This is a genomic window from Methylobacterium sp. SD274 (assembly GCF_017355285.1).
Taxonomy (GTDB): Bacteria; Pseudomonadota; Alphaproteobacteria; order Rhizobiales; family Beijerinckiaceae; genus Methylobacterium.
In genome coordinates, this window is record NZ_JADIJP010000013.1 from 1 (window position 1) to 57,671 (window position 57,671).

Annotated in this window: 51 protein-coding genes, 1 tRNA gene and 1 pseudogene (1 of these 53 running past the window's edge); 25 read left to right on the forward strand and 28 right to left on the reverse strand. The window is 66.4% G+C overall.

Features of this window, described 5'->3' with window-relative positions:
• The 9 genes and pseudogenes from IPV08_RS12775 to IPV08_RS12810 all read left to right on the forward strand — a co-directional run.
• Positions 1-345 (forward strand): annotated as a pseudogene (locus IPV08_RS12775) (hypothetical protein); the annotation flags it as partial.
• A gap of 52 nt (positions 346-397) precedes the next feature.
• Positions 398-628, forward strand: coding sequence for a hypothetical protein (locus IPV08_RS12780; protein WP_207412224.1), 231 nt, complete (start codon positions 398-400; stop codon positions 626-628).
• 45 nt (positions 629-673) lie between these two features.
• A complete protein-coding gene (locus IPV08_RS12785) occupies positions 674-2,050 on the forward strand; it encodes a hypothetical protein (protein WP_207412149.1) in 1,377 nt (458 codons plus the stop codon).
• The gene (locus IPV08_RS12790) at positions 2,016-2,492 is read left to right on the forward strand and encodes a hypothetical protein (protein ID WP_207412150.1); all 477 of its coding nucleotides are present in this window, start codon (positions 2,016-2,018) and stop codon (positions 2,490-2,492) included. The genes IPV08_RS12785 and IPV08_RS12790 overlap by 35 nt, the downstream gene beginning before the upstream one ends.
• A gap of 344 nt (positions 2,493-2,836) precedes the next feature.
• The gene (locus tag IPV08_RS24600; RefSeq protein WP_246747935.1) at positions 2,837-3,079 is read left to right on the forward strand and encodes a peptidoglycan-binding domain-containing protein; all 243 of its coding nucleotides are present in this window, start codon (positions 2,837-2,839) and stop codon (positions 3,077-3,079) included.
• Complete coding sequence (locus IPV08_RS12795; protein ID WP_348646119.1) at positions 3,076-3,525, forward strand: TIGR02594 family protein; 450 nt, start codon at positions 3,076-3,078, stop codon at positions 3,523-3,525. The genes IPV08_RS24600 and IPV08_RS12795 overlap by 4 nt, the downstream gene beginning before the upstream one ends.
• A gap of 232 nt (positions 3,526-3,757) precedes the next feature.
• Positions 3,758-4,297, forward strand: coding sequence for a hypothetical protein (locus IPV08_RS12800; RefSeq protein ID WP_207412151.1), 540 nt, complete (start codon positions 3,758-3,760; stop codon positions 4,295-4,297).
• A 16-nt stretch (positions 4,298-4,313) separates the two neighbouring features.
• Positions 4,314-4,772, forward strand: coding sequence for a hypothetical protein (locus tag IPV08_RS12805; protein WP_207412152.1), 459 nt, complete (start codon positions 4,314-4,316; stop codon positions 4,770-4,772).
• A complete protein-coding gene (locus IPV08_RS12810; RefSeq protein WP_207412153.1) occupies positions 4,696-5,208 on the forward strand; it encodes a hypothetical protein in 513 nt (170 codons plus the stop codon). The genes IPV08_RS12805 and IPV08_RS12810 overlap by 77 nt, the downstream gene beginning before the upstream one ends.
• A 120-nt stretch (positions 5,209-5,328) precedes the next feature.
• Here the strand turns inward: IPV08_RS12810 and IPV08_RS12815 are convergent, their stop codons facing one another.
• Positions 5,329-5,619: a hypothetical protein gene (locus tag IPV08_RS12815; protein WP_207412154.1), complete on the reverse strand. Its 291-nt coding sequence runs from the start codon at positions 5,617-5,619 to the stop codon at positions 5,329-5,331.
• A 286-nt stretch (positions 5,620-5,905) separates the two neighbouring features.
• On the opposite strand from IPV08_RS12815, the gene IPV08_RS12820 reads away from it, so the two are divergent.
• A complete protein-coding gene (locus IPV08_RS12820) occupies positions 5,906-6,739 on the forward strand; it encodes an aminoglycoside phosphotransferase family protein (RefSeq protein WP_207412155.1) in 834 nt (277 codons plus the stop codon).
• A 598-nt stretch (positions 6,740-7,337) separates the two neighbouring features.
• On the opposite strand, the gene IPV08_RS12825 is transcribed toward IPV08_RS12820, so the two are convergent.
• On the reverse strand, positions 7,338-7,547 hold the full coding sequence (locus IPV08_RS12825) for a hypothetical protein (RefSeq protein WP_207412156.1): 210 nt from the start codon (positions 7,545-7,547) through the stop codon (positions 7,338-7,340).
• 81 nt (positions 7,548-7,628) lie between these two features.
• On the reverse strand, positions 7,629-7,847 hold the full coding sequence (locus IPV08_RS12830; RefSeq protein ID WP_207412157.1) for a hypothetical protein: 219 nt from the start codon (positions 7,845-7,847) through the stop codon (positions 7,629-7,631).
• A 580-nt stretch (positions 7,848-8,427) separates the two neighbouring features.
• On the opposite strand from IPV08_RS12830, the gene IPV08_RS12835 reads away from it, so the two are divergent.
• Complete coding sequence (locus IPV08_RS12835; RefSeq protein ID WP_207412158.1) at positions 8,428-8,994, forward strand: HNH endonuclease; 567 nt, start codon at positions 8,428-8,430, stop codon at positions 8,992-8,994.
• A gap of 326 nt (positions 8,995-9,320) precedes the next feature.
• Here the strand turns inward: IPV08_RS12835 and IPV08_RS12840 are convergent.
• From IPV08_RS12840 to IPV08_RS12890, 11 genes are all read right to left on the reverse strand, one after another.
• Positions 9,321-9,397 (reverse strand) — tRNA-Pro (locus tag IPV08_RS12840).
• 63 nt (positions 9,398-9,460) lie between these two features.
• Entirely contained in the window at positions 9,461-10,243 is a 783-nt protein-coding gene (locus IPV08_RS12845; RefSeq protein WP_207412159.1) for a 4'-phosphopantetheinyl transferase superfamily protein, read from the reverse strand.
• A gap of 56 nt (positions 10,244-10,299) precedes the next feature.
• Positions 10,300-10,539, reverse strand: a complete 240-nt coding sequence (locus IPV08_RS12850) for a hypothetical protein (RefSeq protein WP_207412160.1) — start codon at positions 10,537-10,539, stop codon at positions 10,300-10,302.
• A 107-nt stretch (positions 10,540-10,646) separates the two neighbouring features.
• Positions 10,647-11,519: an RNA polymerase factor sigma-32 gene (locus IPV08_RS12855; RefSeq protein ID WP_056422529.1), complete on the reverse strand. Its 873-nt coding sequence runs from the start codon at positions 11,517-11,519 to the stop codon at positions 10,647-10,649.
• Positions 11,520-11,804: 285 nt separating this feature from the next.
• Complete coding sequence (locus tag IPV08_RS12860) at positions 11,805-12,407, reverse strand: CarD family transcriptional regulator (RefSeq protein ID WP_056422526.1); 603 nt, start codon at positions 12,405-12,407, stop codon at positions 11,805-11,807.
• A gap of 622 nt (positions 12,408-13,029) precedes the next feature.
• Positions 13,030-13,368, reverse strand: coding sequence for a ferredoxin FdxA (gene fdxA, locus IPV08_RS12865; protein WP_056422521.1), 339 nt, complete (start codon positions 13,366-13,368; stop codon positions 13,030-13,032).
• 236 nt (positions 13,369-13,604) lie between these two features.
• Entirely contained in the window at positions 13,605-13,901 is a 297-nt protein-coding gene (locus tag IPV08_RS12870; RefSeq protein WP_056422519.1) for an RNA-binding S4 domain-containing protein, read from the reverse strand.
• 22 nt (positions 13,902-13,923) lie between these two features.
• Entirely contained in the window at positions 13,924-17,277 is a 3,354-nt protein-coding gene (locus IPV08_RS12875) for a helicase-related protein (protein WP_207412161.1), read from the reverse strand.
• Between the two features lie 78 nt (positions 17,278-17,355).
• Entirely contained in the window at positions 17,356-17,718 is a 363-nt protein-coding gene (locus tag IPV08_RS12880; protein WP_246747937.1) for a hypothetical protein, read from the reverse strand.
• Entirely contained in the window at positions 17,718-18,257 is a 540-nt protein-coding gene (locus IPV08_RS12885) for a hypothetical protein (RefSeq protein WP_207412162.1), read from the reverse strand. Before IPV08_RS12885 ends, IPV08_RS12880 begins: the two co-directional genes overlap by 1 nt.
• A 20-nt stretch (positions 18,258-18,277) precedes the next feature.
• Entirely contained in the window at positions 18,278-19,147 is an 870-nt protein-coding gene (locus IPV08_RS12890) for a DUF3108 domain-containing protein (protein WP_207412163.1), read from the reverse strand.
• Between the two features lie 334 nt (positions 19,148-19,481).
• On the opposite strand from IPV08_RS12890, the gene rpmB reads away from it, so the two are divergent.
• The 5 genes from rpmB (at position 19,482) to IPV08_RS12915 (ending at position 22,559) form a co-directional block, all read left to right on the forward strand.
• Complete coding sequence (rpmB, locus tag IPV08_RS12895; RefSeq protein WP_018046086.1) at positions 19,482-19,787, forward strand: 50S ribosomal protein L28; 306 nt, start codon at positions 19,482-19,484, stop codon at positions 19,785-19,787.
• Between the two features lie 142 nt (positions 19,788-19,929).
• On the forward strand, positions 19,930-20,859 hold the full coding sequence (locus tag IPV08_RS12900) for an AEC family transporter (protein WP_207412164.1): 930 nt from the start codon (positions 19,930-19,932) through the stop codon (positions 20,857-20,859).
• A 73-nt stretch (positions 20,860-20,932) separates the two neighbouring features.
• Complete coding sequence (locus tag IPV08_RS12905; RefSeq protein WP_207412165.1) at positions 20,933-21,406, forward strand: nuclear transport factor 2 family protein; 474 nt, start codon at positions 20,933-20,935, stop codon at positions 21,404-21,406.
• A gap of 7 nt (positions 21,407-21,413) precedes the next feature.
• Positions 21,414-21,971, forward strand: a complete 558-nt coding sequence (locus tag IPV08_RS12910) for a TetR/AcrR family transcriptional regulator (RefSeq protein ID WP_207412166.1) — start codon at positions 21,414-21,416, stop codon at positions 21,969-21,971.
• 183 nt (positions 21,972-22,154) lie between these two features.
• Complete coding sequence (locus IPV08_RS12915; protein ID WP_207412167.1) at positions 22,155-22,559, forward strand: hypothetical protein; 405 nt, start codon at positions 22,155-22,157, stop codon at positions 22,557-22,559.
• A 495-nt stretch (positions 22,560-23,054) separates the two neighbouring features.
• On the opposite strand, the gene cobT is transcribed toward IPV08_RS12915, so the two are convergent.
• The 4 genes from cobT to IPV08_RS12935 form a co-directional block, all read right to left on the reverse strand.
• Positions 23,055-24,956 (reverse strand): cobaltochelatase subunit CobT, encoded by a 1,902-nt coding sequence (gene cobT, locus IPV08_RS12920; RefSeq protein WP_207412168.1) that lies wholly within the window; start codon positions 24,954-24,956, stop codon positions 23,055-23,057.
• A 5-nt stretch (positions 24,957-24,961) separates the two neighbouring features.
• On the reverse strand, positions 24,962-25,465 hold the full coding sequence (locus tag IPV08_RS12925; protein WP_056422490.1) for a DUF29 domain-containing protein: 504 nt from the start codon (positions 25,463-25,465) through the stop codon (positions 24,962-24,964).
• A 20-nt stretch (positions 25,466-25,485) separates the two neighbouring features.
• Complete coding sequence (cobS, locus tag IPV08_RS12930) at positions 25,486-26,469, reverse strand: cobaltochelatase subunit CobS (RefSeq protein WP_056422487.1); 984 nt, start codon at positions 26,467-26,469, stop codon at positions 25,486-25,488.
• A 233-nt stretch (positions 26,470-26,702) separates the two neighbouring features.
• Positions 26,703-27,335: a DnaJ domain-containing protein gene (locus tag IPV08_RS12935; RefSeq protein ID WP_056422483.1), complete on the reverse strand. Its 633-nt coding sequence runs from the start codon at positions 27,333-27,335 to the stop codon at positions 26,703-26,705.
• 140 nt (positions 27,336-27,475) lie between these two features.
• Here IPV08_RS12935 and IPV08_RS12940 point away from each other — a divergent pair, with 140 nt between their 5' ends.
• Positions 27,476-27,754: a BolA family protein gene (locus tag IPV08_RS12940; RefSeq protein ID WP_056422480.1), complete on the forward strand. Its 279-nt coding sequence runs from the start codon at positions 27,476-27,478 to the stop codon at positions 27,752-27,754.
• A 31-nt stretch (positions 27,755-27,785) separates the two neighbouring features.
• Positions 27,786-28,208, forward strand: coding sequence for an alternative ribosome rescue aminoacyl-tRNA hydrolase ArfB (arfB, locus tag IPV08_RS12945; RefSeq protein ID WP_200919010.1), 423 nt, complete (start codon positions 27,786-27,788; stop codon positions 28,206-28,208).
• Positions 28,209-28,427: 219 nt separating this feature from the next.
• Here arfB and IPV08_RS12950 read toward each other — a convergent pair whose 3' ends face one another.
• Entirely contained in the window at positions 28,428-29,162 is a 735-nt protein-coding gene (locus IPV08_RS12950) for a YoaK family protein (RefSeq protein ID WP_056422475.1), read from the reverse strand.
• A gap of 176 nt (positions 29,163-29,338) precedes the next feature.
• Positions 29,339-30,307 carry a methyltransferase domain-containing protein gene (locus IPV08_RS12955; protein WP_207412169.1) on the reverse strand — a complete coding sequence of 323 codons (969 nt, stop codon included), beginning with the start codon at positions 30,305-30,307 and terminating at the stop codon, positions 29,339-29,341.
• 85 nt (positions 30,308-30,392) lie between these two features.
• On the opposite strand from IPV08_RS12955, the gene IPV08_RS12960 reads away from it, so the two are divergent.
• The 3 genes from IPV08_RS12960 to IPV08_RS12970 are packed head-to-tail and all read left to right on the forward strand — an operon-like array spanning position 30,393 to position 33,753.
• Entirely contained in the window at positions 30,393-31,439 is a 1,047-nt protein-coding gene (locus IPV08_RS12960; protein WP_056422470.1) for a ligase-associated DNA damage response exonuclease, read from the forward strand.
• Positions 31,436-33,280 (forward strand): cisplatin damage response ATP-dependent DNA ligase, encoded by a 1,845-nt coding sequence (locus IPV08_RS12965; protein WP_207412170.1) that lies wholly within the window; start codon positions 31,436-31,438, stop codon positions 33,278-33,280. Before IPV08_RS12960 ends, IPV08_RS12965 begins: the two co-directional genes overlap by 4 nt.
• Positions 33,277-33,753, forward strand: a complete 477-nt coding sequence (locus tag IPV08_RS12970; protein WP_207412171.1) for a secondary thiamine-phosphate synthase enzyme YjbQ — start codon at positions 33,277-33,279, stop codon at positions 33,751-33,753. Before IPV08_RS12965 ends, IPV08_RS12970 begins: the two co-directional genes overlap by 4 nt.
• A gap of 43 nt (positions 33,754-33,796) precedes the next feature.
• Here IPV08_RS12970 and IPV08_RS12975 read toward each other — a convergent pair whose 3' ends face one another.
• From IPV08_RS12975 to IPV08_RS12990, 4 genes are all read right to left on the reverse strand, one after another.
• Entirely contained in the window at positions 33,797-34,360 is a 564-nt protein-coding gene (locus IPV08_RS12975; RefSeq protein ID WP_156467629.1) for a response regulator transcription factor, read from the reverse strand.
• Positions 34,361-35,158: 798 nt separating this feature from the next.
• Positions 35,159-36,508 carry an O-antigen ligase family protein gene (locus IPV08_RS25065; protein ID WP_207412172.1) on the reverse strand — a complete coding sequence of 450 codons (1,350 nt, stop codon included), beginning with the start codon at positions 36,506-36,508 and terminating at the stop codon, positions 35,159-35,161.
• Positions 36,509-36,864: 356 nt separating this feature from the next.
• Positions 36,865-38,040 carry a glycosyltransferase gene (locus IPV08_RS12985; protein WP_207412173.1) on the reverse strand — a complete coding sequence of 392 codons (1,176 nt, stop codon included), beginning with the start codon at positions 38,038-38,040 and terminating at the stop codon, positions 36,865-36,867.
• A gap of 64 nt (positions 38,041-38,104) precedes the next feature.
• Entirely contained in the window at positions 38,105-39,091 is a 987-nt protein-coding gene (locus IPV08_RS12990) for an NAD-dependent epimerase/dehydratase family protein (protein ID WP_056422446.1), read from the reverse strand.
• Positions 39,092-39,740: 649 nt separating this feature from the next.
• Here IPV08_RS12990 and IPV08_RS12995 point away from each other — a divergent pair.
• Positions 39,741-41,132 (forward strand): UDP-glucose/GDP-mannose dehydrogenase family protein, encoded by a 1,392-nt coding sequence (locus IPV08_RS12995; protein ID WP_207412174.1) that lies wholly within the window; start codon positions 39,741-39,743, stop codon positions 41,130-41,132.
• 289 nt (positions 41,133-41,421) lie between these two features.
• Here IPV08_RS12995 and IPV08_RS13000 read toward each other — a convergent pair whose 3' ends face one another.
• The 4 genes from IPV08_RS13000 to IPV08_RS13015 form a co-directional block, all read right to left on the reverse strand.
• The gene (locus IPV08_RS13000) at positions 41,422-42,579 is read right to left on the reverse strand and encodes a DegT/DnrJ/EryC1/StrS aminotransferase family protein (protein ID WP_207412175.1); all 1,158 of its coding nucleotides are present in this window, start codon (positions 42,577-42,579) and stop codon (positions 41,422-41,424) included.
• The gene (locus tag IPV08_RS13005; RefSeq protein ID WP_207412176.1) at positions 42,560-43,855 is read right to left on the reverse strand and encodes a glycosyltransferase; all 1,296 of its coding nucleotides are present in this window, start codon (positions 43,853-43,855) and stop codon (positions 42,560-42,562) included. Before IPV08_RS13005 ends, IPV08_RS13000 begins: the two co-directional genes overlap by 20 nt.
• A 63-nt stretch (positions 43,856-43,918) precedes the next feature.
• Positions 43,919-45,010, reverse strand: a complete 1,092-nt coding sequence (locus IPV08_RS13010; RefSeq protein WP_207412177.1) for an SDR family oxidoreductase — start codon at positions 45,008-45,010, stop codon at positions 43,919-43,921.
• A 629-nt stretch (positions 45,011-45,639) separates the two neighbouring features.
• Positions 45,640-46,323: a response regulator transcription factor gene (locus IPV08_RS13015; protein WP_207412178.1), complete on the reverse strand. Its 684-nt coding sequence runs from the start codon at positions 46,321-46,323 to the stop codon at positions 45,640-45,642.
• Between the two features lie 613 nt (positions 46,324-46,936).
• Here IPV08_RS13015 and IPV08_RS13020 point away from each other — a divergent pair.
• The 3 genes from IPV08_RS13020 to IPV08_RS13030 form a co-directional block, all read left to right on the forward strand.
• Positions 46,937-48,094, forward strand: coding sequence for a hypothetical protein (locus tag IPV08_RS13020; protein ID WP_207412179.1), 1,158 nt, complete (start codon positions 46,937-46,939; stop codon positions 48,092-48,094).
• A gap of 290 nt (positions 48,095-48,384) precedes the next feature.
• Positions 48,385-53,025 carry a MupA/Atu3671 family FMN-dependent luciferase-like monooxygenase gene (locus tag IPV08_RS13025; RefSeq protein ID WP_207412180.1) on the forward strand — a complete coding sequence of 1,547 codons (4,641 nt, stop codon included), beginning with the start codon at positions 48,385-48,387 and terminating at the stop codon, positions 53,023-53,025.
• A gap of 32 nt (positions 53,026-53,057) precedes the next feature.
• Positions 53,058-57,671: the 5' portion of a type I polyketide synthase gene (locus IPV08_RS13030; protein ID WP_207412181.1), read on the forward strand. Its footprint extends 1,617 nt past the window's final position; only the first 4,614 of its 6,231 coding nucleotides appear in the window; the start codon lies at positions 53,058-53,060; its stop codon lies off the right edge, out of view.

The following is a 57,671-nucleotide window of genomic DNA, read 5'->3' on the forward strand; positions in this document are numbered from 1 at the left end:
CCCTCAGACGGGGACGACGAGGAGGAGGATTACGACCCCGACGACCCGGATCTGAAGACCCCACAGGCCATTCGGCGCAAGGAAAACTTTCTCGGGCTGCAGCGCAAGCAGGACTACGAGGTCAAGCAAGGCCGCCTCGTCGATCGCGGCGCCGCCGAGAAGCTCTTCTTCGATACCGCCCGGGACTACCGCGACGCCTGGGCGGCCTGGCCATCCCGCATTGCGACGATCATGGCGGACGAATTGGGGATCGATGCGCGCACGCTCACCACGGTTCTGACGGCGCATGTCCAGCAGCACCTTGAACAGCTCGGAGACCCGGAAGCAACCTTACCTCAACCTTGAGAGCCTTCGTCGGAACCGGCACGCCGGGACGAAGCCCTCTCCTCAGGTCAATGTGGTCGAGTGGGCGGAGGAGTTTCGCAAGCTCAGCAAGGAATCGTCGAACGGCGGCAAGTTCATCACCTCGCGGGTCGAGGTGGCGCGCGGCCCGATGCTCTCGGCGACCGAGCCCGGCGTCAGCAAGATCACGCTGATGGCGTGTACCCAGCTGGGCCTGCTCCATCGCGCCGGTAACCTAAGCGCGACCGCGCATCTGATCCGACCCCAACCCATCCGAGCAACCTGACGCCGCCTCGCTATCGCGAGCGATGGCGCGCGGGAGACCCTGTGCATGCCACTTTCGACTGAACTGCCGGTCGGCGATCTCTATGAGTTCCTCGGCGACTTCGCGCTCAACGGGAATGGTCCGCCGACGACCGGTCGCATGGGCTTCGTACGCCTGCAGGAGCTACTGTTGGGCGGCACAAGCCTCGTTGCAGCGCGCTTCACTATGGCCGAAGGGCGGCTTTCTACGCTGGAGGGCTTGGCCGGTATTCCCGGCGGCGCAAACCTGGCGGCAGACGTGGCTGCTTCGAACGCCCGCGTCAGTTCCATCGTGCGCGCCGCGAGCTATCGGCCTTCCGACCTCCTTTCAAGCTGGACAGAGCAGGTTCATCTCGGGATGGGGGCGGCTGCGTCCCTCACCGAGGGCGGCGTCTACTCGATCGTGCCCGGCACGGATGGCAAGGTGCTGCGCATCACGGCTGGTGGCGCCCGCGGCGTCGGGCCAATCCATGCGCAACAGATCTTCGACAAGGAAACCTACGAGTACACGTTCACCAGCCAGCGCAGTGCAATGGCTACGAATTCCTCGGTGCTGTACAGGCTCCGAGGCCTGAAGGCGGACGACACAGACGCCGGCACGATGACGCTGCTGACACGCAACGTCGTCGTAGCCGATGGTTTCCTGGCCCTTCCGCTTCGTATCAGCACGGCTGAAATCCGCGCGGCCATGCCCCTCGCGGTGAAGGTCCGCCCCTACTTTTCCGGATCGGCAAATGACGGCTCGCTCGACGTGTCCGACATTCGCCGAAAGGCGGTCATCGCCGCCGACCCCGACCAACTGTTCGCCCATGAGAACGTCACCGGCTTCTCACCGCCTGCGGCCTCGATGCGAGAAGATCAGATTTTCTTCATCCACGGCCAGTCGCTTGCGGGCAGTCAGAATCTCGACAACGCGGACCCGATCGTCGCTTCGACGGCCAAGTATCCCGGCATCTCCCTATCGATGGAAGCTGCTGGATCGGGCAATGCTCCGCGGCTTGGCGCTCCGCCAGACACCTTCGTGGATCTGATCGAGCGCGCCACGATTAGCGCGCGTGAAACGATGCTCTCGGGGTTTGCGAGCCACACCCTGCAGAAGTTTGACCTGGAGACCCCGCCGAAGATTACGGTGATCATCGCCGATGGCCAGGTCACGGGTGCACTGATCACGAAGCGCGGCTACGGCTACGAGTCCCCGCCGACCATCACCATCAACAACACTGGATCTGGCGGAACAGGCGCTATCCTGAGCCCCATCATGTCCTCGGTTGAGTTGGGGCGGGAGGTGATCGGGTTCACCGTCGATAATCCAGGCAGCGGCTACACCTCGGCGCCTACTGCGACCTATTTCGTCGAACTCGACGTCCACGGTGCTTCCACGCCTCATCTCGGCGGTCTCCTATAAGGTCGGCGCGAAGTACATCCAGCTTCGGTTGGGCGAGAACCGCAACACCTACGCCGACGTTTTCATGCGTGCCGCGAAGGCTCTGCACGCAGTTTCAGGGCGCTACGTCCGAAATTACGGCTTGGCCTGGAAACAGGGCGAGGCGGACCTCATCGGTGGCCTTCCGAGGCAGCCGGAAGACTTCCGTGCCTTCATGTTCCAATACTACCGGCAGCGCGCGGACGCGACCAAGCTTGCTCTTGGGCAGATGCTCGACCCGATCCTCTTCATCGACCCCGCCGGCACGGTGCATCCGGATTATGATCAGTGGAGCCAGCGCTACCCGCGCGGCCTCGAATTGATCCGGCATCACCCGAATATTCGCCTCACCGGCGGAAGCTATGTCTACCCGCACAGCGATGCCTCTCACCTCACCTGCGCCAGTAGCCGGCCCATTCGATGATCGCGAGCGCCAGAGCGATCGCAATCACGGCAAGCGCAACGATAGCCTCCGTCTTCGTCCACCGCCGTCGCGTCCACCGGCTTAAGATGCTCGTCAGTCGTAGAAGCTAATCCATCCGGACGGCTTATCATTCCCGAGCCGGCCGGTCGCCGCGCAATGCCCGCTCAGACAGTGAACCCTGAGCCATAGGTCACCGCGACCGTGATGAGCAGGCCAGCCATCAAACCGATGGCAAATGCCGCCCCGACTACCTTCTGACCCATAGCCTTCGCCCTCATGCCGATCCCCACGCGCGGTCCGAGGCAAGGGCTGCGCCGCTTATGCTTAACATTTGAAGAAGACCCATGACCGTCGCTGAAATTCAGCGCGCTCTCTTGGCGCGCGGCTATGACCTCGGGCCTGCGGACGCCGATGGGGATGCCGGACCCAGGACCATCGCGGCTGTGACCGCTTTCCAGCGCGCGGCGGGCCTCGTCGCCGATGGCATCGCCCGGCCGCTGACGCAGAAGGCCCTCAGCTCCGTCGACGTCACCGAGAAGAAGGCCGAGCCGGATCGGCCAAGCTGGCGGCCGATATGCTTGGCGTGAAGGAAGGCCCAGGATCTGCAAATAGCGCTCAGGTGGTGAAGCTGTTCGCCGACGCAGGCTTCCCAGGTATCAAGACCGACTCCACCGCCTGGTGCGCGGCCTACGTCAACGCGATGCTCGAGCGAGCGGGCCATCGCGGTTCGCGCAGCCTCGCGGCCCGGTCATTCGAGAATTGGGGCGTCGGCCTTAAGGAGCCGGCCCTGGGCTGCATCGCCACGAAAAAGCCGGCGGGCTCGTCCTGGCAGGGCCATACCGGTTTCGTGGTCGGCGCGAACAAGGAGCAGGTGTTCCTGCTCGGGGGCAACCAGTCCGATCAGGTCTCGGTGGCAGCCTTCAAGCGTTCGGAGATCGTCGCCTTCCGCTGGCCCGCCGACATGCCGATCCCGACGGCGTCGAAGCTGCCCGCCACCGTGGCGGGCGCGCGTTCCGGCGTAAGCGAAGCCTGACGCGGCAGCGAAGGAAGGCTCCTCGATCAGAGTTATGACCGAACGGTCAAATGGCCAAGCCTCGCCCGAAGTAACCGAGGACTAGCAAGCCGGCGACCAACACGAACAGGACGTAGAGCTTCATGCCGAAGATCTGACGCGTCCACCAAACGCCTTCAGGGGTCATAGCAAGCCCTCCCAGAGCTCCGAGCCCCGGCGGTACCGGCGCATCTCACCTGTGAAAGATCATAACATGACCCGCAAGCCTCTGCTCGCGGCGCTGGCGTTCGCCTGCCTCGCCGTCTCGATCCTCGTCCCGGTGGCCGCCTTCGCGCAGGTCACCACCACGCCAACCGTCTCCCCGGCCGTGGTCATCCCCTACGGCGAGTATGTCGTGGCGGTGGCTCAACTCGTCGGCGACATCCTGGTCCCGCTGGCGAGCACCGTCGTCCTCGGCCTCTTGGCCCGGTTCTACCCAATGGTCCGCATGCTGGTGTCAGAGGCCCTGGTCGAACGCACCCTGCGGAAGTGGTTCGACTTCGGCGTCAACGCGACGGCCGGCGCGGTGAAGGACAACACAGTGACAGTGCCCGTCGGCGCGGGGATCGTCGCCAACTCCCTTCAGCGCGCGGTCAACCGGGCGGACGTCAATGCCGTCAGCAAGTGGACGATGGATCAGGCTGGCGGCCCGGAGGAAGTCGCGAACAAGCTGTTTCGAATGCTGAAGCTCGATAGGGGCGCCACCGCGTCCGAGCTCGTCGCCTCGGCGCTCGCATCACTGCCGAAGCAGTAAGCTGGGGAGGCTTGCCATGAACTCGCACACCCCAACCTCAATGCACATGACGCGCCCTCTGGAATGGATGTTGTCCTGCATGCTCCTGGTCTGGGGTGCGAGCATGCTGCGACCCGAAGCCTACTTCGACATGCCGGTCTATCGGATCATGGGCGAGGTGATGACGGAGACCCGCTGGGGAATGCTCGCCGTCGTCGTGGCAATCCTCCGCGCCGTCGGGCTCGGCATCAACGGCTGGTGGCGGCGAACCCCCGTGATCCGTTTTGTCGGCGCTTTGATGGATGGCCTCTGCTGGCTCGCCATCGGCTTTCTCATGTTGGTCGGCGCATACGCCTTCAACACGCGGCTACCGGCGGGCTTCGGCTGGTATCCGGTCTGCTTCTGCTTCGAGGGCTGGTGTGTCCTCGCGACCGGCTACGATATGTTCAAGAACGGTTCCCTGTCCGCTGGAGCTGCGCCGCGCAATGTCACCTGAAGACGTCAAGCAGTGGGTCGACATCCTAAGCACACTACTGGCCGCCAGCGGCGGCGGCGGCATCCTGCTCGCGGTCATCGGCTACATGCGGGCCAAGGAGGAGAAGCCGCACATCGCCGACCGACCTTCCATCGGCTCGGCCGGGCTCGCTTCGATCGGCGGTATGCTGATGGGGCAGAACGACCTGAAAGACATCATCGACGGGCTGCGCGGCGTGTCAGCCTCGCATGATCGATGCATCCTGATGCGCGAGACCGAGATGACTTTCCGGAAAAAGAAGGCCGAGGAGCACCGCAAGCATGAGCGACGGCTTCTTGAGGAGCGCCGCCAGCACGAGCAGCGTCTTGCCGAGGACAAGCACCGTGAGCATCGGGAGATGGTCGAGGCGATCCAGAACCTGACCCGAAGCGCGAAGGATATTCGCTGCGCGGGGTAGCCCTGGCATGCCGTATGCGAGGGCAGTCCTGTCCTCTTGAACTTCTCAATTTTTAGTCCCGCCCGGTGAGAACCGGAGCGGGGTTTTCTTATTGCACTTTGGCTCGGCGGTGTCTGTTAATCAGTAGCCGCGATAAGCGGGACGACCGTAAGCGGGGCGTCCATACGGACGAGCATACGGACGGCGATAGGCCGGAGCATAGCGGCGTCCCGCTCCATGGTTGATTGAGCCGTTACCACGGCAGCGGCCGGTGAACCGATCCGGGTAATATCCAAGGCCGCAATGGCCGGCGACATTCGTCACAAACCCATCCTCCGAGAGGCCCGCAATCGGTGCGGCAGCGATCGGTGCAGCCTGAGCGGCGGTGCCGAAGCCAATGGCGCTTGCCAGCACTGCGACTGCTGAGAGCATTTTAACCGTCATCATTTTTCTCCAAGGGGCCTTCGGCAGGGCAGTTTTAAAAGCCTTGAGCCGGCGCCTTGGTGAAGCCATACGCCAACTTGATGAACGCAGCCTAATGGCCATGTGCCTTTCACCCGCCCGGCCCACGCCGCGGCGGGTTTTTTGTTGAAGGGGGTGCGCATAAGCACATCAAGCCGACGCCGGAAGTCTTCGCAACCAAGAATGGATTGCCAACTCACAATCGTTGATCCTAACTCCTAGCTTGGCGCCGAGGGGGGCTTTGAGCTGGATTGACATGTCGGCGACGCAAGAAATCGCTTTTGAGCAAGCTGATCGTGTGGGCGAAGGACGCAGCGCGGAAGTCTTTGCTGATAGGTCCGGGCGAATAATCAAGCTCTACAAAGCAAAATGGGGGAAGAGTCTTGCGGAGAAGGAGTTCGCCGCAACGTCATTTGCCTATTCCCATGGCCTGCGTGTCCCGGCTGCTTTGGGTATTATCGAGCGAGATGGACGAACTGGCGTTATCTTTGAGCATATTCACGGCAAGACAGTCTTGGAGCAATTTAATAGAAGCCCCCTTGGAATGCTGGGTGCTTTAAGGCAGCTTGCTCATATTCAGCACAGCATTCACAAAGTTGAGAAACCGCCGCTTCCAAGCCAGCAAGATGCGATTCGCATTCAAGTCTTGAGAGCGCGAGTGCCGCCCTGGTTAAAACAAACGACCCTTGCGGTTCTTGACCGCTTACCGGATGGTGACAGGCTCTGTCACGGGGATCTCCACCCGGAGAATGTTCTGCACACCTCTAACGGCTTGGTCGTCATAGACTGGGAGAAGTCGACATCTGGGCATCCTGCGGCAGATGTCGCCCGTACCGACCTCATCATCCGATCCGGGCGCGTCGGCAAAACTCGTACGCTAAGAAGAGCGGCAAGTAGAATTATCCGCAAAGCTCTAGCTGAATTTTATATTTGGCAGTATTGCCGGTTGAGCATGATTAGCAGGGAGGATGTCATGGCTTGGCGTTTGCCGATGCTTGTTGCTCGCCTTTCCGGTCAGGTTGCTACGAATGAGCATGAAATTCAGGCAGAAGCTTCAGAGCTCGGAACTCAGTTCGCGCATCTCATATGAAGGATGGTCACACCGCCCTCGGCCGAACTCGAGCGCCGCGAGCGCAAGCCGAAGCCCGGTGCGGGGGAGTGAGGGAACGCAGCATTAGGATTTCTTAACCATTCCCTTGGCATCTTTCGGACTACGCCCGGAGGCCACCATGACGCTCACCATCCTCGATCCGATCTCGGGCAAGCTGGTGACGATTGAGGTGCCGGCCAGGAAGCCGTGAGGGGCCCGGTCGAATCGGGTACTCAACGCATTGATAGATAAGCACTTTCTGGTATTAAAAGCGCCAAAAAACCGTTTCGGATCACACCCCTGGAAATCAGCCGCTAAATCATTGTGGCAATTAGCATTTCTGCCGAAAAATGCTTGCTAAAACGGTCTGAGGGAATCAGCCTGTTTCCTGCCCGCCGAACTCCGCCGTCAACGCCCGCGCGATGACCTTCGCCATCTCCATCTCCACCGCCTCGGCCTTCGTGACCCGCTTGGTGCTGGCTCGGCGGATCGGCTCGTCGCAGTGGTAGATTTAGCTTACGTGCGTACCCACCGCGTCCAGCACGGCGATGGCCTCGCATACCTCGGTGATGCGAAGGGGAAAGGGATCGTGGGGCGCTCAGAAGCTGCCACTCAGCGGCTCCGGCGCGTCGTTGTCGTGATCCTCAGAAGGCGTCCCGCCCTTCAGCATATCGTCCAACATCGAGAGCAAATCGAGGAGTTCGAGCTTACCGTCGTTCGTGATGTCGGGCTCGTAGATCCGACGCTGGATCGTCGCCCTCATGCCGGCCAAAGCCTCGATGTATCCCTCGGCGCGCTCGGTGCTCATGATCGGGTTCCTGGCGGTGCCTGCGAGGAGATAGGACAGGACTTTGAGCCGCCTACCGCCTCTTCGCCCAGATCGGCACCTTCAGCCCTCGCCGCTCCCCTTGCTGATTTTTTGCCGGTCACGGGCCTTCAGTTCCCTCTCGATGCCCTTCCGGATCACGGTTAGGCGGTCCTCGCCCGGCTCACGCGCGGCGTCGAGGCGGTCGACCATATCGCTGGTCAGCGGAAGCGTTAGGCGCTTCTCCCATTCCTTATTGCGGCCCACCTTGGGGGCGTTCGCATACGTATGAAATCCGGTCAAGACGCGCTCGTTTCGTATGTACGGTATTGACCGGATAGCATACGTACGATATTTCTTCAACCGTACATACGAATGGAGAGCGCGATGGCTCGTACTCAGATTGATCGTGAAGCGGACGCGCTGCTGAAACCAGTGTTCAGCGCTTTCAAGCGGCAGGTGGCGGACGCAATTCGCGGCGCTCAGGCCCAGATCGCAAACTCCTAAAGGTCGACTACGACGCGCCGGAAACCGCCCGCCCCGTGGGGCTGCCGGTCCCGAGGCTGCAGCTGAGGAGGGAGGAAGAGGTCAAAGGCGGTTTCGAGCGCACCTGTCACTACGAGTTGGTGTTCCCGTTGCGCGAGCATGATTGCCGAAACGACGCCAAGACGAACTTCGCCGTAGTGCAGCTTGGGCGAACCCGTCAGGGTGGCGCTAGGCCGGATTGGGATGTCGATCTCGCCTGGCGCACGCCTTTTCGCGACGGCGTTCATGCGCAATGAGATGCCGCAGCCTTTGGCGGTCTTGCGACCTATGTCATCGCGCCGGATGGCCGGTCGGCCCTGATGCAAGTCAAGCGTCCTCTTGGCGAGGAGGCGGCGCGATGGAAGTCGCTGAGCAATTCGGAAATATCAAACCCCTGCCGATAGCCATTCTCCGCGAGGCAATCGCCTATGACGAAAGTACTGGTATACTCATTTGGAAGTCGCGTCCGTCCGCGCACTTTCTGAGCGATTGCGCCTGCACGATATTCAACGCACGGTTCCTCGGAACGCCGGCTTTGGCATCCCGGCACCATCAAGGCTACCGAAATGGCGCTGTAAGCTACCTAGGTCGCCTGCACGGGCTGGTAGCTCATCGGGTTGCTTTCGCCATTGCTCACGGGCGATGGGCCAATCCATGCGTCGATCATGTAAATGGCGTTCGTGATGATAACCGCCTCGCAAACCTGCGGGAGGCAACGAAGCTGGAGAACAGCTACAATCAAGGGCCTTCGTCGCGAAACCTGATTGGTATTAAGGGCGTATTTCGGAGCGGAAAGAAGTTCTCAGCGCACGCGACCCTCAGAGGGAAGCGTATGAACCTGGGGAGCTTTCTAACCCTTGAGGAAGCGATTGATGCTCGCCGGTCCTTCGCCGCAAAACACTACGGGGTGTTCTGCCGTCATTGACGATGCAAGGCCTCACGCCATGCCTGCAGCGAGTTCGGTTCAAACTTGAAGGCGGGCGAAGCTGACATCGCACCGGGATAGGGGAGGGCGAGCCTAGTCGCTATGTCTGGGATGCCACATGCAACGCTAGGTCGTCGGCTTTACCCAATCAACCCGAACATGACCCCAAACGCGAGGATCAACGCCATGGCAACCGCAATGGCGAACCCACAGACGCAATGCGTAGGCGGCGCTAAGCCAAACACCTATCCGCTCGTTCTGAATTGGTTTGCAGGGTTTCTGTCGGGATAACTGTCGGGGCAGCTATCAGAAACCGAGCTAAGTATTGGTCGGAGTGGCAGGATTTGAACCTGCGACCCCCACGTCCCGAACGTGGTGCGCTACCAGACTGCGCTACACTCCGACGGCCGGCGTCACCACCGGCGAGCGGACGTATAGCGAGGCCGACGCGGAGCCGCAAGCGTCATCATCGACCTTGTTGCCATATGGCTGCCCGCCCGGTGGGCCAGTCGGGCGGGAGGGCCTGGTACAGGCAACCGATATCCGCCGCCCGGATGGCGAGGGCCGCGGAATAGCCCGGCGCGGCGGGGAGTGCGTGCAGGCTCCACTCCTTCGTCCCGCCCGGCATGGCCAGCAGCTCCGCTATGTCCGGCGTGACGGAGACGGCGAAGCTGTCGAGGCGCAGGGAGAGGCCCTGGCCGGTCGCTTTCGCCACGGCCTCCTTGCGCGTCCAGCAGGCGAAGAACGCGGCCGTCAGCTCGCCCGGCTCCAGCGCCTCCAGGGCTGCGATCTCGCATCCGGCGAAATGGGCGCGGGCAATGCGAAGGAGATCGGGCATCGGGCGCACCTCTTCCACATCGACGCCGATCTCGGCGGAGGGGGAAAGGCCGATCAGGGCATGGCTGCCGGAATGCGACAGGCTGAAACGGCATGCTCCGGCTGCTGCCCCCGCCAGATGCGGCTTTCCCGACGGCTCCACGCCGAAGACGATGCCGCGCGGGCCCGATCCGAGACGATGGCCGAGGGTGAGGCGCAGGGCCGCATGACTGGCCTCGAAGCGCCATCGATCCGCATCGCGCACGAATCGGTCCGCGCGAGCCTTCTCGTCATCGGAGAGGAGATCCTGGCAGCGCGCGCGATGCTCGTCCGAGAGGGTCAGATCGACATCCCAGACCGTGACAGACCCGTCGGAGCGGGCTCGATCCGATGCCCGGTTCCCCGAACGCGTGTGGTGAAAGTCGACGGCCACTTTAGCGACTCGATGCCGTGCTGCCCGATGTCATCGTTGCCGGTGCCATCGTGGGGCTATCGGATCGAGGGCGGCCTGGACCCGCCCGGCATAGGTCGTTCGGACGCTCCATCCCGCGTGAAGGCGATGACGAGGGCGAGATAGGTGATCTGACAGAGAGCGACGATGCCGTAGAATGTCCCGGCGGCGGCCAGCCAGGACAGGCTGTGCCTGACGGCGATGATTCCGACGAGCGCGACGCTCAAGGCGAGAATCATCGCGAGGGTGAGGAGAGGCCTCTGTGTCGCGACGTCCATCTCTGCCAACCTGCCCGTCCACGTGCCATCACGCCCCGGCTTCCCACAGACGGGATGCCGAAGCGTTAATGTGCAGCGCACTGGGTCAGGCGGCAAGCGACATCCGGTCAGACATACACGTTACCGGCACTCTGTGGAAAACGCTCCGCCAGGGCACGGCGCAGCTTCTCCAGGGCACGGTTCTCGATCTGGCGCACGCGCTCTTTCGAAATCCCGAGACGGCGGCCGAGGGCTTCGAGGGTGGCCTGGTCTTCCGTCAGCCGGCGCTCGCGGAGGATCCGCAACTCGCGCTCGGACAGGACGGTGAGCGCCTCGTTGAGCCAAGTGAGCCTGCGCTCGCCATCCACCGAGGCGGAGACCGTCTCGTCGGGAAGGTCGGAACCGTCCACCAGAAAGTCCATCCGTTCGGATGAGGCTTCGCTTTCCTCGCCCACCGGAGCGTTCAGGGACATGTCCGGCCCGGACAGTCGCGCGTCCATCAAGGCCACATCTTCGCGGGAGACGCCGATGGCCGTGGCGATGCGGCGATGGATCTCGTCGCCCACATGCTCCTCGGTGGATTGCATCAACCGGGCGCGCAGGCGGCGCAAGTTGAAGAACAGGGCCTTCTGCGCGGAGCTCGTGCCGCCACGGACGATGGACCAATTGCGAAGGATATAATCCTGGATCGAGGCTCTGATCCACCAAGTCGCATAGGTGGAGAAACGGACCTCGCGCTCCGGCTCGAACCGGGCCGCCGCTTCCATGAGGCCGACATGCCCTTCCTGGACGAGGTCGGCCATCGGCAGACCGTAATGCCGGAACCGCCCCGCGATGGCGATGACGAGACGCATATGCGCCGAAATCAGGCGATGGAGAGCGTGTTCGTCGCGCTCATCCTTCCAGCGGACGGCGAGACCGCGTTCCTCGTCCCGCGCCAGGAAGGGCGCCTCCATGGCCGTACGAATGAACTGTCGCCGTATCCCCGCGATATCCGCCATTCCCGCCTCCGCCTTTCGTCCGTTGCGTGCGCGCGCCGCGACGGACGTTCGGGGTCGATCGACCCCAATGGTCCAGAAAGCGAGGGCACCAGCCCGGGGGCATTGCCCAGGCACCGAACAACGGAGCCGTTGCGTGGATAGTTCCGCAGGCTGGGGCTGACAGGGGGCCGTGACCCTGCGGCGCATCGGAGCAGCCGGCCGACGCAGTGCCGACAAAGAAAAAGGCCCGGCGCTGGTGCGCCGGGCCCGATCGTCGAACGGATCCGTCTGGGATCGGCGGGCCGCTCAGGCGGCCTCTTCCCGAATCTCGTCGCTGTCGCCATCCGTCTCGGCATCGCCCTCGGCTTCCGCCTCGCCCTTGGCGCGGCGGGGCGACTTGGCGAGGCTCTGCTCGATCAGCTTGAGTGCCTCGGTCTCGGTGATGCGGTTCACCGACGAGATCTCGCGCAACACGCGGTCGAGGGCGGCCTCGTAGAGCTGGCGCTCGCTGTAGGATTGCTCCGGCTGAGCCTCCGACCGGTAGAGGTCGCGGACCACTTCGGTCACCGACAGCAGGTCGCCGGAATTGATCTTGGCCTCGTATTCCTGGGCGCGGCGCGACCACATGGTGCGCTTGATCCGGGCGCGGCCGGTCAGAACGTCGAGGGCCTTCTTGACAAGCTCGGGCTCGGCGAGCTTACGCATGCCGACGCTGTTGGCCTTCGCGGTCGGAACGCGCAGGACCATCTTGTCCTTCTCGAAAGAGACGACGAAAAGCTCGAGCTTGTAGCCGGCGATTTCCTGCTCTTCGATCGCAGTGATGCGGCCGACGCCATGAGCTGGGTACACCACCGCTTCGCCGGTCTTGAAGCCTTGGCGGCCTGCCGTCGTCTTCTTGGCTGTGGTCATGCGAGAAGCGCCTCCAGAACATCGCGCGGGTCGAATCGCGCCGAACCTTCATTCCCGGGGTGGGTGACCCGGCTTGAGCCTCTTGTCCGCCGGCCATCGATGCAGCATGCATCGGCCGGGCGGGTCCCAGGCTAGCCGATCATCCACACCATGCGACCGGTGCCGCGGGAAGCGCATGCGCCTCCAGCGGTCGATCACATGCCGCCTCGTCTCGGAAAGGTAGCGTCCCAATGGAATGGGATGCCGACTCTGTCGAAAGGTTTGGAAACCACCGCTTGGGTGGCCAAAGGCAGCACGTCAGGCACGAACGACGGCAGACCCTTGATGTACCACAAACCGGGCAACGAATCAAAGGATTGCCGACGTAGGGCATGCGTGCGCGATCTGCCGGAGGGATATCCTCAGGGAGCCGGTCCCGTGCGGAGAGCGCAATCGCAACGGCCTCAGGCGGCGGGTTCCACGACCGCCTGCGACGTCATGAGGCGCATGCGATCCGCCGAAATCCGACATGGCCGGACGCATGATCGCGGGCAGGCGCGCAATTCACTAACGCGCGGACCAAAACCTGCGAGACGCCATCCGGGTGGAGCCTTCGCTCGATATCGCCTGCTCGGGAGCCGGCCTAGTCGCCCTTGCCCGGCGAGGCGGAGAAATGAGCCTCGAACTTGCCGCTGACGCCGTCCCATTCCTTCGCATCCGAAGGCGCGTCCTTCTTCTGCGTGATGTTGGGCCAGCTCCGCGCGTAATCGGCATTGAGCTTCAGCCAGGTCTCCAGGCTCGGCTCTGTGTCGGGCTTGATCGCCTCGGCGGGGCATTCCGGCTCGCAGACGCCGCAATCGATGCACTCGTCGGGATGGATGACGAGCATGTTCTCGCCCTCGTAGAAGCAATCCACGGGGCAGACTTCCACGCAGTCCATGTACTTGCACTTGATGCAATTGTCGGTGACGACGTAGGTCATGTGCCCTTCAGCCTCAATCCATGGTCGGGCGAGTCAACCACCTCGGCCCGTTCGGGCGCGATCCTAGACCCGGCCCTTGCACGGCCTCGTTAACGCGCCCGTGGGTCGCGCGAGGCCTCACTATTTCCGCACGGCTCTAGCCCCTGCCACCGGGGCTGACAAGCAGTGGCCGCATCATGGCCGCTCGGGCGATGTTACCGGGACACACTCCCGCCACTCGGTCTTCGCGGCAACGATCAGTCCTGATCGTCGGGCACTGCGTTCCGGCCGGCCGACAGGTCGGCATAGAGCCGTTGCGCCTCCGGCGCGGGACCGCGCCGCTCCCCGAGATCGATCACCCTCACCGCCGCCGTCCCATGGGCGGCGGCGACCGTCACCACGTCACCGATGGCGATCCCCTTGGCCGGGTTGTCGATGCGCGTCCCGTTCACCCGCACGAAGCCGTCCTCCACCAGGGCGGCGGCAAGAGAGCGGCTCCGCGCGAAGCGGGTGAACCAGAGCCATTTGTCGAGACGCTGACGCCCCGGCTTCATCCGCCCTCTTCAGATCCCCGGTTCAGCGCTTGCCGCCGTCGCCGGCTTCGAGCTGGGCCTTGAGGGCGGCCAGCTTGGCGAAGGGCGAATCCGGATCCGGAGCCCGTTCGCGTCGCTGCGGACGCTGTTCCTGCGGTGCGGCGGAACGACCCTCGTCCCGGCGCTCGGGCCGGACCCGGCCGGGCTCGAAACGCTCGCGACGCGGCGGACGCCCGCCATCCGGCCGGCCGCCATCGCGACGCCCACCATCCTGCCTCTCGCCTTGTCCACTCCGCTCGCCCTGGCCGCCACGGTTGCGCTGGGCACCGTCCGGGCCGCCGGCATGAGCGGGGCGACGGTCCTGGCGGCCTTCGCCGGGACCACGATCGCCCGCCTGAGCGTTATCGCGACCGCCGCGCGGGCGGTTCTGCCGCGGAGCGGAGCTGCGCTGATGCCGCTGCAGGCGCCAGACCTCGACCATCACCGGCTCGGCCGGGGCGGATTCCACGGGCGTTTCGCCCTCGGCCGCATCAGGGGAGGCCGTCTCGGCCGTTTCCGGCTCGATGCCGGCGAGGGCTGCGGATTCCGCTACGGGAACGGGGGCCGCCTCGGGTTCCTCTGCGGCATCCACCGGCGCTTCGGCGGCCGGTGCCGGCTCGTCCTCCGCAGGGGCGGCCTCGAAGGACACCGTCTCGGGATCGGGCACGCCTTCCGCCACGGGCTCGGCCGTGTCGGGCGAGGTCTCGTCTTCGGTGGTCGTCCCGTCTCGAGAAGCCGTCTCGCCTTCCGAAGGCGTCTCGGCGTCCGGCTTGGCCTCGTCTTCGGTCGCGGGTGCGGCCTCCTCGGACGCCGTCACCGCGTCGTCGGTCGATGCGGCTGCGGGTGCGATGGGGCGGGTCGACGCGGCCGGAAGAAGCGGCACGGTGATCGCCGGGCCGGGGCGCGTTTCAGGTGCATAGCCGAGGGATTTCAGGATCGAGCCGAAATCCTCCCCCGAACAGCCGACCAGCGAGGTCATGCCCACGGTGGCGACGAAGGCGTCGCCATCGGCGGTGCCGGCGGGCGCCTCGCCCGGCGTGGTGCCGGGGCGGTAGGTGACGGCCGGGCGGATCAGGTCGGCGAGACGCTCCAGGATGTCGACGCGCACGGCGCGCTCGCCACAGACCCGGAAGCCGGCGGCGCGGTAGAGACCCTTGGCGATCTCGGGATCGACCTTGATCGAGGTCCGGCCGGAGCCGGCCAGATGCGCGATCTCGTCGAGGCCGCGCTGGTCGAGGCCGCCGTTCTTCAGCGCCCAGAGCTGGGCGGCCAGGGTGCGCGGCGCCGGCTTGAGCAGGGCCGGCAGGAAGATGTGATAGGCGCCGAAGCGGACCCCGTGACGGCGCAGCGCGCCACGGCCCTCCTGATCGAGGGTGCGCATCTCGTGCATCACCTTGGCGCGCTCCAGCACGCCGAGGGATTCCACGACCTGGTAGCCGATGCCCTTCGACAGGCCGACGAGGTCGGCGGCGGTCTCGATCTCGATCAGCGGACCGAGGAGCCGGACCACATAGGCCTTCAACCAGGCGACCAGCCGGGCCTCGACCTTGTCGCGGGCCGGGCCGGTCAGCTGCTCGTCGGCGAGCAGCCGCACATGCGGCTCGAACAGCTTGTCGCCCGGCGTCAGCTTGGCGACCGGGTCTCCGGTCCAGCGGATGATGCCGTCATGGGACAGGACCAGGGACGAATCCGCCGCGGCCGAGAAGCGCTCGGCGCGCGCCTCGATCTCGCCGCCCAGCGCCTTTTCGGCGGCGCTGCGCAGGGTCTTGGCCTCGTGGCCTTCCGCGCCCGGGTCGGCGACGAACTGAAACCCGTGCAGATGGCCGACATGCTGGCCCTCGACGGTAACGTCCCCGCCGGCGGTGATCTCAGCTTCCAACATCGTATTCTCTCTCAGGCGCCGCATCAGGACGCTAGTGCGCCGATCGACGAAACGGCTCGCAAGGCGCTCGTGCAGGGCGTCAGACAGCCTGTCCTCTACCCGACGCGTCTCGCCCTGCCAATGCACCGGATCAATCAGCCAGTCCGGACGGTTCGCGACGAAGGTCCAGGTTCGCCCCTGGGCGATGCGCTGGGACAGGGCGTCGATGTCGCCGTCGGTGCGGTCGATCATCGCCACGTGCTTGGCGAACCAGTCGTTGGGGATGCGCCCGGCCATGCCCCGCATGAGGAATCGGAACAGCTGGGCGACGAGATCCGCATGGGTCTGGGGGTGGACCTTGCGGTAATCGGGCACGCCGCAGGTGTCCCACAGGCGTCGCACCACCGTCGGATTGGTGGCGATGTCGCGGATGTCGTCCTCGCGCATCAGGATTTCGAGGGCCGACTGGTCCTCGCCCATGGGCGCGCGGGTCAGTCCCTTCTCGTTCGGATGCTCGTCCAGGCTCTCCTGAAGGGCCTTCAGCGAGGAGAAGTCGAGATCGGGGTTGCGCCATTGCAGCACGCGCACCGGCTCGAAATCGTGGTTCTCCAGGGCCTCGATCATCTCGGGCTCGAACGGGGCGCAGCGCCCCGTGGAGCCGAAGGTGCCGTCCGAGAGGTGGCGTCCGGCGCGTCCCGCGATCTGCCCCATCTCCGGGGGCGTCAGCCTGCGGAAGCGCGTGCCGTCGTATTTCCAGTTCGCCGCGAAGGCGACGTGATCGACATCGAGGTTGAGGCCCATCCCCACCGCGTCGGTGGCGATGAGGTAGTCGACATCGCCCGATTGGTAGAGCTCCACCTGGGCGTTCCGGGTGCGCGGAGACAGCGCACCGAGCACCACGGCGGCCCCGCCGCGCTGGCGCCGGATCAGCTCGGCGATGGCGTAGACCTCCTCCGCCGAGAAGGCGACGATGGCCGTGCGCCGGGGCAGGCGCCCGAGCTTCTTCTCTCCCGCGAAGGTGAGCTTCGACAGGCGCGGGCGGGTGGTGGTGTGCACGCCGGGAATCAGCGACTGCACCAGGGGCAGCATGGTGGAGGAGCCGATCAGCAACGTCTCCTCGCGCCCGCGCTGGTGCAGCAGGCGGTCGGTGAAGACGTAGCCGCGGTCCATGTCGGCGGCGAGCTGGATTTCGTCGATGGCCACGAAGGCGACGTCGAGGTCGCGCGGCATCGCCTCGATGGTCGAGATCCAGTAGCGCGGCCGGTCCGGCTTGATCTTCTCCTCGCCGGTGACGAGGGCGACCTGCTCTACCCCCACCCGCGCGACGACGCGCAGGTAGACCTCCCGCGCCAGCAGGCGCAGGGGCAGGCCGATCATCCCCGTCGGATGCGCGAGCATCCGCTCGATGGCGAGATGGGTCTTGCCGGTATTGGTCGGCCCGAGCACCGCCGTGACGCCGCGTGAGCGGGCCTGCGGGGGGAGGGAGCGGCGCGTCATGTGTGCGGGACGGGTCCCTTCGGCGAAAGCGGCCGGCGGCAGGGTCTCATGACGGCCCGTCGAGATGGCCGCCTCGGGTCAGTCGCCGCTGCGCAGGGGCCGTCCGGACGGTCGGACCCCACGCTGCGTCTCCCCGCCATATGGGGCGTCACCCCCGCGATAGCCACCGCCCCGGTACCCATAAGGATCGACATAGATCTCCACCGGGTTCGCCGGCTGCTGCGGCGCGAGATCGGCGCAGAGCGTGTCCGGCATCGCCACGAGAGGGCCGCGCCGTGGCGAGCGGCCCTCGATCACCTCCGCCGAGGAATAGGCGTCGCCCCCGCAGGGCGAGATGTCCGAGCTGAGCTCGCCCGCATGGCCGGGACCGGCATGGCCCGCCACCGCGACGAGGCAGCCCGCGAGGGTGAGGAAGCGAAGAGAGCGGGGCAGATGCGACATCAGCGAGTCCCGGTACCCGAGGGGGCCCGCCAGAGGGCAGTGCCGGACAGGGCGTCGCCGAGGGCCGCGAACCCGCCCTGGAGATCGGCGCCGCCGATGGCATAGCCATAGGCGCCGAGCCCGGTGAAGGGGGCCATCCTGCGCCGCCCTTTGAAGATCGGCAATTCGCCCGAGCGTTCGGGATCGACGCGAAGGACGAAATAGTGCTGGCGTCCCCGCATGACCGGTTTGAGGTCCTCGACCGCGTCCCAGGGGATCCAGCCGCTCGACAGGCGGCGGTCGAAGATCCCCTGCCGCCCGACGGAAACCAGCGTGCCCGAACGGAACATCCGGGGGGCGCTGACGACGCTGGCGGCGCCGAAGAAGAACAATCCGAACCAGATCAGGAATGTGTGAAAGCTGCCGGGCTCGAAAGCGTGCCCATGGATTCCGGGCCGGGCGTAGAGGATCGAGGCACAGCCGACCGTGAAACACAGGGCGATGACGAACATGCCCACCGAGCGAGGGCGCGAGACCGGAATGTCGATGGCCTGGTCCATGGTTCAGGCCCGATTCGCCGTCATGGATCGACCGAAGCCGCCTGCGCCACCTGGCTCGGCGCCCCGCCACGGCTCCACCGGGTCGCCTCGATGATGTTGGTGCCGAGCGTCGTCCGCACGGCGATGCGCACCGGCAGCAGCACGCGGGTGCCCTCGACCGGCGCCAGCCACACCGACATGTCGCGGTTGTCCTCCATGAACTTCACGCCCGGCCGGTCGGGGCGATGCCCGGCAATGGCCTGGTAGCGAGCGTTGCAGACGAGGACCGGCCCGGAATAGCCGGGCTTCTCGACGTTGCGCGTCTCGCCGTAGCTCAGCACCACGTTGAAGCGCGTCGCGCCGTCGAAGATCGGGATGGTGCGGTTGCAATTGGCCTGGTCGGTGAGCTCGCCCCGGCTCACCGCCGGCATCATCAGGGCGCTGGCCGGATCGACGATGCCGCGCTTGTTGGCCGGGGTCACCGGCACGCGGTCGCCCATGTCGATCAGGGGCGGCGTCACCTCGGATTGGGTGACGTTGCCGCGCGCCAGCGCCATCCGCACGGCGATGCCGGAATTCGAGGTCTTGGTGGAGATGGCGAAGGTGTTCGGCTGCGGCCCCTCGGCGATGAGGCCGTTGGCCCGGGCCGAGCCCATGCCGCCGGTCACCGCGCCCACGAGGCCGGTGAGGCGGGCCGACACGTCCATGCGGTAGCGCGTGGTCTCGAACAGGCCCGAGACCTGCGCGGTGCCGATGGGGATGCCGGCCAGCGCGATGCCGTAATCCACCGTCACCGTCGCCGGTGCCGCAGTTTTGGCGGAGGTGGCCTTCGGCCGCGCGAATCCCTCGGAGGCGGGAATCACGCCGAGGGCGGCGAGGAGGCTGGCGCGGAGGAGGCGCATGGCGCACATGGCGTGAGGCTCTGATGTTCCAAGGCTTGGAACCGCGCGGCAGGAGAGACCGGGCGGCATCGTTCACTCATCGTCCCCGTTCGTGGTTAATACATCGTATGGATGCCGCGGCGCGGGGCGCCTGGATGGCGCTGCACCGGCCCCGGAGCGCGGTTATTCCGATGGGCAAAACGCAGCGCCGCCCTTGACGGATGCCCCGCCCGTCACCTATAGGCTCGCGCCTTCAATGAGACGCCGCTCGATCGGAGTTTGGCGTGCGTGAGGCCCGTGGCGCGTTGCGACCGGTCTTCCGCCATCGCCCGATCAGACGCGGAACGAGACGGGATTTAGAACAATGTCGCGCCGTTGCGAACTCACGGGCAAAGCCGTGCAGACCGGCCACCTCGTGAGCCACTCGAACCGTAAGACCAAGTGCCGGTTCCTGCCGAACCTGTGCCAGGTCACCCTGCAGTCCGACGCCCTGAAGCGTCGGGTTCGCCTGCGCGTCACGGCTCACGCCCTGCGCTCGGTCGAGCATCGCGGTGGCCTCGATGCCTTCCTCATCAAGGCTCGCGAGATCGAGCTGTCGCAGACGGCCCGTCTGATCAAGCGCGAGCTGCACAAGAAGCTCGCCGAAGTCGAGACCCCGGCCGCCGCCTGAGGCTGCGATATCGAAGCGTCGGCGAGAGCCGGCTTCGATCACGCTCGACGTCTCATTTTAATCTCGAACGGCCGCCGCATGCTTTGTGCATGCGGCGGCCGTTCGCGTTGATTCCGACTGGCCCACTATCCGGCTCTTCCCGATGACCGTGCTGTCGCTCATCGCCCCGATCTTCGGGCTGATCCTCATCGGCTGGGTCGCGGCGCTCGCCGGGTTCCTGTCGGAGAAGGTCAGCGATGGGCTCTCCGAATACGTCTTCGCCATCGCGGTGCCGGCGCTCATCATCGCGACGCTGACGCGGCCGGGTCTCACCGGCGAGGTCACCTGGGCGTACTGGTTCAGCTATTTCGGCGGCGCCGGCCTGTCCTGGCTCGTCGGCTCGCTGATCGGCCTGCGCCGCGAGGGCGTCGGCCGGACGGGGGCGATCCTGCACGGATTCGCGGCCAGCCAATCGAACACGATCTTCATCGGCGTGCCGATGATCCTGCAGGCCTATGGCGACGAAGGCGCCTTCCCGCTCTTCATGCTGCTCGCCGTCCACCTGCCGCTGATGATGGGCTGCGCCACCTTCCTCATCGAATCGGACGGACAGCAATCGATCCTCAAACGGCTGAAGGGGCTCGTCCTCGTCCTGTTCCGCAACCCGATCTTCCTGTCGCTGATGCTCGGTCTCGTCCTGAGAAGCTTCGGGCTCGCGCCCGGCGGCATGGTCAAGTCGCTGGTGGATGCGCTGGCCGGCACCGCCTCCACCTGCGCGCTGATCGCGCTCGGCGCCGGCCTCGTGCGCTACCGGGTGCTGCACGACCTGCCCGGCGCCATGGTGGTGACGACCCTGAAGCTGGTGCTGCATCCGCTGGCGGTCTGGGTGCTGGCCTTCCACGTCTTCACCATGCCGCCCGCCTATGCCGGGGTCGCCACCCTGTTCGCGGCGATGCCCGTGGGCATCAACTCCTACCTGCTGGCCGTCCGCTACAAGGCCGAGACCGGGTTGATCGCCGCTGCCGTCATGCTCTCGACCCTGCTCGCGGTCGCCACCACCGTGGCCTGGCTCGCCATCCTCGGTCACACCTGAACGGTTCGACGCCTTGACCCACGTGCGGAGTGTTTGTACCGATCGGTACAGACAAGCGCAGGAGCCCGAGCCGATGTCCGAATCCCGTCCACCGCTGCCCCCCTTCACCCGCGAGACCGCGATCCAGAAGGTCCGCGCCGCCGAGAACGGCTGGAACGGCTGCAACCCCGAAAAGGTCTCGCTGGCCTACACGGCGGATAGCCGCTGGCGGAACCGCTCGGAATTCTTCTCGGGCCGTGCGGCCATCGTCGAGTTCCTCACCCGCAAATGGGCGAAGGAGCACGAATACCGGCTCATCAAGGAGATCTGGGCCTTCACCGAGGACCGGATCGCTGTGCGCTTCGCCTACGAGTTCCACGATGCGGCCGGCGACTGGTTCCGCGCCTATGGCAACGAGAACTGGGAGTTCGACGCCAACGGCCTGATGCGGCTGCGCCATGCCAGCATCAACGACCTCGCGATCTCCGAATCGGAGCGCAAGTTCCACTGGGACCGCGCCGCGCCGCGCCCCGACGACCATCCCGGCCTCACCGATCTCGGGCTCTGACAAGAACATGGCGAAGAAGCCGGGCGCGCGGGAGGACGCGCTGCCCGCCATCGCCGAGGTCTTTCGCGAATACGGCTACGAGGGTGCGAGCCTCACCCTCATCGGAGCCCGCACCGGGCTCGGCAAGGGCAGCCTCTATCACGCCTTCCCCGGCGGCAAGGCCGAGATGGCTGAGGCCGTCCTCGACGCCATCGGCGCGTGGTTCGAGGAGAAGGTCTACGCGCCCCTGCGCGACGATCCCGATCCACGGGCGGCGATCCGGCTGATGCTGTCGGAGACGGACGCCTATTTTCGCTCCGGCCGAAGGGCTTGCCTCGTGGGCGCCTTCGCCCTCACCGAGGGACGCGACGGGTTCGCGGACCGGATCGCCGGCTACTTCCGGGATTGGCGTGAGGCCCTGGCGCAGGCGCTGATCCGCGCCGGGCGCCCGACCGCCGAAGCGGATTCCCTCGCCGAGGATGCCGTCCTGGCGATCCAAGGCGGCCTCGTCCTCGCCCGCGCCCTCGACGATCCTGCCGTGTTCGGGCGGATGCTGGGACGGTTGGAGATGCGGTTGGTGCCGTAGGGGCGATGGTAGCCGTTAATCAATCTGCATCTCGGCTATGATGAGGAACCGAAGAAAGGTGCGGAACTAGATAAATCTTGGGTTGACTATGCGGCGATGAGAATCCGCTTGTTGTTGATAAATTAGCTGGTAATGCTGATAGAATTAACGTTTATTTAATTTTGATGATGATAGACTGGTACGATGAAAGATATACCTATTCCAAACTGGATTCCTTTCAGCATGACAGCCGCCTATACACTGGTGGTTATGTTCTTTCGCGTGCCTGAAGGCGTTTTTGGGCATTTTGCTCTTGCGGCCGGCATGTTCTTGATCGGACTCTTCTTTTTTACAATTGGCCTAGTCGGCGGCGGCGTAGCAAAGTTCGTTGCCGCTGCGAGTCTATGGATAGGGCCCAATGCTGTTTTTCCCGCCTTCCTGGTCATGATAGCGATTGGAGTCGTCGTTCTGTTTTTCGCGGCGCGGACGATGAGTAAAAAAGGCGAGACTCTTCCTTGTTCGATTGTTGTTGTGACAGCTTTCGTCATCTGCCTTCCGCAAACACCGGTATGGCTTGCCCTGATAGGCAGCTTGCCTGGGCACGCCTGAAGCTCGTCTCCGTGCCCCAGTGCGACATGAGCCGGTCTACATGTGCTTGGCGACAGCGGCGGCGACTGTCAAACTTACCGAGGGATGAACACCTGAGTTGCCGGGTCTAACCAATGATGGCTGTTCGAGGCGGCGGTATGCAGTGTCTGGAGTAGTTCAGTATCTGCTGAGACGGTCGAACTGAAGTGATGACTGCTCTCAGAGCTTGTTCGATCTGATTTCTTGTCGGCTGCTCATACCAAAGTCGATCCGCCAATCAGACCACCTCATCCTGAGGAGCCCTTTGCAGGAGCAAAGGGCCTCGAAGGAGCCCTCCAGATGTCACGCGATCCCTGGAGGCCTCCTTCGAGGCCGCTACGCGGCACCTCAGGATGAGGTAATGCCTTGGAAAGACACCACAAACAGACGTTCAGGCGGCACGTGTTGCAATTGAGTGCGACAGAGCCGACTGGAAATCGGCCCATCGCACAAGCTCTATCCGTTAGAGCCCGACGTCTACCGCCGCCCGCCCGCAGCCCTGCGCACGGGCACGGCAGCACCCGCATCTTCCTCGAACAGCTCCGCCAGCTTCTCCGTCATCGCCCCGCCGAGCTCCTCGGCGTCGATGATGGTGACGGCGCGGCGGTAGTAGCGGGTCACGTCGTGGCCGATGCCGATGGCGAGGAGTTCCACCGGTGAGCGGGTCTCGATGTCCTCGATCATCCAGCGCAGGTGGCGTTCGAGATAATTGCCCGGATTGACCGAGAGGGTCGAATCGTCGACCGGCGCGCCATCCGAGATCACCATCAGGATCTTGCGCTGTTCGGGCCGGGCGAGCAGGCGCTTGTGCGCCCAGTCCAGGGCCTCGCCGTCGATGTTCTCCTTGAGCAGACCCTCGCGCATCATCAGCCCGAGGTTTTTCCGCGCCCGGCGCCAGGGAGCGTCGGCGCTCTTGTAGATGATGTGGCGCAGGTCGTTCAGACGGCCGGGACCGTTGGGCTTGCCCGCCGCCAGCCACGCCTCGCGCGATTGGCCGCCCTTCCAGGCGCGGGTGGTGAAGCCCAGGATCTCCACCTTGACGCCGCAGCGCTCCAGGGTCCGCGCCAGGATGTCGGCGCAGGTGGCCGCCACGGTGATCGGCCGGCCGCGCATGGAGCCCGAATTGTCGAGCAGCAGCGTGACGACGGTATCGCGAAAATTCGTGTCCTTCTCGCGCTTGAACGAGAGCGGCTGGAACGGGTCGGTCATCACCCGCACGAGGCGGGCCGGATCGAGCTGGCCTTCTTCGAGGTCGAATTCCCAGGCCCGGTTCTGCTGGGCCAGAAGCCGGCGCTGCAGCCGGTTGGCGAGGCGCCCGACCACGCCCTGGAGATGGGCGAGCTGCTTGTCGAGATAGGTGCGCAGGCGCGCGAGCTCTTCGGCGTCGCACAGATCCTCGGCGTCGATCATCTCGTCGAAGCGGGGATTGAACACCTTGTATTCGGGGCCGCGCGGCTCGACGGGCCGGTTGTTGGGCGGACGCTTGGCCTCGGAGGCCTCCTCGGATTCGGCGTTCTCGGACTCGTCCGGCAATTCGCCGGAGGGAGCGTCGGCGGCTTCCGTGGCGCCGTCCTGCAGCTCGTCCGAGGCTTCCTCGGAGGTCTCCATCTCGGACTTGTCGCCCTGGGACTGCTCCTCGGCTTCGCCCTCGCTCGGGGTCTGCTCGTCGTCCTGCCCTTCGTTGTCGTCCTCGTTGTCGTCGTCCTCGGGGTCCAGCGGCGTCTCGTCAGCCATGTCGAGGGAGGACAGCAACTCGCGCACGGAGCGGGCGAAGGAGCGCTGGTTCTCGAGATTGCCGATGAGGCCGTCCAGGCTGGGGCCGGCCTTCTCCTCGATATGGGAGCGCCAGAGGTCGACGATCTTGCGCGCGGCCTTGGGCGGGGCTTCGCCGGTCAGGCGCTCGCGCACCATCAGGGCGACGGCATCCTCCATCGGGGCATCGGCCCGGTCGGTAATGTCCTCGTACTTGCCGCCGCGATGGTAGCGGTCCTCCAGCATGGCCGTGAGGTTCGAGGCCACGCCTGCCATGCGGCGCGAGCCGATGGCCTCCACGCGGGCCTGCTCGACGGCATCGAACACGGCGCGCGCGCCGGCATTCTCGGGGGCGAGACGGCGATGGACGGCCACATCGTGGCAGCCGAGGCGCAGCGCCATGGAATCGGCATTGCCGCGCAGGATCGCCACATCCTCCGGCGTCAGCTTGCGCGGCGGCTCGGGCAGGCGCGCCTTGTCGCCGGTGAGCGCCGGCCGGTCGCTGGCATAGACCACCTCGATCTCGGAGCGCTTGGCGATGGCGCGCAGGCATCCGGCGACCGAACGCTTCAGCGGTTCGGCGATGGGCTCCCGGCGTTCGCCGGCTTTGCGGTTCGAGATGGCCACGATCGCTACTTCTTCACCGAGTCGAAATCGAAGGGGCGGTCCAGGATGTCGTCCCAGCCGTAGGGGCATTCCGCGGGAAACTCATCCGGCGGCAGATGGGTCTCGTCGGCGGCCCAATCGCGTGCGTCCGGGTAGGCGTCGCTCAGCGCCTCGTCGATGCGAGGCTTCAGCCCGGGATTGCTGGACAAGATCCGCCCGTAGCGCCGCCGCTGCTCACGGATCGAGAAGATCCAGCTCGGCGTGCGGTGCTCCGGCTGCTGGTCCCATTTCAGCATGTGCATGACGAGGACGCGCAGGGTGCTCTGAAGCTTGGCGAACTCGCTCTTCGACAAATCCTCGAGTTCCTCGGCCATGTGCTCGAGATCGAGCTCCTCGAAGCGACGGGCGCGCAGGAGATCGGCTTGCTGGATCAGCCACGAATAGAAGTCATCCTCGTAGCGCGCACGATTCGGTGCGCGCTCGGACGGTGACGATTCCCGTGTCTCACCCTTCAAGGCCGGTTCGGCCATCGCGTCCTCCGCGTCGATCCTCAGCTCAGCGCCACGTTCATCGCGCTCTCGGGCAGTTCCTTGCCGAAGGCGCGCTGGTAGAATTCCGCCACCAGGGTGCGCTCCAGCTCGTCGCACTTGTTGAGGAAGGTCACCCGGAAGGCGAAGCCGATATCCTGGAAGATGTCGGCGTTCTCGGCCCAGGTGATCACCGTGCGCGGGCTCATGACGGTGGAGAGATCGCCGTTCATGAAGGCGTTGCGGGTCAGGTCGGCGACGCGGACCATGCGGCTGACGATGTCGCGGCCGCCGTCGCGCTGGTAATGCAGCGCCTTCGACAGGACGATGTCCACCTCGCGGTCATGGGCGAGGTAGTTCAGCGTCGTCACGATGGACCAGCGGTCCATCTGGCCCTGGTTGATCTGCTGGGTGCCGTGATAGAGGCCGGACGTGTCGCCCAGCCCCACCGTGTTGGCGGTGGCGAACAGGCGGAAGGCCGGGTGGGGGCGGATCACTCGCTTCTGGTCGAGCAGCGTCAGGCGGCCCGAGACTTCGAGCACGCGCTGGATCACGAACATCACGTCCGGGCGGCCGGCATCGTATTCGTCGAAGACCAGCGCCACGTTGTTCTGCAGCGCCCAGGGCAGGATGCCGTCCTGGAAGGCGGTGATCTGCTTGCCGTCCTTCAGCACGATCGCGTCCTTGCCGACGAGATCGATGCGGGAGACGTGGCTGTCGAGGTTGATCCGGATGCAGGGCCAGTTCAGGCGGGCGGCGACCTGCTCGATATGGGTCGACTTGCCGGTGCCGTGATAGCCGGTGACCATCACGCGCCGGTTACGGGCGAAGCCCGCCAGGATCGCCAGGGTGGTCTCGCGATCGAAGATGTAATCCGGGTCGAGATCGGGAACGTGCTCCTCGCTCTGCGAGAAGGCCGGCACCTTGAGGTCGAGATCGATGCCGAAGGCCTCGCGGACGGAGACCATCCGGTCGGGCAGCGAGGCGGGGGTGTCGTCAGAAAGCATACGGGACCTCGTCGGGGCGGGCGCCGGCATGGGCCGGGCTCGCGGATCTATCTCGGTGGGCATTGCCGGGTCCCGCACGGGGCGAGACGTGGAATACCACCTTTAAGGGGCTGCGTCGGCGGACGCCAAGGGGTGCGAGAACTCGATATAGGGCCTCCCGCGCGGTTTGCCGCCTCCCACCGCACGTCATTTGCAAAAACGTGCATCGTTCGTGCCGGTTCGCGGCACCCGGCTCAGCACAGGCCGGCAGCGCGCAGGGTGTCGTGGGCGCGAATGATGTCGCGCAGCCGCTCCTCGAACGAGCGGTCGCCGCCATTGGCGTCGGGGTGGAAGCGCTTCACCAGCACCTTGTACTGCGCCTTGATGGCGGCCGTGTCGGCGTTCTCGTCGAGGCCGAGCACGTCGAGGGCCTTCAGGGCGGCCACCGTCAGGCGCGGCCGGCTCGGCTCGGGCTTGGCCCGGCGCGAGGTCTCGCCGACGCCTTCGCTGCGCAGGATGTCGAGCGGGTCGACATAGGCCCAGTCGCGCTTCGGGTCGCCCGGTTTCGCCCCGGCCGCCCGCGTCGCCGGGTTCACGCCCATCGCCCAGGTCGGGCGGTGCCCGATCACGGCGTCCTTCTGGTAGGCCTGGACGGCGGCGTCGTTCATGCCGTCGAAGTAGTTGTAGGTGGCGTTGTAGGCGCGCACGTGGTCGATGCAGAAGCGCCAGTACTGGCCTTCCGCCTTGCGACCCTTGGGAGCGCGGTAGAGCCCGGCATTGGTGCAGCCGGGGGTCTCGCAGCCCGTCTGGGACGCAGCCTTGGGCTCGTCGCAGGAGGGTTTGCGCTTGATGCGGATGCTGTCGAACAGACGCGAGTTGAGATCCATGGTGGGGCGATTATGAGAGGGCGGGTCCGAGACACAAGGGCGGCGGGCCTGATGACGCATGCGGAGATCGGGGGTTGACGACCCCGAAGCCTCCGGGCGCCTACAGGCTAGGAACGAAGCGACGGAAAGACGAGGACACGATGGCCGGCACGCTCAAGGATTGGATCACCGGAGCGCTCGACGCGCAACTGGCGCCGCAAACCCTGGTGGTCGTGGACGAATCCCATCTGCATGCGGGCCATTCGGGCGCACGGCCCGAGGGCGAGACGCATTTCCGTGTCGAGATCGTCTCCGCCGCATTCGAGGGGAAGAGCCGGGTCGAGCGCCACCGGATCGTGAACGGTGTTCTCGACGAGGCGTTCAAGCGCGGGCTCCACGCCCTTGCGGTGAAGGCGAAGGCGCCGTCCGAGGCCGCCTGAGCGGCTCCGGCATACGAGGAATATGGTGGCGATGGCCCTGCAATGCACCCCGCATCTCGCCATCGACGAGGCCGAACTCGAAGAGACGTTCGTGCGCGCCTCGGGACCGGGCGGGCAGAACGTCAACAAGCTCTCCACGGCGGTGCAGCTCCGCTTCGATGCGCGGCGCTCGCACTCCCTGCCCGACGCCGTGGCGGTGCGCCTGATGCGCCTCGCCGGGCGGCGGCTGACCCAGGACGGCGTCATCGTCATCATGGCCCAGCAATTCCGGACGCAGGACCGCAACCGGGCCGATGCGCGGGAGCGCCTCGCCGCCCTCGTCGCCGAGGCGGCGGTGCCGCCGACGCCGCGCCGGGCGACGCGCCCGACCCTCGCCTCGAAGAAGCGCCGCCTCGACGAGAAATCCCGCCGCGGCGCCACCAAGCGCCTGCGCAGCGACGGCGGAGGCGATTGAGACGGATCGCCAAGCGGCGCCGATCCCGACCGATGGTCGTTCTCGACGCGTTCGGCGGACGGGGATGAGGTCCATTCATCATCCGCCGGTCGCAGGGCCTATTTGAGGTTTCTTTCCAAGGCTTTACCTCACCCTGAGGTGGTCTGCTGGGATAATCGACTTCGGCAGACGATCGGCTCCGGCATGAAGATCCGCCCGGAGATCCGATGAAACACGCTCTTACTTCACCGGTCCCCTTGCATCCGGCGGATGATATTCTTCCGCGCCGGTGACATAGGCGCTGCCGGGCTTCAGCACGGTGAGGGCGATGGCGATCAGGGCGAGGAGCGCCGCGAGGGCCGCCGGGAACAGGAAGGCGTCCTCGCCGAAACGGGTCTGGAGGAAGCCGCCGATCACCGCCCCGGTGCTGAGGGCGCCCCAGAGCGGCGCCTGGATCCAGAACGACGGCGCGACCTTGCCCATCAGCAGGTTGGCGAGCCCGGTGCCGAAGCGGACCACGGCGCCCGTGACATAGGTGAGGGCGAGGCTGCGCCCGGCCTCGTCCTGCAGCGTGGCGTTCTGGAGGCCGAGCGCGATGACGATGGGATAGACGTGCAGCGGCCAGGAGAAGGTGCCGTAGGGCATGACGAGGCCGATCGCGAGGAGCACCGCCTGCAGCAGCAGCATCACCGAGAGCCGCCAGCGCCCGACCCAGGCCGCGATCAGTGTGCCGATGAAGGCGCCGAAGCAGAACATGACGATGACCGAGCTGACCCGCGCCGTGCTCTCCCAATCGAACTTGCTCACCGAGACGCCGAAGCGGGTGGTGTTGCCGCTCATGAACGACATGAAGAGCTGTGAAAATTCGAGGAAGCCGATGGAATCGGCGCATCCGGCCAGTGCCGAGAGGGCGAGTGCGAAGGGAATGCGCGTGCTCGGGCTCGCGGGAAACGACTTGTCGGTCTTATCGGCCATGCGTCTGAACAGGCTCCTGGAAGAGGATTGTAAGGGTCGGGAGAAGGCCGGACCTTACCGATCGGACGCGACGGATAAACCGCCTGCGCCGCGTTGGTGCGGATGAATGGGGGAGTGTCGTGCCGTGCAACACATGCCGGCCCGCTTCGGTTCAACTCAATCGCGCGCAATTGGGATTAAGGCGCCGGAGGACCCGGTTTGCGCAACAGGACGACGCGCGCCGCCACCTCGCTCCCGCGCTCGCGGCGGATCACGGCCGGTTCGAGAGCGAGCAGGTCCAGACCGGCCTCGTCGGCCAGCCGGCGCAGGTAGCGCTCGCCATGGGCGTAGCGTGCATCGGCACCGAGAACGAGGCCGCCATCGGGGTTCCACTGCACCGTGAAGGCCACGAGGCCCGTGGGCCTGAGAATGCGGGCGGTCTCGGCCATGACCGGGGAAAGGCCGCCGACATAGATGAAGACGTCCGCCGCGATGACGAGATCGGCGCTGTCTTGCTTCTCGCCTCGGAGAATGGGGACGAGATCGCCCTCGATGAGCCTGTCGTAGCGCCGCCGCCGGGCGGCTTCGGTGAGCATGCCGGGGGAGATGTCGATTCCCGTCAGGGTTCGCGTGCGCCCATTCAAAGCCTCGCCCACCAGGCCGGTGCCGCAGCCGAGGTCGATCACGTCGCCGAAATCCGCCCGCGCGCCGTCCAGCCCGTCGAGGGCCCTCACCAGCAGTTCCGGCCCGCGATATTGCAACTCGCCCACGAGGTGGCGCTCGAATCGCGGGGCGTAGCCGTCGAACAGGGCGCGGATATAGGCCGGCGAGATCGCCCCCAAAGCCGCGCCCTCGCCGATCTGGACGAGGCGCAGCCGGGCCCCGAGTTCGTCATGCGGGTCGAGGTCGAGGGCGTTGCCATAGGCCCGCAAGGCGGCATGGTGGTGGGCGACATCCGCTGTGGCGAGGTGGCGGGCCTCTCGCGCCCGTCCGAGCAGGAACCACGCCGCCGCGTAACGCGGCGCGATCTCCAGGACCTGCTCGGCCATCTCGGCCGCGCCCTCCGCATCGCCCTCGGAGAGACAGGCCTCCGCATAGGCGTAGCGCCGGTCGGCGAGGAGATCGCCCGAACTGTTCTGAAGTGACGTCTGCGCTCGCGGGTTCATGCGAGCGCCCTATATCACGTCGCATGATCCGCCATCCCCATGTTCAGCCCTTCGCAGTTCGGCCCTTCGCAGTTCGGCATCCCGCATGAGCCTGAGTGCGAGCGACCTCCTGACCCTGACCCGCGAGGGGCTGTATTGTCCGCTGGGCGGGTTCCACGTGGACCCGACCTGGCCGGTGCCGCGCGCCCTCATCACCCACGGCCATGCCGACCATGCCCGGTCCGGCCACGGCAAGGTGCTGGCCACGGGCCAGACCCTGCGGATCATGGCCGTGCGCTACGGCGAGGATTTCTGCGAGGCGCGCCAGGAGGCGGTGCTCGGCGAGGACATCCGCATCGGCGACGTGACGGTGCGTTTCGCGCCCGCCGGCCATGTCCTCGGCTCGGCCCAGATCTCCATCCAAGCCCAGGGCGTCCGGGTGGTGGTGTCGGGCGATTACAAGCGCGCCTACGACCCGACCTGCCTGCCCTTCGAGGTCGTGCCCTGCGATGTCTTCATCACCGAGGCGACCTTCGGCCTGCCGGTCTTCCGGATGCCGGACACGGCGGGCGAGGTCCGCAAGCTCCTCGATTCCGTCGCGCTGTTCCCCGAGCGCGCCCACATCGTCGGCGCCTATGCGCTCGGCAAGGCGCAGCGGGTCATGGCCCTGCTGCGGGAGGCCGGCTACGACGAACCGATCTATCTCCACGGCGCCATGGAGAAATTGACCGAGCTCTACAAGCGCGAGGGCATCCCGCTCGGGGAGACGCCGAAGGTCGTCGCGACGGAGCGCGGAAAACTCCACGGCGCCATCGTGCTCTGCCCGCCTTCGGCGATCCAGGACGTGTGGTCGCGCAAATTCCCCGATCCCGTCACCTCCTTCGCCTCGGGCTGGATGCGGGTGCGCGCCCGCGCCCGGCAGAAGGGCGCCGAACTCCCCCTCGTCATCTCCGACCATTCCGACTGGCCGGACCTCTGCCGCACCATCCGAGAGACCGGGGCCGGCGAGGTCTGGGTCACCCACGGACAGGAGGACGCCCTGGTGCATTGGTGCGGGACGCAAGGGATCAAGGCCAAGCCGCTCCACATGCTGGGCTATGGCGATGACGGCGAGGGCGAAACCGCCGCGCCGGCCGAGGAGGCCGCCGCGTGAACGACTTCGCCCATCTCCTCGACCGCCTCGCCTACGAGCCGCGCCGCAACGCCAAGCTGCGCCTGCTGCAGGATTATTTCGCCCATGCGCCCGACCCGGAGCGGGGCTGGGCGCTGGCCGCCATGACCGGCAACCTCAACTTCCGCGAGGCCAAGCCGGCGATGATCCGCGGGCTGGTGGAAGCGCGGGTCGACCCGGTGCTGTTCGCGCTCTCGCATAATTACGTGGGCGATCTCGCCGAGACCACCGCGCTGATCTGGCCGTCTCAAAACCCTCCCCCCTCTGCGGGGGAGGGTGGCCCTCGCGTCAGCGAGGGTCGGGAGAGGGGAGCGCCGTATCCGGAAAGGTCGTCCCCTCTCCCGCCTGCTCCGCAGGCACCCTCCCCCGCAGAGGGGGGAGGGGATGCAGCAGCGGCCGGTCCGGGCCACAACAACCCGCCGCCGCACATCCCGACCCTCTCGGAAGTGGTCGAGACCCTCGCCACCGTGAAGAAGGCCGACCTGCCGGCCCATATCGCCGGCTGGCTCGATGCCCTCGACGAGACCGGGCGCTGGGCGCTGTTGAAGCTCATCACCGGGGCGCTTCGCGTCGGCGTCTCCGCCCGCCTCGCCAAGACGGCGGTGGGGGCGCTCGGCGGCCACGAGGCCGATGCGGTGGAGGAGGTCTGGCACGGGCTGGAGCCGCCGTATCTCGGCCTGTTCGCCTGGGTCGAGGGGAGGGGGGAGCGGCCCACCACCCTCAACCCGGCGCCGTTCCGCCCGCCGATGCTCTCCCACCCGATCGACGAGGAAACGGACTTCGAAAAACTCGATCCGGCCGCCTTCTCGGGCGAGTGGAAATGGGACGGCATCCGCGTCCAGCTCTCGGGCGGCCGTGACGAGGCCGGGGAGCAGGTGGCGCGGGTCTATTCGCGCACCGGCGAGGACATCACACATGCCTTCCCCGATCTCGCCGAGGCGATCACCTTCACGGGCACCATCGACGGCGAATTGCTGATCCTGCGGGAGGAGCGGGTTCAGAGCTTCAACGTGCTGCAGCAGCGCCTCAACCGGAAGGCCGTGACGCCCAAGCTGCTGGAGGAATTCCCGGCCCATGTGCGGGCCTACGACCTCCTCACGGCGGAGGGCGAGGATCTGCGCCCGCTGCCCTTCGCGACCCGCCGCGCGCGGCTCGAGAGTTTCGTCGCCGCCCTGGATCACGCCCGCATCGACCTCTCGCCGCTGGTGACGTTCGAGACCTGGGACGATCTCGCCGAGGCTCGCGCCGATCCCGCGAGCGTGGGGGCGGGCGAGGATGCCGACGCCATCGAGGGGGTGATGCTGAAGCTGCGCGACAGCCCCTATCTGCCCGGCCGTCCCAAGGGTCCGTGGTGGAAGTGGAAGCGCGAGCCGCATCTCGTCGATGCCGTGATGATGTATGCCCAGCGCGGCCACGGCAAACGCTCGTCCTTCTACTCGGACTACACGTTCGGGGTCTGGCGCGAGCGGCCGGAGGGTGGGCGAGAACTGGTGCCTGTAGGCAAGGCCTATCACGGCTTCACCGATGCGGAGCTCGCCAAGCTCGACCGCTTCGTCCGCAACCACACGACCAAACGCTTCGGCCCCGTGCGCGAGGTGGCCTACGGGCCGGAGGAGGGCCTCGTCCTGGAGATCGCCTTCGAGGGCGTGCAGCGCTCCACCCGGCACAAATCCGGCGTCGCCATGCGCTTCCCCCGCGTCCACCGCATCCGCTGGGACAAGCCCGCCGCCGAGGCGGACGGGATCGGAATTCTGGAGACCATCCTGGCGCGCGGCGAGCGGGAAATCGCGCCGGGCGCATCGATCGACGAGGAGGCATCATGACGGCTGCAGGCAGGATCGGCGGGATCGAAGGTTTTCAGGAAGGCGAGATCCGGCGCCAGGCCAGCGCCCGCTTCACCGTCTCGACGCGGGGCCAGGGCTTCACCGATGTCACGGCGGCAGTGGCCGATTTCCTCGGGCGCAGCGGTATCGAACAGGGTCTGCTCACGCTCTTCTGCCGGCACACTTCGGCCTCCCTGACGATCCAGGAGAATGCCGATCCCGACGTGCAGAGCGACCTGATGGCGGCCCTGGACGGGCTCGCCCCGCGCCATCCCGGTGGCGGGTACATCCATTCGGCGGAAGGCCCCGACGACATGCCGGCGCATATCCGCACCCTGCTGACGGATTCGGGGCTGACGATCCCCGTCATCGACGGACGCCTCGTCCTCGGCACGTGGCAGGGCATCTATCTCATCGAACACCGCGACCGGCCGCACCGGCGCGACATCGTCCTGCACGTCGCCGGCGCATAGGCGACCGGCGGCGCACCGTCATCGGGCGCGCCGCCGGTCCGGGTCACGCGGCCCGGCCGTTCCGGCGGCAGCCGACCGTCGGGGTGCCGTGTTTCGAAACCCAGACCGCCGCCTGGGTCCGGTTGCTGACATTGATCTTTCTCAAGACGTTCTTGACGTGGATCTTCACCGTTGCCTCGGAGATCCGCAATTCCCGGGCGATCGACTTGTTGGAATGCCCGGTCGACAAGCAGGCGAGGACTTCGATCTCGCGATGCGAGAGATCCGATGCCGCTGCGGGCGCCGTCTCTACGCCCTTGGCGAACCGCATGAGAGCCGGCCTCGGGAAGCCGTTGCTGCCCCCGGTCAGATGCGAGGCGGCACCGATGGAGATCACGATGTTGCCGCCCATCACGACGTTCAGCGATCGGATCAAGGCGATCGGCTGCGCGCTCCGGTTCAGGCAGGCCTGGATGCCCCTCTGCAGCAGGTACCGTGGCACCGCCGGATCGGTCTCGGCCGTCAGGGCGACGATCCGGGCCGTGGGAAAGTGGGACTGCACCAGGGGAACCAGCGCTCCCTCGATCTCATCCTGGCCGAACTCGCTCAGAATGATCAGCTCCGGCATGTATCCGATCTGTAGATCTGCAATATCGTCTATCGAATCGAGGACTGAATATCCGTTCTGGTTCAATATTCCAACGAGACCGTCCCGTTCGAGCCCTCTCGGGCCAATGACGATGGTGGGTATGGTCGTGGTCGCAGAGGTCAGACTATCCGGTCCGACGATCATGCTGGGAAGGAAATCGGATTGGGGAGGTTCGGAAGAAGCATTGATACTGAGTGGCATCGGGCTAACTCCAATGAAGACTTGGAAATAGATGGCATGGCCATCGCTCTGCCGGCATGAATGAAATGCCGCCGTATGAACGTCGCACTGTCGTCCTGCTGCGAAGGCGAGACGCAGTCTCATAGCAGTCGATCGAAAATCGGGTCGTCGTGCTGAGCAGGTGATCGTGATGAAACAAATGTTATTATTTCAGGTTACAAATATCCGCGGATCGTCGTTGCTCCCTCCATCAGGGTCGAATTCTATGACGATTGAATAACATGGGGACATCGCGTGCAACAAGAAAAAATGAACACTTCAAATCTGTCGTGTCGAGCGCGTATGACTGCCTGTAGGTCAATGATTCCGCGCTCGCTGAAGCCTCGATTTCAGCAAGCCTCGGGTGGTAAAACGCTCTTGCACGTAGGCGTGGAAGCCGAAACCGACGTCTTGGAGCGGCCCCCGTCATCCCGGCCTCCGAAGCCTGGAACAGTCGAGACCTGCGAAAGGCCGTACCGTGGTATGACTACTTAGATCCGGTCCGAACCAGGGATTGTTCAAGGTTAGAGCAGGTTACCGGCCCTCATGGACCGGCCCTCATGGGCCGGCGCGATCCTCGCCGTGCCGAAAGCTGCGCCCGAGGGGGGAGCGGAAGATCATGCTGGCGCCGATGCCGAAGCCGAAGACGCACCAGAACCAGATGCCCAGCATCGGTCCTTCGAGCGCCACGTCGAAACACGCGTCCACGAACATGCCGAGGCCGTAGCAGCCGATCCAGATGAACAGCTTGGCCCAGTGCTCCTCCCCGCGCCGGCGGGCCCAGAGCAGGCTGTGGAACAGCATCGTGAACCAGGTCGCCAGCACGCCGAGCCACAGCACGAGGCCGGGGACGCCCGAGCGCGCCAGATAGGTCATGTTGACGTTGTGGGGGCTGCGCAGCACCGCGTCGGCCGTCACCCATTGCTTGTAGCCGTCCTCGAGGGCGATGTTCACCCCGAAGCCCTTGCCCGTCCAGAAATACGGCCCGCGCAACGTGTAATCTTGAATCGTCGCCCACCAGCGCAGGCGGAACTCCTTGGTCGCCTCGAAATTCGAGGCCTCGCTGACGCCGACCACGCTCTTCAGGCCTTCGACGATCTGCTTGGGTCCGGTCGCCCGCTCGTTGCCGGGAAGCTGGACGCTGAGATCGAACAGCGTCGCGATGATCGCGGCGACGAAAAACACCAGGACGATGGGCATGAACTGTCGCAGCCGCCGCCCGGCGATCGCCGCGACCACCACCGGCACGAGGCAGGTCAGCATGGCGCCGCGGCTCGAGGTGACGACGATCATGCTCGCCATCAGCACGGCGATCCAGAGGCGCGAGAAGCGGCCGAGCCCCAGCAGGACGAAGACGGCGATGGCCGCGAGGTGGCTGGCGGCCTCGCCGGCCCGGACGCTGGGGATCTGGATCTCGGTGCCGGGGATCTTCAGGAACGCCGAACTCAGGCCGTACACGATGCCGCCGGCCAGGGCATAGAACCGCGCGAACCGGCCATAGGCGTCCATGGCCCGCCCGAACCGGCCGGGTTCCTCCAGCAGCAGGGCGACGACGATCAGGGCGAACAGGCCGTAGAGGGCCAGCACGCTGTCCCGGGGGGCGTCCATCCCGTAGGGGCCCAGATACGGCACGGTCCGGTAGAGGACCCAGCCCATCAGGACGATGAGCATCCGGCTCGCCGGCGTCGCCAGGATGGCGAGCCAGCATCCGGACCGCAGCAGCGCGATGAGCCCCCCGGCCAGGGCCATCTCGCCGACGAAGAGCGGCGGGATTCCCAGATAGGCGAAGGTCTTCCCCAGCACCGCGTAGCCCAGGAGCACGATGACGAGGGCGCGGGAGTAGCGTTCGGTGAAGTCGTCGGCGGAGCGGCCGAGGGGGAGGGCGGTGTCGAGAGGGGACTGGATCACGCGGGCGACCTCATTCGACGGGCCGGGAGTTATGTGGGCACTCTGAGGGGCGTTCGATGGGATGTTTCGGCCGGTTCACTTGCGAGGGTCGATCGTCCCACCAGATCATCTCGTCCTGATGTGCCCTTTGCCCGAGCAAAGGGCCTCGAAGGAGCGCTCCAGCCACCAAGGCGATCCCTGGAGGGCTCCTTCGAGGCCGCTACGCGGCACCTCAGGATGAGGTCGAGCCTTGGAAAACGGTTCAAAGAGGCTCCCGGAGCTAAGCCCCGACCACGTTGGGTCGGGGCACATCTCCAGGCCTTTGTTCTGCCGCGCTCTTTTTCGCCGAACCGGCATCCACTTCGGCGGAGAGCGCTCTAGACCGCGATCGGCATCGTCCGGTGCGAGTCCATCGCCTCGGCGTAGATCCCCAGGAGCTGGTTCGTGGTGACGGTTTCGCTCCAGCAGGTTTCGTATTTCAGCCGTGCCGCCCGGCTCATGCGCTCGGACGCGGCACGATCTGACAGGATCCGCGTCATGGCGCGGGCGAGATCGGCGGCGTCGCCCGGGGCGGCGTGCAGGCCGGTCACCTCGTCCGAGACGATCTCGGCCAGCGAGCCGATCCGCGACGCGATCACCGGCAGGCCCATGGCGAAGGCTTCGACCACCACCATCGGCAATCCCTCGTACCAGAGCGAGGGGACGATCAGGGCCCTTGCCCCCCTCATCGCGGCGCGAACCTGCGCCGGGGTGACCTGGCCCCGGTCGTCGAGATCGGGCGAGGCGGCGACCTGCGCGGCCAGCGGCCCCGTTCCGATGACCGTGACCCTGCAGCCGGCGATCCTGGCCGCGGCATCGAGGGTCTCGACGCCCTTCTCGGTGGTGAGGCGTCCCACGAACAGTAATCCCTCCCGCGCATCTGCCGAGACCGGGCCGGGATCGGCGAGCCCGTTCGCCTTCACGGCGATGCGGTGTCCGGGCAGGCCCGCCGCGATGAACCGGCTGCGCTCGAACTCGGTCAGCGCGATGAAACGGTCGACATGGTTCGCCCAGGTGCCGGTCTGCCTGTGATGCTGGATGGACCGCGCCACCGCGAGCGATCCGAGCCGGGAATCCCGGTAGCACCGGTGCAGCACCGCGTTGTAGGCGGAGCCGCCGACGCAGACCTCGCAGGGCGAGCCGTTCCGCGTCAGCATCGCGTTGGCGCACATGATCCGGTAATTGTGCAGCGTCTGGATCGTGGGCGTTCCCGTCTTGCGGACGGCCACATGCACCATCGGCGAGATCAACGGGAAGTAATTGTGGACGTGGACCACGTCCGGCCGGAAGAGATCGATCTCCTTCAGGACGAGGCCGATGTTCTTCGGCGAATTCACCGATTGGAACGCCGCGCGCAGGCGGTCGACCGGTGTGACGATGGATTTGTTGCTCAAGGTGAAGAGGCGGACGTCGCAGCCGGCCCGTTCGAGGGCGCCGATCTCCTGGGCGACGACGGAATCCTCGCCCCCGTGGAACTGGTACTCGTTGTGGACGATCAATACGCGTTTCGACATCTCGATCGCCTCACAATCGTTGCTGTGACCGCTGGTCAGTCTTCGTCCGGTCGCGGGCGCGGCGTTACTCGGCCGCCACGGAATGCAGGACCGGCTGAGCCTGCGCGATCTCTTCCTCGATCCAGCGGTAGGTCGGCACGAGCCCCTCGCGGATCATGATCTTGGGCTCCCAATCGAGAACCTTGCGGATCAGGCCGTTGTCGCTGTTGCGCCCACGCACGCCCTGCGGCTTCGTCAGGTCGTGGCGCTTGGTGATCGTCTTGCCCGCGATCTCCGCCGCGATATCGACGAGGTCGTTGATGCTGATCATCTCGTCGGTGCCGAGATTGATCGGCGCGCAGTAATCGGAATGCATCAGCCGGTACAGACCCTCGACGCAATCGTCGATATACATGAAGGAGCGGGTCTGCAGGCCGTCACCCCAGACCTCGATCTCACCACCATCGGGGCAGAGCACCACCTTGCGGGAGATCGCGGCGGGCGCCTTCTCCCGGCCGCCGTCATAGGTGCCGAGCGGACCGTAGACATTGTGGAACCGTACGGACCGGGTCGGGATCTTCCAATCCTCGGTCATGTATTGGCACATCTTCTCCATGTAGATCTTCTCGAGCCCGTAGCCTTCCTCGGGCTGGGCCGGCCAGGCGACGTCCTCGGAGAGCGGGGTGACGTCGGGCGAGAGCTGGAGATGCTGGGGATAGACGCAGGCCGAGGAGGAGAAGAGGAACTTCTCCAGGCCGCTATAGCGCGCCGCCTCGATCATATGCGCGCTGATCAGGGTGTTGTTGAGCGTGATCTCGGCATGCGAGCCGCTGATGAAGCCGATGCCGCCCATGTCGGCCGCGAGGTGGTAGACCTCGTCCATGTCCTTGACGGCGATGGCGCAATTGTCCCGCATGCGAAGATCGACCTGCATGAAGTCGTGCGCGGCCGAGGCTTCGTATTGCGGGAGCTTGATGTCGGCCCCGCGGACCCAATAGCCCTTGTTGACGAGGCTTTTCACGAGATGGTGTCCGATGAAACCACCGGCCCCGGTCACAAGTATCTTTTTCATGACAGACAGCCCTTATTCAATGCGTGTCGTCAGAAGAACTGCATGATCGCCGAATGTATTGGTAGGAACCTTGAGGGTTAGATCGAACGCGCTCACGGTGTCGCGTATAGTACCCTTGCGCCGGACGTGGCGACTTAGCGGGGGTGATGCCGACATCGCGGCGTCGACGAACGGGCACAGAGCCGCAGAACCCATCCGGCATCGTCCGGATGCCCTGTTCGATCGGAATACTCAGCGGATGCTCATGCCGAGGCAAAACATCCGAGCCGACCACCTCATCTTGAGGTGCCGGAGCGTAGCGGAGGCTTTGAGGGAGCCCTCCAGTTGTCGCGCGATCCCTGGAAGGCTCCTTCGAGGCCGCTACGCGGCACCTCAGGATGAGGTCAAGCCTTGGAACAACAACTCGAGGAGGTCTCGCTTCCCGTCCCGCGCGGATCCTGTCGGGCTACCGAATCGGGGTGCTGGAAAGTCAAATCGGCTGTTCGGAATCAATCATTATCGCCGATCCTGTAGCTTTCGGACTAGTTTCCGACCACTCGGAAGAGATGTTCTCCAGGACAGGATGATATTTTAAGGTTGTCGCTTGCGGCGGTTGCTGTTCCAAACCCGTGACCGCCTTTGCTCATCTGAATGATCCATGGAGGCTGGAATGCGGGTGGCGGTCATCGGCGTCGGATATGTCGGTCTCGTATCCGGGGCGTGCTTTGCCGAATTCGGGCATCATGTGCATTGCGTCGACAAGGATCCGCAGCGGATCGCCGCCCTGCGCGCGGGTCGCATGCCGATCTACGAGCCGCATCTCGACGCGCTCGTCGCCAACAACGTCGCCGCCGGGCGCCTGAGCTTCGGCACCGATCTCGCCGAGGCGGTGGGCGACGCGGAAGTCGTGTTCATCGCCGTCGGCACGCCCGCCCGGCGCGGCGACGGCCATGCCGACCTCGCCCATGTCTTCGCCTGTGCCCGCGACATCGCGCAAGCGATCCGGGGTTATACCGTGGTGGTGACGAAATCGACCGTCCCGGTGGGCACAGGGGACCGGGTCGAGCACATCATGCGCCTCGTCCAGCCCCAGGGAGCCTTCGCCGTCGCCTCGAACCCCGAATTCCTGCGCGAAGGCGCGGCCATCGCGGATTTCCAGCATCCCGACCGGATCGTCATCGGCACCCAGGACGAGCGGGCGCGGGCGATCATGACCAACCTCTACCGGCCCCTGGCGGAGGCCGCGGTGCCGCTGTTCTTCACCACCCGGCGCACCGCCGAGCTGGTGAAATACGCGGCCAACGCCTTCCTCGCCATGAAGATCGGCTTCGTCAACGAAATGGCCGATCTGTGCGAGCGGGCGGATGCCGATGTGGAAGGGGTCTCCTACGGGATCGGCCTCGACCGGCGGATCGGCGCGCAGTTCCTCCAGCCGGGTCCGGGCTTCGGCGGCTCGTGCTTTCCCAAGGACATCCAGGCGCTGATCAAGTCGGCGCAGGATTACGGCGTCCCTTCCCGGATCATCGAGACGGTGGCGGCCGCCAACGAGCAGCGCAAGCGATTGATGGCGCGGCGGCTGATCAAGGCCTGCGGCGGCTCCGTCAGGGGGCTGACCATCGCGGTGCTCGGCCTCACCTTCAAGGCGAATACCGACGACACCCGCGAGGCGCCGGCTACCTCGATCATCACCGCCCTCCAGGACGAAGGCGCCGAGGTGCGGGCCTATGACCCCCAGGGGATGGACCAGGCGAGGGCGCTCATGCCCGACATCGCCTACGCCACCGACCCCTATTCCTGCGTGGCCGGCGCCCATGCCGTGGCGATCGTGACGGAATGGAGCGTGTTCCGCACCCTCGACCTCGCCCGGCTCCGCTCGCGCATGGCAGGATCGGTCCTCGTCGATTACCGCAACATCATCCCGGTGGCGGAGGCGACGGAGGCCGGGTTCCGCCATGTGGGAATCGGCCGGCGCAGCGTCACGGCGGAGCGTCCGGCGCCACGGATCGACCTGACGCAGCCGCAGGGCGCCGTCCTGCCGGAACTCGCAATCGCCGCTGGGTAATCCCCCGAAGGCACCGACCGAGCGAAAGCCGCCCCGCGACTGCGGGGCGGCTTTCGTGTGTCGGTTCTACTTGGGGGGTACTTGGGGAAGTCTGTATCGTTGCAAGACGACGGATCTTCTCGCCCTCTCACCTCATCCTGAGGTGACCTTTGCGCAAGCAAAGGGCCTCGAAGGAGCCCTCCAGTTCGCTGAGCGAGGACTGGAGCCCTCCTTCGAGGCCGCTTCGCGGCGCCTCAGGGTGAGGTAATGGGTTGGAAAGACGGAAGAACAGGTTTCGGTGGGAACGCGCTCACCGTCCGGTCGCGGTCCTCAGGGCGGGCTTCGGCCAGAACGCGGAGGCCTGGGCCAGCACGGTCTCGATCACCTCGTCCTGCTCGTCGATGCGCAGATCCGGGAAGAGCGGCAGCGAGAGCGTGCCCTCGCCCCATTCCTGCGCGACGGGCAGGGACGATGCTTCCGGCACGTCGCGGTAGAGGGTCAGCGTGGGCACGCTGCGGTAATTCACCGTCGTGCCGATGCGGGCCTCGCCCAGCGCCCGGAGCATGTCGTCGCGGCGCCCGTCGGGCACGTGGATCGGGAACAGGTGCCGGGCCGAGACCACGCCCGGCTCCATGGCCGGCCAGGTGAACGGGGTGCCGGCGAGCGCGCTCTCGTAGCGTCGACTCAAGGCCTCGCGCCGGGCGCACTGAACCTCCACCTGATCGATCTGGGGCGCGAGCAGGACCGCCAGCAGGTCCGGCAGGTTGGCCTTGGTGCCGAGGCGGTCGATGTCCCAATGGTTGTAGGTGCCGCCCTGGAAACGCTGGGCCGCGCCGGCGGACATCCCGTGCAGCACCGTCTGGACCAGGGTCCGGGCGAGGAGGGGATCGCGGGTGACGACGGCGCCGCCCTCGCCGCAGGTCACGTTCTTCGTGGCGTAGAAGGAGAAGATCGCCGCGTCGCCGTCCTGCCCCGGCCGGCGCCCGTTGCGGCTGCCCTCGAAGCAATGGGCCGCGTCCTCGATGATCCGGATCGAGGAGGGGATCGCCGCCCGCAGAGCCGGGATGTCCACCATCTGGCCGTAGAGATGGACGGGGATGATCGCCCGCGTCCGCTCCGTCACGGCCGCCGCCGCGAGAGCGAGATCGATCAGGAGCGTGTTCGGGCCGCTGTCGACGAAGACCGGCGTCGCGCCCACGAGGCGCACCACGTTGGCCGTCGCCGCGAAGGTCATGGCCGGTACGATGACCTCGTCGCCGGGGCCGATCCCCATGGCGAGGAGGGTCGCCACCGCCCCTTGCGTCCAGCTCGAGGTGAGCTTGGCATGCGGCACGGCGAAGAAGTCCCGCAGCAGGTCCTCGACGCGCGCGCCCTCGGGGCCGGTCGTCAGGAACGCGCTCCCCAGGACCGAGGCCACCCGCACGGCGTAGTCGGGCGAGAGCGCATGCCTATAGAACGGGACTGCCATCGGTTGCCTCCATGTCTTCGCTGAGAGCCGGCGATGCCGGTGTGGTTCGGTAGAGGGCGTGCAGGCGCGCCGCGACCACGGTCCAGTCGGCCGAGCATCCCATCCGGTGGGCGCCGCGCGACATCGCCCGCCATTCGGCGGAATCGAGGGAAGCGGCCCGGGCGAGGGACCGGGCCACGGCCTCGGCCGTCAGATCTTCGATGAGGAGGCCGGCGCCGTGCCGCGACATCGCCTCGGTCATCCCCGCCTCGGCGGTGATGAGGAGCGGCACGCCGAGAATCTGGGCTTCGAGGGCCGCCGTCGGCCAGCGGTCGAGGCGCGAGGGAAAGGCGAAGAAGTCCCAAGACCGGACGATGTCGTCCCGCTCGGCCCCGTAGCGCGGCCCCTCGAAGGTCACGGCGGATTCGATGCCGAGGCGGCGGGTCGTCGCCATCAGCTCGGCTCGCTCGTCGCCGGGGCCCATGACGACGAGGCGGCCGGTGCCGCCCTGCCGCCGGTAGAGGGCGAACCCTTCGATCAGCAGGTCGAGCCCCTTGTGGAACACCGCCAGCCGGCCGCAGAAGCCGAAGACCGGCGATCCGCCGGCAGGGCCAGATGACCCGCCGGCAGGGCCGGACCTGTCGACGAATCCCGGACGCCCGCCGAGCGCGCTCGAATAGACCCCGTGGGGCACGAGGACCGACCGGGCCTTGGGCGCCAGGCGGCGGAGTTCGGCCTGTTCCAGGGCGGTGATGACGTGGACGAAGCGCGCGCCTTCCAGAACCCGCCGCTCCAGCAGCCGGACGTAGAGGGCGGTCGACGGCTTCACCAGCCGGCCGGCCCGGTCGTAGAAATGCGAGAAGCAGGCATGGAGGCTGATGACGTAGGGAATGCCGCGACGGCGCAGCATCCGCGTCAGGGAGACCAGAAGCGGTTGGCGCGCGCCGTGGAAGTGGAAGATCGTCCGCGTGTCGGCCCCATCGAGGAAAGCCTCGCGGGAGCGGCGCGACAGGCTGACCGTGCGGCCGAGGATCCTGAGCCCGTCCAGCGGGACATGATCCATCCGGATGCCCGCCGGCACCGTCATCCCGTTGGGATCGCGCGACAGGAACAGGATGCGGGATGCCTCGCCCGACACGGTCTGCTCCGTGACGAGGGAGCGTGTATTCTGGTGAATACCGTTGGCGAAGGAGGGATATCCCTCCTTGTTCTCGATGATGACGTGGCGGACGGACAAGGGGGAGCCACCATCCGGCCGTCGGACCGTGGACGAGGGAGGCACGTCATAGGCTCGCATGGCTGTCCTCTCGGGCCGGCCGGTCGGAGATGCGGGTCCGGGCGGACGCGGACCCGTTTCGTCTCAGGCGCGCGCCGCCTCGGCGCCGGCCTCGAAGGCCGGGCGGGGAAACACGCCCGGGGTCGCGGCGATGGCCTCTTCGGCCGGGATCGGCAGGCTCAGCCGCTGGAGCGGGTCGGCGAGCAGCATCTTGTACCACTTGACCGTGTTGCAGACGGCGGTGTTGCGCAGGAGCTTGGCGTCGATCGCGTTCTGGATCTCGATGACGGCATCCTCGATCCGGTGTCTCGCCCTGAAGCCGAAACTTTCCCGCGCCTTGGCGAAGCTCACATGGTAATCGCGCCGGTCGAGCCCGCAGGGCATGAACTCGATCTCGCTCGCCTTGGTGACGGTGTTCTTCACCGCGAGCGCGATGTCGACGATCTGGCGGTTGTCCCAGCCGATGTTGAAGGCCGCCCCGGCGACGACGCCGGACGGGGCGCGCAGGGCGCTGAGGAAGGCGGCGGCCACATCCCGCACATGGACCACCGGACGCCATTGCGATCCGTCGCCCCCCACCGTGATGCGGCCACGATCCAGGGCGTCGAAGGTCATCTGGTTGACGACGAGGTCGAACCGCATGCGCGGCGACAGGCCGAACACGGTGGCGTTCCTGAGCGCCGTGGCGGCGAAATGGCCGGTATTCAGGGCGAGCACCGCCTCTTCGGCCCTGGCGCAGGTCTGCGCGTAGATGGTGAGGGGCCGCAGAACCGCGTCCTCGGTGAGGAACATGTCCTGGCCGGCGCCGTAGACCGCGCAGGAACTGGCGAAGAGGTAGCGGCGGACGCCGGCGCGCTTGGCGGCCATGGCGGCCCGTATCCGGCCCTTCTCGTTGATCGACCGTGTCAGCTCCGGGTCGAGGTCGCCGGACGGATCGTTCGATAAAGCGGCCAGATCGATGGCATAATCGCAATCGTCATAGGCATGATGGTCGATGAGCCTGATGTCCTGCTTGACGATCTCAAGCTTGGGGTGGCCATCATATTTCGAGAGAGCAAGGTCTCCGAAATAAAAGGCATCTATGGCTCTGACCTTGTACCCGTTCCGAAGTAATTCTCCGACCATGACGGAGCCAATGTAACCGCCGGCTCCCGTGACAGCAACTTTCGCGTTCATGATTGTCATCCATCGCAGTCTTGAGAACAATGCTTCAGTCTTGATGTTCAATTTAATGTGATGAATTTCGTAAGGCAAAAGAACAATGGGACTAGCAGCGATGGGTCGGGGTGCAGTTCAGTAATACGAAATCAAGATGCCGCGGCGCGAATGGATTAGCCGGGGGTGTTTCCTATGTGGCGCGTCTCGTCGGCGACGATCGACTGAACAAGGAGCGCTCGCGCTCGGTATCGACGCGCGTCAGCGCACGGGCCGTCCTTCGACGATTTCGGCGAGCGCATGGCCGTTCACGGGGAGCCGACCTCGCGGGCGGCGGGGGTTCCCAGGCGTGAGAGCGTGGCGGTGGTGTCGAGCGGGAGAAGCGTCAGGCCGGACGCCGAAGGCGTCGAAAGGCACCGGGCCAAGAAGGCATCGGGCCAAGAAGGCATCGGGCCAAGTATGATTGGCCCGGGGACCGCGTAAGACGGCACGGGTCCGAAGAGAGATGTAGGACGATAAATGAAGGACAAGAGATCTGAGACGAGAGATGGGATTAGTCTCAATCGAATCCGCGCCTCTGCTCGGTGCGGGTCATGTCTTGCGAGATCCACCCCGTCGAACGGGATGGATCCGCCCGGATGGCGGCGCCTCTATACGGCCGCCATCCCTTCGAGCGTATCGTTGAGCGATGCCGCGCCGGGATGATGCTTGGCGAAGCTCGCTCGGTCGCCCGAGTTACAATATTTGATACCCCAGAGGGCCGCTTGTGTCCTGTTCCGTACGTTAATCTTTCGGAGGATCGCCTTCACATTACCCTTCACCCGTCCTTCGGCGATGGACAGGCGCTCGGCGATGGCGCGGTTTGAATCGCCCTTGATCAAGCAGGCGATGATACTGAGTTCCCGGTCTGACAGATGAAGTGTCTGATCCTGAGAGGGGAACGGCTCGTCGGCCTCAGGTTCCCCGCTTTCCTCCTCACCGGGGAGGGGGGCGGCCTCGGCCCCAATGCACAGATGGGGCACCACGCAGTGGTCGAGCAGGATCAGTTCCAGGGCCTGCACCAAAGTATCAGAACAGGCACTGTACAGAAGAATAGCCGCCGCACCGCATTCCAGCATGGGGGCTACATGCTCGGCCTCGCAGGTCGCGCAAATGCAGATGATGAAACTGTTGGGAAAACGAAGACGAGCGTTCAAGATTTCCTCGGTCGGGGCGTTCGCCGTCGAGGGAATACTCATGATGACAATAAGGTTCGAGTCGGAAGATTCGGGTAAATCCTGGGCCTGATCGAGATTTCCGACCATGGAAATCACGTCGAACCCGCTCTTCAGCAATATGTATCGTAACCCTTCTCTATAGAGCGCAGTTCCACCGCTGATCACGGTTGCGGGTCGCGCCGTAGATGCAAAATTGGGTCGTGGAAAGGTAGTTCCGGAAACGTGAATCATCGTCAGCCCCCCACCAATTCGTACTGATAAAGTCGACCGCTCCACTTACAAGTAATGTACAAATCGATACATTAAAGTGAGAGTCTGGTATGGATCGGAACAATCTGACCGTCAATGAAAAAACGATTAAATAATCCTTTTTTGGTCACCCCATTTGATCGATAGCCGCGCCCGACTGTGATCTGCCATCCGAAAGCTCTATACGGATGTTAATTGCGGATGGTTCTACGGGCGAACATTGGGGAGTGTGCCCGCGGATTCCTGGCATATCTCGAAGTCATCGATTGTATAGATTCCCTCGTGTTCGTTCAGACTCGCTCCTCGTCCCAGATCGACCGTTCGGAGTAGGTCTCTTTCGATCTCCGTTGTTTGGCAGCGCGAGGTACAATCACCGGCATTCAGTTGCGGTGATGTAGGATTCGCTATGCTGGGCAGGTGGTTAGACAAGCAAAACAGCTTTGCCGGCTCTCAAGGCGCGCAGGGTGCCGGTGGGCGGTGCTTGGCCGATGCGGCGCAGGCTGGTTCGGCATCCTCGTCGGCCGGCGTAGAATCAGGGTCCGGCGGGGCAGGAAGCTGGGCCGAGTCGTTCAGGCTCGACCATGCCGAGCTCATCGGCCCGCACCGGCCGGGCCCCCGTATTCCCGGCAGTCTCACCTGGCTGCTGGCGACGACATCGATCCTTTCCGCACTGGTCTTCGGTCTCGTCGTCGAGACGACCCGGTCGGTCGGTGCGCGCGAGGCGCGCCAGAGCGAGGACGGACATCGCGTCGCGTTGCAGCAGGCCGAAGACCGGATCGCGACGCTCGCCCTGGAACTCCGCTCCGAGAAGGACGCGGCCGAGATCTCGCGCTCCCTCCTGAGCCGGCAGCTCGACGAAGGAAGCCGGGCATTGGAGACCGTCGAAGCCGATCTGAAGCAGGCGCAATCCGAGCGGCAGGCACAGGCCGCCCGCGCGGACGATCGCGAACTGGCGCTCCGGCGCCTCGAAGAGCAGTTCGAGGCGAGCCGGAGGGAGGCCTCGACCCTCCGGTCCGAAGCCGCGGATCTCCTGGCGCGCACCGATGCCGCGATGCGCGCGCAGGCCGCGGCGGATGAGGCGCGCCGAGCGGCCGAAGCGGTCCTGGCGAATGCCGGGGGCGCCCGCGACGGCGATGCGCCGGCGCGGACGGAACTGGCCTCGATCGATGACGACGCGAAAAGCGATGTCCGGTCCGCTGCGCTGCCGGTCGCAATCGACAAGTCAGCGGAGGCCGCGCCGCTGGCGGTCCCGCCCGTGACCGATCCGCGCCCGGGATGGTTGACGCATGGCAGCGCCACCTTCGCTTCCCTCGACGCCGTCGCCCATTCCCGTGGCCTCGGGCCTGTGAAGGCCCAGCCACAGCCAACGGCCTCCACCCTTCGCCGCGCGCCCCCGCGCCCGAACCGTGGGCGGCCTCAGGCGAGTGACGCGGTGTCGATGCCGCCCTCCTCCGCCGCTCAACCCGTGGCGAAAGGAGGCCTCGACGACGGTGAGGCCGGTCCGGGACCGGGCGGCGCGCCACAGCGTGTGCCGGTCTCCGCCCTCTTGCGTCCGTCACCGGTCCGGGCCGCGCCGCAGCAGAAATCCGCCCGCGGCGAGGGAGTATCCGCGGAGAAAAAGCTAAGTAATCCCAAGTAGCGCTTCTCCTGGGCGCATTCGCGCCGCATGCTCCTTGTCGAGCTTGGATTAAAGTCATTCTCTAAGTCGCGCTGAGTGAAAAATCGTTATCCAAGTGATTTAACGTCAAATTTGTGTCGGTTATATTCCGCGATGATGCATTTATAGTTTGGTTGCGTCGATGTATTCGTGATTTTTTTCGAATGACGGCGCGATGCATCGCCGTCTTCGTGCGGTGAATGCGAAGCCTTGGATGCGTCATCGCCAAACATCGATCTCTGTGACGCGCAGCGATGCCGGAGCCTGTCGAGATGGAATTCATCGAGAACCGTTCCCAGGACGAAACGGATATCCGTCAGGCCGACGACGATGGGCGGTCCACCGCCTACTTCATCGGCGACGGAACCTTGCTGATCCGATGCGCGGAGCTCTTCCTGGCCGCCGGGCATGCGATCTCCGCCGTGATCACGCGGGACCGGCGCGCCGCCGAATGGGCGCGCCGCGCCGGAATCGCGATCATCGACAAGGATGCGTTCCTGGCCGCCGGCCATCGCGATCCTCCGGTGGATTTCCTGTTCAGCGTCGGCAATCTCGACGTGATCCCATCGGCCGTGCTCGCCCGGGTCCGGCGCCGGGCGATCAACTTTCACGATGGCCCCCTGCCGAGACATGCCGGCCTCCATGCCACGACCTGGGCGATCCTCGCCGGGGAGACCTCGCATGGCGTCACCTGGCATCAGATCGACGAGACCATCGATACCGGCGCCATCCTGGCGCAGGAGCATTTCGACATCCTGCCCGGTGACACCGTCTTCAGCCTCAACGGCCGCTGCTACGAGGCCGGCGCCTCCAGTTTCGCCGCCCTCCTCGACGGGCTCGTCTCGGGCCGCGTGGAAGCGAGGCCGCAGCGGGGCGAGCGCCTCTATCATGGCCGGCTCAAGCGCCCGGATCGCGCCGCGACCCTGGATTTCCGCCAGCCCGCCGCCCGGATCGCCGCCCTCGTCCGCGCCCTGGATTTCGGCCCGGTGCACAATCCGCTGGCGCGCCCGAAGATTTTCACCGGGCAGGATCTGGTCCTGGTCCGGGGCGCGGAGATCGGTCCCGCCTCCGGTCACCTCCGGCCCGGCACGATCATGCGGGTGGGCCCCGACCTCGTCTCGGTCGCGACGGCGGATCGCGAGATCGTCCTTTCCGGCCTCACCACTCTGCGCGGCGAGCCGGCCGGCTCCCTGTTCAGCCCCGGCACGGTCCTGCCGGAGATCGAGGGGCCGCGCGCCGAGGCGATCACCGCCGCCCAACGCCTCGCCGCCGCCCACGAGGCGTTCTGGATCGAGCGCCTGGAGACGGTCGCCGCGCCGACCTTGCCCTATCCCCGTCGCGGGGGCGGTGGTTCCGATGCCGCCCCTCACCGGATCGCGATCCCGCTGGCCCGCACGGCGAGCCCGGACGATGCGGCGGCGGCCTTCCTCGCCTGGATCGGCCTCGTCTGCGACACACCTCGCGTCACGCTGGCGTTGAGCGAGGCCGCCAAGGCCCAGGACGAAACGGGGACTGGGCTTGAGCCGTGGTTCCTGCCGGACCGTCCCCTGACCCTGGCCATCGACCGGGACGGAACCGTCGCGGAGCTGCGGGCGGCGTTCGCAGCCGAGCGCGCGGACCTCGCCGCCAGGGGTATTCTGGCCGCCGATCTACCGCAACGCGCCGCCTCTCCCGAAATGCGCGAAAGGGCCGTCGCATGGCGCAAGATAGGCTTGGTCCATGGCGGTGCGAAACCGGGTCTCCTGGCGCGTTCCGGCTCCGAATTGTTGCTGGTTCTGAGCGATGGGGAGAGCCCGGCGGAGCTCCTCGTCTGCGGCCGGACCTTCGAGGTCGAGGTGGCGCAAGCCATGGCCGGACAGTTCGCGGCCTTCCTCCAGGCCTTCCTGGCCGATCCCGAGATTCGCCTCGGCGCGCTCCCCCTCGTGCCGGAGGAAGAGGCGGCCATCGTGGCCGCGCTCAACGCCACCACCCTGCCTTTCCCGCACAATCGCACGATCCAGGACGAGATCGCCGCCAGGGCGGCCGAGCTGCCCGAGCGGGACGCCGTCGTCGCCGGGAAGGCCCGCCTCACCTATGGCGAGCTCGATCGCGCCGCCGGGGAACTCGCCGGCCGCCTCGTCGCGGCCGGGATCGGGCCGGGGACCATCGTCGGCATCTGCCACGAGCGGGTGCCCGATCTCGTCGTCGCCGTCCTCGCGACCTTGAAGGCCGGTGCGGCCTACCTGCCCCTCGATGCCGACTATCCGCGCGAGCGCCTCGCCTACATGCTCGAAGATTCGGGCGCCGAGGTCCTGCTGACGAGCCGCCCCATCCAGGATCGCCTCGGCTTCGCTCCGGCGCAGGTGCTCTACACCGCGGAGGCCAGCGGCGAGGCCGCGCCGCCGCCCGGTCGCGCCGGCGGGCAGGATCTCGCCTACGTCATCTACACCTCGGGTTCGACCGGCCGGCCCAAGGGTGTGGCGATCACCCATCGCAACCTCATGAATTTCTGCGCCGGCATGGATGCCCGCATCCCGCACGATCCCCCCGGCACCTGGCTCGCGGCGACGAGCCTGTCCTTCGACATCTCGGTACTCGAAATCCTCTGGACCCTGGCGCGCGGCTTCTCGGTGGTGCTGCACGGCCAGCGTTCCGAGCCGAGTTCCGGCCCCGGCTTCAGCCTGTTCTACTTCTCGAACGACGACGCGGCGGACCCGCAGGACAAGTACCGTCTGCTGCTCGAAGGCGCACGTTTCGCCGATCGCAACGGTTTCGAGGCGGTGTGGACGCCGGAGCGGCACTTCCACGCCTTCGGCGGCCTCTACCCCAATGCCGCCCTCAGCGCCGCCGCCCTCGCCGCCTGCACCGAGCGGGTCAAGATCCGCGCGGGCAGCTGCGTCCTGCCGCTCCACCATCCCCTGCGCGTCGCCGAAGACTGGGCGATGATCGACAACCTGTCGAAGGGTCGGGCAGGGATCGCCTTCGCGTCGGGATGGCAGCCGAACGACTTCGTCCTGGCGCCCGAGCGCTTCGCCGAGCGCAAGGAGAGAATGACGGGGCAGATCGACGACATCCGCCGCCTCTGGCGCGGCGAGCGCCTGCCGTTCCCCAACCCGCTGGGCAAGGTCGTGGAGATCGGCACGATGCCACGGCCGATCCAGCCCGAACTGCCGATGTGGCTCACGGCGGCCGGCAACCCCGACACCTTCGTCCAGGCCGGGCGGCTGGGATGCGGCGTCCTCACCCATCTCCTCGGCCAGAACCTCGAGGAACTGGCGGACAAGATCCGGCAATACCGCCAAGCCTGGCGGGAGGCCGGGCATGCCGGTGAGGGTCATGTGACCCTCATGCTCCATACCTTCGTGGGCGAGGACGAGGACGCGGTCCGCGAGACCGTCCGCGAGCCCATGAAGCGCTACCTCGGCAGCGCGATGGATCTGGTCAGGCAGGCCGCCTGGACCTTCCCGACCTTCGTCCAGCGCGCGGCCTCCGACGGCCGTACGCCGGCCGAGATACTCGACGCCGAGGATTTGTCACCCGCCGATCGCGACGCGCTGCTGGACCACGCCTTCGAGCGCTATCACAGCACCGGCGGCCTGTTCGGCACCCCGGAATCTTGCCTCGGCATGGTCGAGGCGGTGCGGCGCATCGGGACCGACGAGATCGCCTGCCTCATCGATTTCGGGGTGCCGACCGATCTCGCCCTCGACCATCTCGAGCACCTGAAACGGCTGATGGTTCTGGCCGGAACCCTCACCGCGACAATGCCCGCCTCGGTTCCCGAGGAGATCGTCCGGCACCGGGTCACCCACTTCCAATGCACCCCCTCCATGGCTCGGATGCTGGTGGCCGATGCGGCGAGCCGGCGCGCCCTCGCGCAACTCGGCACCATGATGGTGGGCGGCGAGGCCCTGAGCGCGGACCTCGCCGGCCGGCTGCGCGACCTGCTGCCCGGTAAATTCCTCGGCATGTACGGCCCGACGGAGACGACGATCTGGTCGGCCGTGGTCGAGATCGACGGCGTGGAACGCGGCGTGACCCTCGGCGAACCCATCGCCAACACGGTGCTGCACGTGCTCGACGCGCACCGGCGCCCGTGCCCGGCCTATGTGGCCGGCGAGCTCCATATCGGCGGGGAGGGCCTCGCCCGTGGCTATCTCGGCCGCGACGAACTGACGGCCGAGCGGTTCATTCACAATCCCTTCGGTCCGGGACGGCTCTACAGGACGGGCGACCTCGTCCGCCGGGACGCCTCGGGAGCGCTGATCTTCCTCGGGCGGCTCGATCACCAGGTCAAGGTCCGGGGGCACCGGATCGAGCTCGGCGAGATCGAGACCGCATTGGCGCGCCAGCCCGGCATCGCCGCCGCCGTCGTGGTGGCGCGCGAGGATAGCGACGGCGACCAGCGCCTGGTGGGCTACGTCACCGCCAGGGACGGCGCGACCCTGCGGCCCGAGGCTCTGCGCGAGGCAGTCGCCTCGACCCTGCCCGCCTTCATGGTCCCGGCTGTGATCGTCGTTCTGCCCGCCCTCCCGATGACCCTGAACGGCAAGGTCGACCGAGGCGCGCTGCCCGCGCCGCATCAGGCACCGGAGGCCGCTGCTCCGCCCGAAGTGCCGATGAGTTCAGTGGAGGCGCTGATCGCCGGCATCTGGGGCGAAGCGCTCGGCCGGCCGGTCGTCGCCACAACCGAGAACTTCTTCGACCTCGGCGGTCACTCCCTCCTCGTGGTGCAGGTCCAGCGCCGTCTCGGCGAGGAACTCCGCCGGGAAATCGCGATCACCGACCTGTTCCGCTTCCCCACGATCCGCACCCTCTCGCTGCATCTCGGAGGATTCGCCACCGGCCCCTCGGCAACCGACCGGGGACACGATCGGGCCAAGGCGCGGCAGGCGCTGAGACGGCGCCAGGAGATGCCGGCGCCCGTCGCGTAGCCATCGGCCAGCAGAGAAACGTGAGGTACGTCATGATTTCGCCGACCCCTGAAACGGCAGGTGATGCAACCGGTAGGATCGCCATCGTCGGCATGGCGGGGCGGTTTCCGGACGCGGCCACGACGGGCGACCTCTGGCGCCTGCTGAGGGCGGGGCGCGAAGCGACGCATTGGTTCAGTGACGAGGAGCTGTTGGCCTCCGGTGTCTCGGCCACGCATCTGCGCGACCCGCGCTACGTGAAGGCCGGAATGGTCCTACCCGACATGGAAGCGTTCGATGCGGGATTTTTCGGCCTGAGCCCTCGGGAGGCGGCCATTCTCGACCCCCAACACCGCCATTTCCTCGAATGTACCTGGGAGGCGCTGGAGGATGCAGGCCATTGTCCCGAGACGTTCGCGGGAGCCATCGGCGTTTTCGCGGGCTGCGGCATGCAGGCCTATTTCGCCAACAACCTGCTCACCAATGCCGAGCTCCTCGAACAGGTGGGGCTCTTCCTCCTGCGTCATACGGGCAACGACAAGGACTTCCTCGCGACCCGAGCCTCCTACCTCCTCAACCTGCAGGGGCCGAGCATCTCGGTGCAGACCGCCTGCTCCACATCCTTGGTGGCGGTCCATTTCGCGATCCAGAGCCTGCTGTCGGGCGAGTGCGACATGGCTTTGGCAGGCGGGGTGACCATCGAGGTACCGCACCGACAGGGCTACCGGGCTGCTGAGGGCGAGATTCTCTCGCCGGACGGGCATTGCCGTGCCTTCGACGACGAGGCCAACGGCACCCTCTTCGGCAGCGGGGCCGGTATCGTGGCCCTGCGCCGGCTGGAAGACGCCGTCGCCGCCGGCGACCACATCTACGCGGTCATCTGCGGTTCCGCCGTCAACAACGACGGCTCGACCAAGGCCGGCTACCTCGCGCCCAGCGTCGAGGGGCAGGCACGCGCGGCGGCCGAGGCTCTCGCCGTCGGGGGGATCGACCCCGGCAGCGTCAGCTACATCGAAGCCCACGGCACCGGCACGCCCGTGGGCGACCCCATCGAACTCGCGGCCCTGAGCGAGGCCTATTCCGTTCCCGGCCGGCGCCAGTTCTGCGGCATCGGCTCGCTGAAGACCAATATCGGGCATCTCGACACGGCGGCCGGGGTGGCGGGCCTGATCAAGGTCGCCCTGGCGATGCATCACGAGGAACTGCCCGCGAGCCTGAACTGCGCCCGGCCCAATGGCCGGTTCGATTTTTCCGCGAGCCCGTTCTCCGTGGTCACATCGGCCAGACCCTGGCCAAGGACTGGGACGCCCCGGCGCGCCGCGGTGAACTCACTAGGGGTCGGCGGCACCAACGCCCATGTCATCCTCGAAGAGGCCCCGGCCGGGCCTGTGCCGGGTCCCGCGCGGGACTGGCAGATCCTCGCCCTCTCGGCACGGACCGCCGAGGCCCTCGACGGAGCGAAGCGCAAATGGCGGGAGGCGCTGGCCAATCCCTCGCCGGACCTCACCCTGGCGAACGCGGCCTTCACCACCCAGACCGGCCGTCGCGCCTTCCCGCATCGCTGCGCCGTCATCGCCCGCGATCACGCGGGGGCGTGCGAGATCCTGGCCAGCCACACGCATCGCCGCATGGGCACGGGGAGCGTCGGCGCCGGGACCGTCGGCGCGGTCTTCATGTTCCCCGGCGGCGGGGCGCAGTATCCCGGCATGGGCCGCGATCTCTACCGGGAGGTCCCGGCCTTTCGGGAGGCGCTAGAGGCCTGTCTGGCGCTGCTGCCGCCCGATGCCCCGGACGGCCTGCGGGCGCTGCTCCTCGACAGCGAACCGGGCGATGCGGCCGCCGCCGCCCTCCTCGCGCGGCCGCGCTACACCATCCCTGCCCTGTTCATCGTCGAATACGCCACGGCGCGCATGATGCTCGCCTGGAACATCCGCCCCGCCGCCGTGATCGGGCACAGCATGGGCGAGTATGCCGCCGCCTGCATCGCCGGCGTGATGTCCCTCGCCGATGCCTTGTCCGTCGTCGTCCTGCGCGGGCAGATCTTCGAAGCCGCGCCCGCGGGCGCCATGCTGGCGGTGTCGCTACCCTCGGCCGAGCTGCGCGACCGGATCGGCGACGCTCTCGACATCGCGGCGGAGAACGCCGCGACGCTGACCGTAGCGACCGGGTCCGTCCACGAGATCGCCGCCCTCGAACGGCGGCTGGCGGAGGACGGGATCGAGTTCCGCCGCCTGCGCATCGACGTCGCCGCCCATTCGCGCATGCTCGACCCCTTCCTCGACCGGTTTCGCGCATGCCTGGACTCGATCGCCCTCCACGAGCCGACGCTCCCCTTCGTCTCGAACCTCAGCGGCGCGTTCGTCGGTCCGGGTGAACTCACGCGGCCGGACTATTGGGTGTCCCATCTCAGGCAGACGGTCCGCTTCGCGGCCGGCGTTTCGGCGATCCTGGCGGAGCCGGACCGGGCGCTCCTCGAGATCGGGCCGGGCCACAGCCTCGGTGCCCTCGCGCGTCTCGCGGAGGGCGGGGGCTTCGCGCCTCTGGCCATCGCTCCGACGATGGGCCAGCCGGGGGACACGGAATCGGACGTCTGCGTCGCGCTGACCGCGATCGGCAAGCTCTGGGCCTGCGGCCATGCCGTCGATTGGGCGGCGGTTCGCGGCGGCGATGCGCGCCGGGTTCCTGCTCCGACCTACGCCTTCGAGAAGCATAGGCATTGGATCGAGCCGACGCGGTCGGCTGCGACGCCGGTCGTCGCCGAGGCCGAGGCGCCCGTGCTGCAGCGCCTCGACGCGATGGAAAACTGGTTCTCGGTGCCGCAATGGTTGCCTGCGTCGGTCGCGCCGAACCGGGCCACGCCGGACCGGACATGGCTGGTCTTCGCCGACGCGTCGCGCCTGAGCACCGCGATCCTCACGGCTCTCGAAAACCGAGGCGCCAGCGTGGCGGTCGTGCGCTCCGGCGAAACCTTCACCGTCCGCAACCGCCTGTTCCAGTTGCGGCCCGACCAGCCGACCCAATACCGGGACCTGATCACGGCCCTCGACCGCGAAGGAATGGTGCCGGATCACATCCTCCACCTCTGGTCGATGAGCATGCCCGACCCGTCCCTGGATCGCCCCTCGGCCGAACAGGTGCTGGGTTTCGACAGCCTTCTCTCCCTCTGCCAGGCGATGCAATATTGCGACGTCGCCCTGCCCAAGCGCCTGACCATCGTGACGCGGGAGAGCCAGTCGCCCCCGAACCATGCGGCCCGCCACCCGGAGCGCGCGACACTCCTTGGCTTGTGCCGCGTCCTGCCCCGCGAGATGCCGGGCCTGGCGACGCAGGTCATCGATCTCGGCGGCGAGGATGGCCCCATCCGCGACGCGGATCCGGTGGCGGAGGCCGCCCTTATCCTCGCGGAATGCGATGCGGAGCACGGCGTCGATTTAGTGGCTCATCGCGCCGGCATACGCCTGGTTCAGCGGATGGTCCCGGCGCGGATCGAGGATCCTGCCGGGCTACCGCACCGCCTGCGCCAGAGCGGCGTCTATCTCATCACCGGCGGTTTCGGCGGACTCGGCCTCACCCTCGCTGCGTGGCTGGTGCGCGACGTGAAGGCGCGCCTCGTGTTGGTGGGGCGCAATGCCTCCGCGCATGCGGCAGCGATCCACACTCTGGAGGCGGAGGGAGCCGAGATCCTGTCGCTGAGCGCCGATGTGACCGACCACGCTGCCATGGAGCGGGTGATCGCCGCCGCGCGGAAGCGTTTCGGCGCGATCCACGGGGTCTTCCATGCTGCGGGCTCCATCGACGACGGCCCAATCTTGGAAAAGACCCTGGAATCCAGTCGTCGGGTCATGGCGCCGAAACTGGCCGGCGGTTTGGTCCTCGATGCCCTGCTACCGCAGGGAAGCCTCGATCTGTTCGCGGTGTTCTCGTCCACGAGTGCCCAGATCGGGCCTCCCGGACAGATCGATTACGCCGCCGCCAACACCGCCCTGGACGCCCTGGCCGCCCGCCGTAGCGACGGCCTGTCGGTGGCATGGGGAATCTGGGGCGACATCGGCATGGCGGCCCGGATCCACGGGGGAGCGTCCCTGTCCGGTACCCCGGAAGGGCACCCGCTCCTCGGGGCCGAGACGGGTCGCACCGAGACCACCATCACCTTTCAGGCGCTCTACGATCCTGCGCGTATGTGGGTCCTGGCGGAGCACGTCCTCGACGGACGTCCGATCCTGCCCGGCGCGGCCTATGCCGAGATCGCTTTGGCCGCCGCCACGGCGGGGTTCGCATCGACGGGTGTCGACCTGCGCGGGCTCACCGTCGATCTTCCCCTCGTGTTCGAACCCGGGGTGAAGCGTCTCGTACGGACGACGCTCACGGTCCTTGCCAGCGGCGGGTACAGAATGTCCGTCGAGAGCCGTCCCCTCCTGGGCGAAGAATGGGTCGAGCATGCGCGCGCCACCCTGTGGCCGGGATCGGCCCTGCCCTGGGCTGTCCGGAGGGTGGCCCGCCGGGCGGCGCGTCGGGAGGGGGTGCACGCGCTTCCGGGCCTTGGTTTTCCGCAGGGTGAGACCGTGACGTTCGGGCCGCGCTGGCACACGATACGCTGGATCGAGCGCGGTGATTGGGAGGCCGTGGCCGAACTGGAACTGCCCGCCGAGTTCGCTGCCGACCTCGAC

Coding starts and splice junctions, on each gene's coding strand:
- IPV08_RS12785 (WP_207412149.1), top strand. CDS start 674: ATGCCACTTTCGACTGAACTGCCGGTCGGCGATCTCTATGAGTTCCTC.
- IPV08_RS24600 (WP_246747935.1), top strand. CDS start 2,837: ATGACCGTCGCTGAAATTCAGCGCGCTCTCTTGGCGCGCGGCTATGAC.
- IPV08_RS12800 (WP_207412151.1), top strand. CDS start 3,758: ATGACCCGCAAGCCTCTGCTCGCGGCGCTGGCGTTCGCCTGCCTCGCC.
- IPV08_RS12805 (WP_207412152.1), top strand. CDS start 4,314: ATGAACTCGCACACCCCAACCTCAATGCACATGACGCGCCCTCTGGAA.
- IPV08_RS12815 (WP_207412154.1), bottom strand. CDS start 5,619: ATGCTCTCAGCAGTCGCAGTGCTGGCAAGCGCCATTGGCTTCGGCACC.
- IPV08_RS12820 (WP_207412155.1), top strand. CDS start 5,906: ATGTCGGCGACGCAAGAAATCGCTTTTGAGCAAGCTGATCGTGTGGGC.
- IPV08_RS12825 (WP_207412156.1), bottom strand. CDS start 7,547: ATGAGCACCGAGCGCGCCGAGGGATACATCGAGGCTTTGGCCGGCATG.
- IPV08_RS12835 (WP_207412158.1), top strand. CDS start 8,428: ATGGAAGTCGCTGAGCAATTCGGAAATATCAAACCCCTGCCGATAGCC.
- IPV08_RS12850 (WP_207412160.1), bottom strand. CDS start 10,539: ATGGACGTCGCGACACAGAGGCCTCTCCTCACCCTCGCGATGATTCTC.
- IPV08_RS12855 (WP_056422529.1), bottom strand. CDS start 11,519: ATGGCGGATATCGCGGGGATACGGCGACAGTTCATTCGTACGGCCATG.
- IPV08_RS12860 (WP_056422526.1), bottom strand. CDS start 12,407: ATGACCACAGCCAAGAAGACGACGGCAGGCCGCCAAGGCTTCAAGACC.
- fdxA (WP_056422521.1), bottom strand. CDS start 13,368: ATGACCTACGTCGTCACCGACAATTGCATCAAGTGCAAGTACATGGAC.
- IPV08_RS12870 (WP_056422519.1), bottom strand. CDS start 13,901: ATGAAGCCGGGGCGTCAGCGTCTCGACAAATGGCTCTGGTTCACCCGC.
- IPV08_RS12875 (WP_207412161.1), bottom strand. CDS start 17,277: ATGACGCGCCGCTCCCTCCCCCCGCAGGCCCGCTCACGCGGCGTCACG.
- IPV08_RS12880 (WP_246747937.1), bottom strand. CDS start 17,718: ATGTCGCATCTGCCCCGCTCTCTTCGCTTCCTCACCCTCGCGGGCTGC.
- IPV08_RS12885 (WP_207412162.1), bottom strand. CDS start 18,257: ATGGACCAGGCCATCGACATTCCGGTCTCGCGCCCTCGCTCGGTGGGC.
- IPV08_RS12890 (WP_207412163.1), bottom strand. CDS start 19,147: ATGTGCGCCATGCGCCTCCTCCGCGCCAGCCTCCTCGCCGCCCTCGGC.
- rpmB (WP_018046086.1), top strand. CDS start 19,482: ATGTCGCGCCGTTGCGAACTCACGGGCAAAGCCGTGCAGACCGGCCAC.
- IPV08_RS12900 (WP_207412164.1), top strand. CDS start 19,930: ATGACCGTGCTGTCGCTCATCGCCCCGATCTTCGGGCTGATCCTCATC.
- IPV08_RS12905 (WP_207412165.1), top strand. CDS start 20,933: ATGTCCGAATCCCGTCCACCGCTGCCCCCCTTCACCCGCGAGACCGCG.
- IPV08_RS12910 (WP_207412166.1), top strand. CDS start 21,414: ATGGCGAAGAAGCCGGGCGCGCGGGAGGACGCGCTGCCCGCCATCGCC.
- IPV08_RS12915 (WP_207412167.1), top strand. CDS start 22,155: ATGAAAGATATACCTATTCCAAACTGGATTCCTTTCAGCATGACAGCC.
- IPV08_RS12925 (WP_056422490.1), bottom strand. CDS start 25,465: ATGGCCGAACCGGCCTTGAAGGGTGAGACACGGGAATCGTCACCGTCC.
- cobS (WP_056422487.1), bottom strand. CDS start 26,469: ATGCTTTCTGACGACACCCCCGCCTCGCTGCCCGACCGGATGGTCTCC.
- IPV08_RS12935 (WP_056422483.1), bottom strand. CDS start 27,335: ATGGATCTCAACTCGCGTCTGTTCGACAGCATCCGCATCAAGCGCAAA.
- IPV08_RS12940 (WP_056422480.1), top strand. CDS start 27,476: ATGGCCGGCACGCTCAAGGATTGGATCACCGGAGCGCTCGACGCGCAA.
- arfB (WP_200919010.1), top strand. CDS start 27,786: ATGGCCCTGCAATGCACCCCGCATCTCGCCATCGACGAGGCCGAACTC.
- IPV08_RS12950 (WP_056422475.1), bottom strand. CDS start 29,162: ATGGCCGATAAGACCGACAAGTCGTTTCCCGCGAGCCCGAGCACGCGC.
- IPV08_RS12955 (WP_207412169.1), bottom strand. CDS start 30,307: ATGAACCCGCGAGCGCAGACGTCACTTCAGAACAGTTCGGGCGATCTC.
- IPV08_RS12960 (WP_056422470.1), top strand. CDS start 30,393: ATGAGCCTGAGTGCGAGCGACCTCCTGACCCTGACCCGCGAGGGGCTG.
- IPV08_RS12970 (WP_207412171.1), top strand. CDS start 33,277: ATGACGGCTGCAGGCAGGATCGGCGGGATCGAAGGTTTTCAGGAAGGC.
- IPV08_RS12975 (WP_156467629.1), bottom strand. CDS start 34,360: ATGCCGGAGCTGATCATTCTGAGCGAGTTCGGCCAGGATGAGATCGAG.
- IPV08_RS12985 (WP_207412173.1), bottom strand. CDS start 38,040: ATGTCGAAACGCGTATTGATCGTCCACAACGAGTACCAGTTCCACGGG.
- IPV08_RS12990 (WP_056422446.1), bottom strand. CDS start 39,091: ATGAAAAAGATACTTGTGACCGGGGCCGGTGGTTTCATCGGACACCAT.
- IPV08_RS12995 (WP_207412174.1), top strand. CDS start 39,741: ATGCGGGTGGCGGTCATCGGCGTCGGATATGTCGGTCTCGTATCCGGG.
- IPV08_RS13000 (WP_207412175.1), bottom strand. CDS start 42,579: ATGGCAGTCCCGTTCTATAGGCATGCGCTCTCGCCCGACTACGCCGTG.
- IPV08_RS13005 (WP_207412176.1), bottom strand. CDS start 43,855: ATGCGAGCCTATGACGTGCCTCCCTCGTCCACGGTCCGACGGCCGGAT.
- IPV08_RS13010 (WP_207412177.1), bottom strand. CDS start 45,010: ATGAACGCGAAAGTTGCTGTCACGGGAGCCGGCGGTTACATTGGCTCC.
- IPV08_RS13025 (WP_207412180.1), top strand. CDS start 48,385: ATGGAATTCATCGAGAACCGTTCCCAGGACGAAACGGATATCCGTCAG.